The sequence below is a fragment of the Mesorhizobium oxytropidicola genome (assembly GCF_056174625.1).
Map to the genome: position 1 here is coordinate 346,029 of NZ_JBWBWK010000003.1, position 54,410 is coordinate 400,438.

Sequence of the window (54,410 nt, forward strand, 5' to 3'; positions counted from 1 at the left end):
GCAGATATGCCTTCGTGGCGATCAGGTAGTCGAACGTATTCTCCGAACCGGCAAATCGAAGATGCAGCAGCTTGCCCGTCGCGTCGTCGATGTAGACGAGCAGGGCGCATTTGGCACCGCGGTTCTCGAACCACCAGTGGTGCGAGCCATCGATTTGCACCAACTCGCCGAGGCAGTCGCGCCGGCCCCGTGGCTGGTGAAGCTGCTTCTTGCGCTCCCGGCGCGATGTCCAGATGCCGGCCTCCGTCATCCATTTGCGTAGCGTCTCGGTGCTGACGGCGATCTGGTGCCATTCAAGCAGCTTCTCGCGGGCAAGCGTCGGGCCGAAGTCCCGGTAGCGATCGCGCACTAGATCCAATGCGCCGTTGCGGAAGTCCTCATCATGGCGTCGATTGCTCGGCCGGCCGCGCTTCTTCGACGCCAGCCCGCCGGTGCCGTCCTGGTCATAGGCCTGCAACAGCCGGTGAACCTGACTGCGGCTGAGATGAAGGAGTTCCGCCGCCTGGACGACGCTCAGTCGTCGGTCTCGGATCTTCTGGACGACTTCGAGACGATGCAGCTCTTTTTGCGACAAGGTGACCAAAGGCATGACGGCTCCGCAATAGGCCCGGTCTCACGCCAGGCTCTGTGAAGTCGCCAGCCTTCCTTTCCAGCTTCATGTTGACCAGCCTCGGAAGCGGGAAGTGTCGCATCTCTAACTGGGGCAACTGTCGCATTACTAAATGGCTGCTACACACGTGCTGTTGCATAAGTATAATTATGGAACTTAGACTAACCAATTGATTTTATTCGCATAATCTATCTTGGACTAACCCGCTCCGCGATCGCGGAGCGGCAAGGAAGGTGTGGGCCGCCGGCGTGGTGTTGATCGCGTCGTCTGTCGAGCTGGTCATGAGTCCACAAGAAGCTCTCGCTTTGTCAGCATGGAGTGGCTGCTTGCAGCCCATTCCATCAGACAAAGGAGGAGTTTGTCATGACCCAACTTCGCCAGCGCATGAGCGAGGACATGCAGGTGCGCAACTTCGCGCTCAACACCCAGCTGTCGTATCTGCAACAGGTGTCGCTGTTCGCTCGCCACTTCGGTAAGTCGCCGGACTTGCTCGGGCGCGAGGACATTCGGACCTATCAGGTCTATCTGGTCAACGAGAAGAACCTGGCGCCCGGCTCGATCCACACCGCCATTGCGGCGCTGCGCTTTCTCTACACTGTGACGCTCGATCGGGACTGGGCGCCTGAAGAGGTCCTGCCGCTACCCAAGAAGCCGCAGAAGCTGCCGATCGTCCTCAGTCCAGAGGAAGTTCAGCGGTTCCTCGGTTGCGTCCTCAGTGTAAAACACCACGCCATCCTGACCACTTGCTACGCGGCCGGCTTGCGTATTTCGGAAGCGGTGCAGCTGAAGCCCACGAACATCGACAGCCAGAGAATGGTCATCCGCATCGAGCAGGGCAAAGGTCAGAAGGACCGCTATGTGATGCTGTCGCCCAAGCTGCTGGAGATTCTGCGCGATTACTGGAAGATGCGGCGACCGAAGGAATGGCTCTTCCCCGGCGATCGTGCCGACCAGCCGATCACCAGGAGTGCGGTGGGACAAGCCTGCGCGAAAGCGCAGGACCTCTCCGGATTGTCCAAACCGGTCACGCCACACAGTTTGAGACACGCCTTCGCCGTCCATCTGCTGGAGGCCGGTGCCGACGTGCGCACCATTCAACTGCTGCTCGGTCACAGGAGCCTTGCGACCACCGCCCATTACCTGCGGATCGCCACCAACAAAGTCTGCGCCACATCGAGTCCCTTCGAGCTCTTGCCGCGTCCGGCGCCCACCGTGCCGCCGCCCGCCACGCCGCAATATTTCTGAGCGGCGGCAATGGCCCGCTCGGGGCCGGAAGTGGCAGATATCTTCCGCTGCTACGGCGAAGCCTATCGCGCACAGCATGATGCGTCGCTGTCGACGGCCCAGCGCCGCGTCATGACGGCGATCGAATTGTGCCGGACCGCCGCACTCGGTGGGCACGTCGAAGCATGCGATCAATGCGGCCACCGGCGCATCGCGTTCAACAGCTGCCGCGACAGGCATTGCCCTCGCTGCCAATCGCTGGCCCGCGCACAATGGCTGGAGGATCGTCGCGCCGAGCTTCTCGACACCCAGTACTTTCACGTCGTCTTCACGCTGCCGGAGCCCATTGCCGCCATTGCCTATCAGAACAAGGCACTCGTCTACGGCCTGCTCTTCCGCGCCACCGCCGAGACCCTGCGCATCATCGCCGCCGATCCCAAGCACCTGGGCGCCGAGATCGGCTTCTTCGCCGTGTTGCACACCTGGGGCCAAAACCTGCTCCATCATCCGCATCTGCATTGCGTCGTCCCAGGCGGCGGCCTTTCTGCCGACGGCGATCGATGGGTCGCATGCAAGCCCAGCTTTTTCCTGCCGGTCCGCGTGCTCTCAGTAAGCGGTGCGCCAAGGCACCTTTCTCGAAATAGTGCGTCTATGCTGGGTCAGCCGTTGGTCCGCGCGACGCCGACGATCACTCCGGATCGTCATAACGGGTGACGTAGTGGAGTTCGCGCAGGGCGGGGATGACGAGGGCGATGTCTTTGTAGGCCTCATGCTCGATGAAATGCGCGGTCTCGGGCCCCGGCCTGGGCTTGCCGAGGACGGGCCTCCCCTTTTGTCGACGCAGTAGATCAGGATCGGCAGCAGCAGGCCGTGGTTGGGGTTGTCGAGGTCGAGTAGCCGTCTCCAGCTTTTGATGTTGAGATTCATGGCCGCGTAGAACCCCTGGCACCACGGCCGGGGGTCGATGCCGCCGCTGGGCTTGGTTGCGAATCGGGGCGCATAATCCTGCGGTCTGTCGAAGAGCGTCTCGTTGATCCCGTTGTGGATCCTGGCAACGCTGGCAAACACGGCGTGATCGGTTGCAGACCCTTTGGCCAAGACGTCGCGCGGCAACCCCATGAGCGGGCACATCCAGTATTGCGGGTCCGGGAACCGCGGCCGGTGACCGCCGCCGTTACGAAGCCATCCAGCGCCGACATGGTCCGCACCAGCGGGCGGCGGTTGGTCTTGGCAGCCATCCAGGCCTCCAGCGCCTCGTCCGACAGCGCCATGTCATCGATCGCGCTCATGCTGCCAACGGGAGCGGCATCTCTTGGCGGCGCCCCCAGTGCCACGGCATTAGCTCGTCCCAGCGCGAGGCTGGCCAGTCGTTCTGGATGCGCTCGGTGACGTCGGCCATGTAGGCTTCGGCATCGACGCCGCAAAGCTTGCAGGTCTCGATGATGCTGAGCACGACCGCTGACCGCTCTGCCGCGGCGAAGTTGCCCGAGAAAAGCCAATTGCGCCTTCCGACCGTAAATCCACGAATGGCCCGCTCCGCGATCAGGTTGTCGGGCTCGAGCTGGCCATCGTAGAGGAAGCGATTGAACGCGCGCCATCGGTTGGTGCCGTAGGCGAAGGCCTTCGCGATATCGGCATGGCGCGACAAACCCTTGCCCTGGCGCATGAGCTGTCGTCGCAGCGCGCGGACCAGTGGTCGGGTCCGCGTTCGTCGTGCGGCCAATCGCTCGGCGGGCGGGAGCCCCCGTATCTCTTCCTCGATCCGGTAGATCGCCTGGATACCGGCCATCGCCGTCGTGCTGAGCGCGGTCGGCTGGCTGTCGTGAACGTCGAATATCTTGCGACGCAGATGGGCCAGGCAGGCAGCTTCTCGAATGGCACCGCCCTTGTAGATCTGGTTGTAGCCGCTGAAACCGTCGGCCTGGAGCGTGCCGGAAAATCCGGCGAGCTCGGTCATTACGCTCTCGCCGGCGCGGCCCATGGTGGCGCGATACCAGGCGATCGGCGGCTCCTGCGAACCCGAGTTGCGGTCGTCGGCGACGTAAACCCAGAGCGCGCCCTTGTGTGTCTTGCCGTTGCCGGGCGCCAGGATCGGAAGCCGCGTGTCGTCGGTGTGGATCTTGGTGCGGGTACGGCCGATCTCACGGATGCGGTTGTAGATCGGATCGAGCAAGGCGGCGGCGTAGCCGGCGCTGCGCGCAAGGGTGGATCGCTCGATATCGACGCCCTTGGCGGCCATCATCTGTGCCTGACGGTAGAAGGGCAGATGATAACCCCACTTGGCCATCATGATATGGGCGAGCGCGGCATAGCTGAGCTTGCCGCGTGCAATGGCCTTAGCTGGTACGGGCGCCTGGATGATTTTATCGCAGGTCCGGCAGCTGTACTTGGGTCGAACGGTCTCGATCACCTGCCACGCCTGGGCGACCAGATCGAGCATCTCGTCGCTATCTTCGCCCATGGCGCGCAGGTCGCCGCCGCAGCCCGGGCAACATGCGCAAGACGGCTCGCGAACGGCCCGCTTGCGCGGCAGGTTGGGATTGAGCTTACGCACCGGCAACACCCGGACCTTGTCGGTGTCAGCAACGATGGGCAGCTCGAGATCGGGCACGCTGGCGGCGAAATCGGTCTCGAGATCTTCGAGTTCGAGCCGCATCTGGCCCAGCTTCTCGGAGGAGCGGCCGAAGGCCTTGCGGTTGAAGCGATCGATCCGCAGCTGCAGGCGCTGGATGCGAAGTGCGGCCTCGGCGCGCTCTCTTCGCAGTTGCTCATCGCGTTCGGCGATGGTGGTGTCACGGGCAGAAACGGCCGCCTCCAGAAGGGCGATCCGAGCGAAGAAATCAGCGGTTGAGGGAGCTTGTTCCGACACCCAAAACCTATACCCGAAAGACCCTCGTCACGGAAGAAGAATCAACACAAAATCAATAAGAAACATCAAAATCAGCCAGCCAAACGCGGTCGATAAATCTTGCTCGGCCGGCGCCAATCGATCCCGTCCAAAAGCAGCGAAAGCTGCGCCTTGGTGAGCGACACGGCGACCTGATCCTTGGTGGTTGGCCAGGCAAAACAACCATCGGTCAGCCGCTTGGTGAACAGACAGAACCCCTGGTCGTCATGCGCCAGAATCTTGATGATATCACCCTTGCGTCCACGGAAGCAGAAGATCGCGCCGGTGTGCGGGTTGAGCGCGAGCACCTGCTGCACCATCCGCGCCAGGCTATTGATCCCGCGACGCATGTCGGTCGCGCCGCAGCACAGGTAAATCCGGTCGGTCGGCACAATCGTGATCACCTGGTCAACTCCGCCAGAACGATGCTCAGTGCTGTCGGATCGACGGTCCCGTCAATCCGCAATCGCGTGCCGCTCGGAAAGGCCACGACGATCCTGCCGACCGGCTCCGGACAATCGGAGACGGGGCGTTCGACCTCGGGCAGATCGCTCACGTCGATCCGTGCGAAGGTCGCCATCGCCTGATCGGCATCGAGCTCACCGCCGGCTATCTGCTTGCGCCAGGCATAGAGCTGTGACGGAGCTACGCCAAACGCTTGCGCGACCTCGGTCACCGACGACCCCGCCGCGCTCGCTAGGTCGACCAACGCGCGCTTCTCGGTGCAACTCCACAGCCTTCGTTGCCGCACGCGCCCGGGCACCGTTGTAAGATCTTCGGCCGCCGCGGCGCCGCTTAACTCGGCGACCATATCGCCCCTTGCATGTTCCAATGTCATGGCCCGAAACCTCCATGTTCATCGGCCTCTTGCAAGGTGCCTTGGCGCACCGCTTACTGCTCTCACGCCTGTTTCGACGATTGTTTCTGGAGCACCTGGAGAAAGCCTTCGACGCCGGCCTGTTGAAGTTCTTCTCTGACTTGCAGGCGTTGAGCGAGCGCGATGCCTTCCGGGGCTATCTGGCGCCGCTACGAAAGGCCGAGTGGGTCATCTATGCCAAGCCGCCATTCGCCGGATCCGAACAGGTCCTCGACTACGTCGGCCGCTATACCCACCGCGTCGCCATTTCCAACAATCGCCTCATCGCCATCGAGGACGGCAAAGTCGCCTTCCGCTGGAAGGACTATCGGCACGGCAGTCGGCAGAAGGTCATGACCGTCGCGTCTGACGAGTTCATTCGCCGCTTCCTGCTACACGTCCTGCCCGAGGGCTTTCATCGCATCCGCTACTACGGCTTCCTCGGCAATCGCTATCGCGCGCAAAAGCTCGCCCGCTGTCGTGACCTGCTCGGCATGCCGGTTCCCGAGCCGTCGGACAGCCGATCCGCAAAGGACTATCGCGACCGATACGAGGCCCTCACCGGGCATTCCCTCAGGCAATGCCCGGCGTGCCATCGCGGGCAGATGATCATCATCGAAACATTCGACGGCGTCACCGGACGCCCGCCATACCAGGACACATCATGAAGCAGGGGCGTCGCCTTCCTTGTCATCAGCATAGCGCCGGCCCGCTCGGAAGCCAAACTGAGCCGGTCCCGCAAAAGTGTGCGCCGTCATCACCGGCAACCTCTCCCAGGCAGGGCGCGGCGCCGATCTCACATGCCGGAACCGATATCCGTGCCGCTTTCGGCGCATCCGACACCTGCAATCGCCCGCCCGCGTGGCACACACGGTCTCCTTTCATCGGGGCGCTTCATTGAACGCCCATAGCGGACCACCGGTGCCGGCGGCTTAGTCCAACACGTTTTTAGCTAACCGTCGCGATCCACCGCAGTGCGCTCCTGCCACCCGCCTTTCAGTCGCGACGCCAAGCTAAAAACGCTCTGCATTATGTTAAATCGAATATGTGCAAGCCCGCTACAGCCCCTCCTCGAAGAGCTTTGCCTCCAGATTGCGGCGCGTAACAAGACCCGACGCGTCGGGATCGTTTTCCCAAAGGCGGACCATATTGCGAATTTCGTCCGGGATCTTATTGAACTCTTTGCTCTTCATGTGGGCATAGATGTTGCGCATCTCGGTGTAGCGATCGATTTTCCCGTCTTTAGGGGGCTTCGCCTTGAAGCTGGAGCCGCGATTGTAGTCCAAGGACGCCGGCCGAAGTCGCGACGCCGGCGTGCAACGCGTCCTTGGCCTCCAAACTGCCTCCAGCAAAAAAAGCCTATACGAAGAAATACAAGGGGTTGATTTGGCCCGGTGGCAGGTCCGGTGTGACCTGTGGAATCGGTTACGATGTCGGATATGTGACTGAGGAACGGCTGCAGGCGGATTGGGCGGGGTCGCGGAAGCAGCCTTTTGGCCGCCTTGGCCTTGATGCCGCAGGCCTTTGCGATATTCTTTATGTCCTGGTCGGAAATGTAACACCAGAGCACCTAAGGACTTAGGGCTCAGCAGCTTCGTGTTGAACAGGACGTTCTCTACCTCACCGGTGTAGCGCGGTGCGTCCTTCTCAATGAATTGACGATAGGCGGTGTCGAACACGATACTTTCGTGAGCCATTTGGCGCCAGGAGAATTCCGGGCGCTTGTGGCTGAGCGTCTTCAGGAACGAACTGGTCGCTATATTGCACCCCAACACCTCGCTGTCGTCTCCGCCCCACGCAGCGGCTTCGCGGAAGGGCTGAGCGACATGCACCAGCGCTACATCGTGAGAATTTGAAGAGGGTTCGGCATCATAAAGTTTATTGACGATGGCCTTATCGCCATATCGGACCTTGTCGACATCTACGAGTGCTGAATTCATGGCGTTGATCTGAAGCGCCTGATCGTTCGTCGGGTTCCCGGAAGTGGTGTAGCTTTCGATCACCCGGCCCGGGACTTTGGGCGTCGAGGGATGCACGGGGACAATCGTTCTTTGTTGGTCTGAACAGAGGCTGCAAGCCTGGAGATACTTTTGCGGAGAAGCGGCCCAGAGCGGTCCAGGGCGTCATTTCCTTCAACATCGAAGGCGTGGAGAAGTCCATGGCGGCGACCTGCATGGCAGCGAGCAAAATGGCAAGCCAGAGCGTCACGCTCACGGAAATCCACGACTGGATCTGCCGAACATCGAACAACGAGATTAACGGATGCGGCTCACAACCAACAGCGGGGAAAAGCAAATGAATAGGCGTGAAGTGCTCGTCGGTGGTGCGGTATCTGCTGCGTGGACAGTCATGGGTCTGCCCGCAATGGCGCTCGCCGACAATCTCAACTTCGATCAGACGCTGGCGGCTCTCCGGGACAGCGGCCTTGCTGGGAGACGCTCTGTGCATTCACACCTGGTTGAAGGTGAGCAAGTGTGTCGGGAGGAAGCTTGATCGGAGCGTCTTTGGGAAGAGGATCGAGAGGGAAGATGATGCACGTTGGGCAATGATCTGGAGTGTCGAAACCCAGGTGGAATTTCGTGACTTTGGGTTTAAGGTCAAACGTGTCGAAGCCGAAACTGAGCCCCTCACCCGGTTGGTTATGAACAGCATCTGACCATGAAGGATTAGACCATGTCGCAATTGAAGTGTGGGGCGACATTGAGTTTTGTAAGTGCACCACCGTCGAAGGCGCCTTTGAGGCCTGCCCCAAATTCTATCTGGCGGTCAATTCCGACGTCTCCGGCAAAGCTTGGTCCGGCCACGACGAAAAACACCAAAGCCGCCAATAGTTGCTTCATTGGAAGCCATCCCAACAACCCCAATCATGAGATCGCATTTCAAAGACGACGACAAGTATGGATGGATAAAATATTTTAATTGACCGGGGCCCGGTCTCTTCGTCTCGACGACGCCTGCCCCGACCGTCTGCATCGGTGAAAAAGAAAAGCGCACCGTCCTGGACGGTGCGCTGTGGCACAATGGCAGAGCAGCCGGCTCCTAGGGCGATGCCTAGCAACCCAGATCTGCGCCATCGGCTACACATTGATGCGGCCGAGCCTACGGGCGTCGTCGGCCCTAAGCGGATAGCTTCTTGGTAGCCGTCCAGTGGATGTAGCGCTCGATGCCAAGCCCGAAAGGGCCGCCCACCGACTCCGGCTCTTGTTAAATTGCAGCGCAAAGCTTGGCATGGCCGGGAAATTGCCCCAGAGCCATCCGTTGATAGCATTGCCTCAAACTGGTCTCCTCGACCACCTTTTATGATCGAGGAGATGAGGCCGTTGGAGGGGCAATTTCCGCCCAGGCATCGACGAGGCCGACGCCTACTTCTGTGATGGAGGCGGGGGTGGCGCAACGGTGGACGGGACGCCGGGGTAGCCGCCCGGCACCGGGTTCGGCCCCGGCTTACCGCCAAGCGAGCCAACATTCATCGTGTTGCAGCTATTGCCATCCTGGCAGGGCGAAATGTACTGCCCATGAGCCGGGGGATTGTCGGTGTGGTTCTGAGCCTCGGCCGAGATAACGGGGAGCCCAACGATGAAGCCGACGGTGAGAATGAAATCGCGCATTGTGTTCTCCTAATAGTTTCGAGGGAAAGGACAGTCTTCGCCCGGATCGCGATGTGCGCGAGCCAGGCGCCATGGCTGGTCAGAGGATGCGCCCGCGCATCATCCAGAATTTCGTTCCGTTGGCGAAAACGGTCTCCGTCCAGCCCGTCGGAGCAATGGTGAGCTTGTTATCAGGCAGGACGGGACCAGAGATCGTGCGCTCTTCGCATTGCCGTAGATTGGTAACCGTTACGGTGCCGTTCTGCTGATACTGCGCGGGCCGGAAGGGGTAGAACCAGGCAATTGCGCCGCCCTGCCCGTCGGGCTGCACGCAGATCGAGGTCGCGCTGTCCGAGTCCGCAACGGGCGAGGTCTTAGCGTCTCCAGGCATGTTCTCGTTGCGGCACTTCTGCGGCGAGCCCCAGCAGACGGGAAGGATCTCCCCCGGGTTCTTCACAATGGAGTTGAACGTTTTGTTGATCCCCCTGCCGACGGGAGCGACATTCCTGCTCCACCAGTCCGCCGTGTGCGCAGCGGGCAGAAAGCTGGTCATGCTCAGCACGAACATCCCAGCGGCGGTGTACTTCTTAAGATGATGATTCATTTCGATTCTCCTCTCTCTGCTGCGTTGGCGTCATTGCCCATGAGCGAAGGAAGCCAAAGCCGTCTGATAAGCGGTAAGCATGATGGAAAGGGTACGCTTCGAAGCTCCTCCAGGATTGCCCCGGTCCCGTTCGGAACCTCGCCTAAGCAATCCATGCTTCTTTTCTAGGCGCGGCATTGCGCCGACGCAGGGCGTTTCAAGAAGTCTTGAACTTTTCTCCTAAAGACGATGCCAGACCCCTGCCCGGCATCGCGATGTCATCTGGACAACCACAGAAAGCCCGGAGTGTTGCGCTCCGGGCTTTTCGGCGTCAGCTAGGCGATCCGACCAGGGGATTTCTGTAGCAACAGCGACGGCTTTATTAGCATTTTGCGTTCTACACTCCATGATATCCTGCTTCGCATAATCTCGAGCCGAACTTTGACACCCCCTAGACCATCTTCAATTGAGGACAATTCAACATCCTTTGGCCCAGCACCAATCGGGAGGCTGGTTTGGCGTGGATACGCTTTGTCACCAAACGAAAGTTCGTTGTAACCCTGCGTCATACAGAAATGCCAAATATCCGGCTTGATCGGGGAAAGTGCGAGTGGCATAGGTTGGTGGCATATCGTCTCTTTGACGGATATGAGGATGTGATGATTGAAGGAGCACGTCGATGCCCGGGGAACCAAGCAATAATATGATTGAACTTACTGCAGATATCGTTTCCGCCTATGTCCAGAAAAACGCGGTGCCAGTCTCTGGATTGCCCGATTTGATTGCGAGCGTGAATTCGGCACTGTCTAATATTGGTGCGTCAGCTCCCATCGCAGAATCCGCCCGACGCCGGCAGTCAACCCCAAAAAGTCAGTGTTTCCGGATTATATCATCAGCCTTGAGGACGGTAGGAAATACAAGTCGCTTAAGCGCCATCTTGCGACCAGTCATGGGCTGACGCCTGATGAATACCGGGCGAGATGGGGTTTGCCGAAAGACTATCCCATGGTTGCGCCAAGTTATTCGGCGACCCGATCGGCTTTGGCAAAGTCTCTGGGCTTGGGAAGGAAGGAAACTCCAGTCAAGAAACCTGCGGCGAAACGCAAGGCGAAGGCCTGAGCTGTGCACGTCTAGGCCAAAGGGAGCTTGTGGCATCGCAGCGATTTTACGCTTTTTGGATTTGGATGGCTCAGCCGGAAAAGGCGGTCAAGGCCGCACTCGACCTGTATGGGCCGAATGCGGCCACTGCTGCAGCTCACTGCGCCTTGACGGCACACTTCGACCATCGCGAGCACGACCTCTGCTTTTGGTTTGCGGTCTTCTGGAAGCGGAATGACGATAAATATCCAGGCACTCAGCTCGCAAGTTCGTTAGCGGTATCAAGAAGCCACGGAACAGCTACCGCCCTCGACACTCAACGCCATCCCGAAGGATGGCGTTGAGCACCGTGACGGAGGTCACGCCCGGAGGCGGCCGAGGCGGCGAGCCTCGCTGGCATTAGGTCGACAGCGGCTTACAACATCGATCCTGATGGATCGAGCCTCGGACACGAAAGTCAACAATCTTCAGACGGGATTATTCAACATTTCCCGAGAGCTACCGGGTGTCTTGTTGAAGCCGACACTCGGAAGATCTGCGGTCAACAACGATCATGGTGATCGCCCGGATCTTTCGTGTTCACAAGGTCACCGTCGGCCGCATTGGCCAGAACAAGAGTTCGCTGATTGTTCTGTCAGTTGGCCGTTTTGGCGGCGACGTAAGCACCGGAGCCATGACGTGAGCCTGAGGCTTCCAAGCGCCGATTTAGCCGGTTAGGTTTGCAGGGGCGCGAACAACCGGATGAACGAACGGGATGATGCTGGAAAAACTGCGGGCCTGTTGGGGTTTTAGCTCGAACGTCGATAGGAACGTCGCCTTGGTCGAAGGCTTTCTGAAGGGTAAGCGCTTCGCCGACCTGGCGCAGGAACATGACTTGTCGACACCGAGGGTGCGCCAAATCGTCGAGAGGGCCGATCGCTCGTGGGCGGCGGCATCCTGACCGAGGCTCAACCGTGCAAGGTCTCGCCTCGAACCGATTTCATGGTCGACTATCCGTATGTGTGGAACCTGGCCCAGATGCACGGGCTCAGTAGCGCCACGCCGCGTCATTTCTTTAGGGAGTTGGAACGCGAGGGATCGCTGGAGCGGCTAGTTGAGAAGATGAAGCGGTTGCCGAGCCGCGCACGAACAACACGTGAGCTGGTGCGCCTCGTTTGGCAAAAGGAGAGGGGCGAGAGCCCATGGCCTGCAACGAAGCGATCAAGCATTGCGATCGCGCACCCAAGCTGGGTAGACCATCCGGTCCGCGCCCTTCAGTGCCAACTCGCCTTGGAACCGGCCCTCGATCAATTGGTTCAGCGCGCTGCGGAATCCGGCTGGACCGAGGACGAGATAGCCTGCGCGCTCTTTGAGCTCGCCGGCACGCGCGTCAAGGAGAGACTCCCGAGCGGGGCGTGATTTGATCGGGATGGTCCTTCCTAGAACAGGTAAATCAGCCATACTGAAAGAAACTGTTTCACCTATTTTTTGGGTAAAGATGGAGACCCAGGATCACCAGCTTTACGCGTCGCCGGGCCGCTCAGCCTAACTACCTTCAAATTGCGCGTGGCAACCCGACCGAGACATTTAGCCAATAGGCGTCGATTGTGACATCTGTTCCCGCCGCTGCTGCCCCATTGAATTCGTCCACCCACGGTGATCCAGGCCGGCGTATAGAGCTTCGCCCTTCGCCTCGGTCTCCGGGATCTCGACGCAACGACGGTCAGGTCGCGGAGCCTTGCTGGTGATGGGAAAAAGCAGAGGCCGTGTGCGACCACCTTGCCTGCGACGATTACCATCACACAAGTCGGCTGAGCCTTTCGGCCAAGGTGACGCCTTCCGAAACATTCGGCATCACTGCCCGCCACTGGTGCAAGCGGCCGGTCCGCCTAGGGTTCATTGTGGCCACGGTTCTTGCCTCAACGTGCCTGCGCCATTCCGCCGGTTGTCGGCGACCCGCAAGCCGGGGTATATGCCAGGCAGGGATGTACTTATGTTTGAACGGATACTGCCTTTTTTCCTGGGGCTGGCTTTGCTGTTGGGCAGCGGCTGCGCACGCAGCGATGATGGTACGGTGATTATTCCAAGACCGCTGGATGCTAGGCGATTCTTTGACAAAGAGCCGCCTCGCCTGCAACAGCCACAGATCCAAGCCAGCGTGTTTCCGGTAGCGCCACTGGAGCCGGAAAGGTTCGAACCGCGCCGTACGGCAACTCACAAGACATCAAGGAGACGCATGTCGCGGGTCGCTAGTCCTCCGCTCTCCTCTTCCGGGCCGCACAAGCCGCTTGTCTGCAAGAACGTCAGCGCGTCCGGCAAGCGGTACCGTATGGTTTGCGAATAGCCCACTTGGTTGACCACCGTTCTACCCTCGGAGCGTCGCGTCGCCTTTCGGAGGCTATTGCCGGCGAGCCCTTCTCGCGAAACGCTTGGCTACCGATCAGAGCAGTTTTTGGAAGAAGAGTCCGCGCTCTGTCGCGATCGCAACTGCATGCGTCAAGCTTTTGGCGCCCAGCTTGGCCCGTGCCAGATCAAGATGAAATCGAACTGTGCGAGGGGACAGAGACAATATCTCCGCAGTCCTCTTGACCTTCTCTCCCCTCGCGTACCACTTCAGACATTCGATCTCTCTATCAGAACAGGCCGTCTGATTGAGGGGCCTTCCTTGGATTCGACTGATAGCATTGTGAAATTCGCCTGCGAGATGCTGGAAGTCACGAACCTCGGATTTGAGAAACGCCTGCCACACCGCTGCGCTATCGTTGCTCGTCACGCTCAGAATGCCGCGGTCGCCGTCGACACCCCTAACCGGGATCGTGACGCCATGCTTCCCGACCCCATGTTCCCTCGCTTCACCGAAGAACGTGCGCACGGCCTTGGCCGATAGGTCGATCTCCTTCCAATCAACCAACGTCACAGCACGCAGTCCATGGGGAAGCACGGGATCAATGTCGAAAAACCTCTTGTCGATATAGCGTTTCACCCAGTCAGGCGAATATGTGGTCACACAGAATGGCTGACTCGGTTCCTCGTAAACCGGCCTGACGGCAAGGAAGGCGGCCGTCTCTAGGCCGTAGGCTTTGACAATGGTCTTCAAAAGCTCCGTTGCGTCCGCAGGAGAGGCAACTGCCCTAATTCGCTCAGTTATGCCATGAAAATCAGTCACAGATTGCGCCATCTCCAGCCATACCTCCTTGTCATCGACGTGCAGCTATCCAAGCCATTCCGGCGGTCATCCAATTAAGGTTGCTCCACGCGAAATTCCGGCGCCTCACGACGTGTCAAAAGTGACAGGCGAAACCGCCAGTATACATAGACTGCAACCCGCATTATTCCAGATTGACCACAACCCGGCGTGGAGGAAACGCGTTGGATACGATTGTACTTTCGTCTAACGATGTGGCTCGGCAGACTAACTCCACACGTGCCAACCGCCGTGCATCAAATCAGCGTTCCGCGACGGATGACCACGAGATTTGCCGCCTGTGCTCGGAGCTGGAACAATTAGACGCGGATCGGGAAGCTCTTTTGCTTTCTTTCCTCCGCCTGCGCCGGGCAACCCTGCGCAGAGCAGGCAGTTTTTCACAAAGCTGAACTCGATTACGGCTCGCTATTTCGCGCTCGAACAGCAGATTCAGAAGGCTCGCAGCGACATCAGGCAAGGCCGCCCACGAAGCCGCTGAATTCGTCCAGTCGGATGCCGCTGCAACAGCTGCGGCATAGCGCGAATTCAGAGTATCGATTGCCTGACAGGCATTTCCCAGTGCCGGCGATCACGGATCGCGACAGGACCGTTCAAGCTTTGCGCCTGCGCCGTAGTGTCGGATCGTGCCAACCAGGCGCTCGTCGTTCATTTCCGCGTGTGGGTTGCGCCATAAAAATTCAGCTCCGCAGCGTCGAAGTGTTCGACAATCCGTCAACCTTGGCGGTAGGTCGATCGTGGTCGAGTTACCCGGCGATCGTCTGCGCGTATGTGAAAACCGAATGCGCCGCCCTCACCAACACACCCATTTGCAGCTCTTTCGCTCAGGTCCTCCTGGACCGCTGAAGCCAGACGGCGAACGGGACCGACCTAGTGGCCGGAGGCGACAAGCCGTGTGAGGCGACAAGGGTTCGAACGTTTTCGGCAATCGAAAGTGGCGTTCGCAATCCTGATGCTGCGCAAATACGGCACGCCCTGCCGCGCGTGGCAGTTCCAGCCGTGCTTGAGCTCCGCGATTGCCCATTCACCTATGAAAACGCTCGTCGCCTTTTCCAGCGTACCGGCCGCAACATTGCCAGCTATATCAATCCGCTTGTCGCCCAACTGACGACGGGGCTGCGCCCTGCCGAGCAGGGCAGCGCAGCATGCGGTCGTGGCCTCAGCCCTGGCCGAAATCACAAAAATCAGACCGCCCGCGCCCAGCTCGACACCGTGGATCCGACCCCGGCGCATCCGGCGCCGGACCGGGGCACGAGCGCCTCCCCCACCGTCCGGATTTTGAGCCCGAGACACTTGCACAGCGATTTGTGAGATAGTTTACTGATCCAATGAATCTTGAGAGAAGTTAGTCATGGGAACCAGCGGCCAACTTTTGCTTCCTGGAAATGTCGGTCGGGAACCGCGCCAGGTCGGCAAGACAGTCAAGCTCAGTGTCGCCACCCACCGGTCATGGCTCGACGACGAGGGCCAAAGAAAATCAGTCAGCGATTGGATGACGGTCACCTTCTTCGAGGGAAAGATGGCGGATTTCGTGCCGCGCCAGATTCACAAAGGCGACAAGGTGCTCGTCCAGGCGCGCGTGTCGGAAAGCATGCATCAGAAGGGCGGCGTCATCCACTCCACCACGGAGGTGATCGCCGAAGGCATCGATCTGTGCGCTCACGCCAGCCCGAGACCCGATCAGTGAAGCCGGCGCGTAAAACCATTGGCGCTGCTCTTGCGATCGCGGCGACATCTTGCGGCCTCGCCCTGACAATGCCGCCAGTCGCCCCAGCGCAGGTCCCCACGTTGGACACCGCCACGGCGCCCGGCGTCTATACCCCGGGCGACCACGCAGCGAGCAATCCGATGCGCGTCGTGGTCCTCTCGCCCACGACGTTCCAGGATGTCGAAACCAAACAAAAATACCGGCTCTACGGCGTTGACGCCTGCGACCTGGGCCAGACCGCGAGGCTCGGAAAGCAGACATGGCCATGTGGCGTTGTCGCCATGGCATGGCTCGTGAACGCCACCTTGGATAAATGGGTTGTCTGCTCGCCGATCCGGAAAGACGAGGCTGTCATCGTCGCGCGTTGCGCAACCGGCGAAATGGCCGACGTCGCAGGCGAAATGCTGAAAGCCGGTATAGCCATCACCCTCCCCGACGATCCCGATCGTCGCATCCCCATCTACGCCCAACTCGAGCGTGAGGCTCGCAAATCCTATTGCGGTATTTGGGCCAGCGCCTTCCAGATGCCTTGGCTGTACCGGAAATCCTCGCCAAATCCATGACCCCGGAGCACGACATGCGTCCCTTTCGCCATATCCTTCCCGTCGTCGCATCCGCGGCGTTGCTCGCCGGCTGCGCCGGGCGTTCGCTGGATGCTTCACATTCTGCCTTGGCCAGCCCCGTTGCGGTCACAGACCCCTATTGGAAGCCGGGTTGGGTCAGCCGCAGCCGGCAGGAATATGCCCCCGACTGGGGCCGCTTCCCGCCGATCGTGACCCGGCTCACCGGCTACCCAACAGAAGCCCAGGCGAACAACGCTTTGCGCCGCTCGCGTTGGAGCACCGTGCCTGTGCGCTCGCTCACGAAGGAAGGCATAAAGACGATCTCCGTCCCTGCAGAAGCCCCGGACATGATTGCTGCAGGCGTCCGCGTCTTTGCCTGCCGGCCAGGAGCGCTCAACGGCTATTCCGGCCGCGTGCAATATTACAACGGCCCCGTCGTCGCCTGCGCTTGCGACCTCCTGTCGGACGATGGCCGCGTGCTGGCCCGAGTACCCCTCAATTTCTACTCCTGGCGGAAGGCTTGGCACGTCCAAGACCCAAGACCGTCCTACAAGTCCGTGCCGTGGACTTATCAGGAACCTTCGCCCCCTAAGAGCAAGGGTTTGTTCGGCGACCGCTATTAAGCGGCGCCGTCACACTCCAATGGTCGAGACGAACATACGGCGGAACGATCCCTGTCGCAAAACCAAAGCTTTCGCGACTGGCGTCTGCGACGCTACGGATGTGTCGTCACGCAGCTTGCCGATTTACTACCACGTCTCCCTCGCTGTCGACCGATGACCGCTCGGCAATGCTCTCGCCGAGCCTATTTTTTCCCAGGCGGTCGCGGACAAATTCAAGCAGCTACACGCAATTCACAATTTCCGGTCCTGCTCTTCTGGCTGGTGCTCGCTTCGGACGAACACATCCAGCACTTGCGCTATATCGACCCCTGACGAGGATGCATCGCGTACCATCCCCCTCGATATCGCCGGGCGCATGGCTCCAATGACGCAGCATGCCCCGACGAGCGCTGCCACGGCATCGCCGTCGTTCTCCGTCAATAGTTGCTCCGCCAGCGCTCTCACCCCTCGCGGAATCTGATCCACATCTACACCACCAAGCGACCATTGACGATTTTCTTCCGTCACGGCGACACCTCCCGTACTGTTCGATTTGACCATCGGCGACCGAGCTGGTGGAGCGGAGCTCCCATGACCGCCGTTAGCACATGAGACATCCCGATCGCCGTCGCGATCGAGAGCGTTGCGGTCGCCGGGGTACCCAGGAAATGGCCAAGCGACCAGTTGCACAGCGCCAGCACCGGCAGGTGGATCAGGTAGAGGGCATAGGAGATGCCTCCTAGTCGGCGCAGCATCCGCCCAGGCCAAGTCACGGAACCGCCCCGCAGGGTCGCCCTTGCCACGATCCATCCGCACATCAACGCCAGCAAGGCAGTCGCCACGCCATGCGTCGCCGGCGGCAAGATCGCCAACATGAAGGCCGCGACCGACATCCAGAACGCCGCTTCCATGTTGCCGATCACCCGCAGGTGTTTCGCCAGACGCGGCCATGCACTTGTCCCCATGATTGCTCCGATCGCCAGCCCGACCGCGACTGCATCGATACGAAACGTCCAAAGCGTCCCGCCCCATGGCCGCAGCGTGAACACCCCGACCACGAGGACGAGCCCGGCCAGCGCGACAAGCGCACGCCGGGGTGGCAGGAACACCAGGAGCGGAGCCAGCAGATAGAATTGCACCTCGGCGGCGACCGACCAGAATGGCGCGAACGCAAAGGCGTTCCCGCATCCTGCGGCGCCCCCGAAACAGGGCGCCCAATGCGCATTCGAGATGAAGGCGAATGCCGCCTTCGCGTCTGCAGGCTCAACGCCGCTTCCCGGGATGATCAACCCGATCGAGAGGATGGCGCCGACGCACCAGGCCAGCGGCACGATCCGCATGGCACGCCTGACATAGAAGGCGGAGGCCGCCTCGAGCGCACCGCGCTCGAGGCGCAGGCTTCGCAATGAGCGTTCCACCACCAGGCCGGAAATCACAAAGAACAGGTCAACCCCGACGCTCCACGCCGGCGCAAACAGCAGAGCGGCGGCCGTCCCGCCTTCTCCGAAGACCGGCCCGACATGCGACAGCACCACCAGCCCGATCGCCAGGCCTCGCAATTCATCCAGCCCCGATAAGCGAGCTTCTTGTTCCATTCAAATATCACGCTCGACAATCACTAAGACATTGATTTAATCATAGGGCATAACAGCGAGGCAAGGAATGCACGAACGCCTGACATTTGTCGCAGTCGCGGCTGCCCTTACATTGTCGCCTCACGCTTCGGCTCAGTCGCTCACGCATGATCCGAACGCCTGGCGGGCCGTCGCCTATGCCGATCTCGAGCTCCCGAACTCGGAAGCTGTGCCCTACGCCTCCCTATGGGCCGACCGACTGAAGAAGAACAACGACGCCTACGTGGCCAAGGGCGATACGCGCTTTGCGGTCGCCAACGCGCCGGCTTCCGAGAGTCACATCGTCGTTCGCAGCCCGACCAAAACCGTCGTCCTCTCGGTCCTGCACACGCTCACCGGCTGCTCGCCGATCCGCACCGATCCTGTCGGCAATGCCACACTGAAACGATGCCCCATGCGCATGGCGATCTATCAGAATGGCCGATCCACGGTCGCTGACGCCGGCTCCGGCTGTTTCATCGAATATGGCGCGCAACCGAACAACGTTCGCCCCGACCTCGCTCGGAATGGTGCGATGGGTGCATATGATGTTCAGGCCAAAACCATTCGCTCCGGCATCGTATTCCAAGGTGAAATCGCCCAGGAATGCCAATTCCGGGTCCCTGTCCCGCAACCCTAGAGGAAGCAGCCCATGCCGTTGTGTTTTCGGCAACCAACCTCGATATCCCGAAGGAGCGCAACCATGATCGACATGGAAAACCTGACCTTGTTCAGGACACCAGCCTGCCACCGGCCATCGCCAGCGGATCAATGCTTCCCTGACGGCGCGCGATGCGTGGTCTTGACCGCGGCTCCTGGCGGCGGCCACGGCGGTGTGAAGCTCAGGAGGTTTACCATGTCCACGCTTGCCGCCCTCGCGATTATCCCCATGTCTGCCATCTCCGCACACGCATGGGAGCCTCTTGGCTACCAGTCGCTTAGGACCGCAGACGCGCAGCCGGCCATGCAGACCGCTTGGTCCGATATCATCGCCTCGAATACCGCCTATTGGCGTGACGAGTTGCACAGAACCATTCCGGCCGGGCAGATACCGCCACTCGATATCCTGTCGAAGCCCATCAAAGTCGGATCGCATACCTTCATCGTCTCAATCGCCTCGACCCGCAAATGCGAGACCGGCGCAAACAACGTCGGCTCTTCCATCGAGCCTGACCTATGCGAGGCGCGCATCATCGATCCAGACAGCGGCAAAGTCGTTGCACGCGCGGAAGCCTGCTACGTCGACCTGTCCGATGACGATCGACCCCAGGCCAATCGTGACGATCGAACCGAAATCGACGTCAAAGCAAACGCCAAAGAGATCCGTTTTCGTTCCTTCGTCGGCGGCACGAATTGGTCTCGATGCACAACCAGCGTCAAGCTTCCGTGAGGCACGATCCTATGCATCGTCTCTATTCCAAACTCAGCCGCGTCCTTGCCGCCGGCCTTCTAGTCTGCAATTCGGTGGCGGCAGCATATGCAGCCGGCGCACAATATTGCGAGCGCACCGACTACTCCGCACAGGACATCACCGATGCCGTGAAGAATCGTCCCTGCACGACGAGCTGAAAACCACATCGTGCAGCCTTGGCGGCCTCGGTCGCTTCGAATCCGGCGGCAACAAAGGCGTCTACAATGGCTCTTGCTGCACCGGCATTTTCCAGCTGAACAACACCAACATCAAAAACTACGCAGGCATGTCGCGTTCCGAGTTTGGCTGCCAATCCCTCCAGTTTCAGGTCGACACCTGGGCCAAGCTTACAAACGACGGCTATAACTCCGCGCCCGTCAAGCAGCTCATCCAGATGGGGACCTTCGACGGTCAGAAGGTCGATGCCTCATTTATTGCGGCCTGTATTCAATTGGGGACTGGCAATTGCCAGCAGATGGTTCGCTCAGGCCGCTGTAGCGGATTCTCCGATATCAACGGGACAACGATCTGCGATATGGCGAAGAACGCACGCTCTATGGCCGACGCCAGCTGCCAAGAAGGTGACACCGCCGCGTGCCTGGGGCCGGGGGATTTCAATACAGCAGGTGACACAAAACTCGCTTCATCCGCTCCCGGTCCCGCCGGCAGCGACATCAACGTTGCCCCTGGTCAGGTGTGACGCCGTCTCCCCATTGAGGGCCGTGCCGTCGGCCCGCCGCCTTCAATGGGAGAGATTGCGCGACGAGAGCTTTACAAATCCCCGTTTCAGATGGCTTGCCAGCTCCTGGCGCACATCATCAGGCCATTGCTCCATCACAACGCAGTTCACTTCGGCCGCAACCAGCGACCAGTACAGCAGATCCGCGTATCGTCCTTCGAACAAAGCCGCCACGATGAACTGTCCGATCACCAACGTGATCGCCTCGGGCTTGCCTTTCTTCCGCAGAAATTCCGAAACCTCTTCCACCCATGGTTTCGGCTGGCAATCGACAAACGCCGCCGTTTCCTTATAGAGCGCATTGTCTCCTGCGACTTGCCAGATATTCGCTTGCATGGTGAACCCTCCAGCAAAATGATGCCTTTGCATCGACGCTGGCGGATTTTCTGACGCGAGTCAAAGAAATATAAAATATATTTTCTGCCTATCGTAGCAAATGAATCTACGCTGGTCGTTTAGCAGTTTCTACTTTTCTTGTATGCTACTGGCTTGTCCTGCGTCCCTTTTTGGCCGGAGGCAGCCGCTTCTTCTCGGAGGTTGCCCCAGCGGGGCTGGCTGCCTCTTTCAAAGAAGGTACACCACTGAACTCCGTCATCGAGCGCTTCACAGCACGCGTGGCCTCAATATGCCGCGCAATCTCGTTGAAGTTGAAGCCGAACGTCTCGATGTCCCGCTTCACGCCGTCGTCGTCACCAGTCCGACCAATGAGCGTCCACACCGGAACCTTCAGGTGCCGTGCCAGCCGCTCCAGGGTGACGAATGTCGGGTTCCCCTTCCCCGTCCGCAACTGGTAGAGCGTGCCGCGCGATAGCCCCGTAGCGTCGGCAAAACTCGCATAGTCCGGGTACTCGTTCTCGATTTGGCGAAGTCGCAGCGCGAGCAGGATCGAAAGCCAACCATCGCTGTCTTCTGTCTTGTTTTTAAATATCGGCACGGTTGCACTCCTGCTTATCGGTCGGAACATGACGGCCATTTTTTGTAAAATGTCTAGTGCTCAGGCTGTTAGCCGAAACGATGACACATTGCCCCATTTAAGTGTCGCGGCATCCTCCCCATACCTCCCTCAAAGTGAGGCGTATAGCCTTTTTGGCCGCCGCAAATCATTCCAGAGCACGATAGCATTTCGATCTGCATGCCCTGTTGAAAATGAATAATTAAATGATCCAGTTTGGATGGCCTAGTCATCCGACTTATGAATTTGTCGTGCAACACCTCATCCGGAGGGACAACCCTGATCTCTGCCCCTGCGGCGGGCAGGCCCTGCAATCGTTGCCCCATACCATCTCAAATGACCTGGTTCAGATTGACCAGAAGCGAAACCTCGACGCCGGTGTTCAAGAGCGTGGATGACTTCCCGGCTACGCAACGATGTTAGGCGGCTGCGCAGCTCACGATTCTTACTGCCGATTACGCTCAAGACGGGCTCCAAGGCTTGGCCCCGCGGAGTCGGCGAGGATCCAATCTCTATCCCTGTTCGAGATGGAAACGACGCCGGGTAATACGCCGCAGTCTAAAGCCGGTACCGCCAAAAACGGCACATGCACCCAGCCGTCGAAAAACGCTTGATCCATGAGGGCCATCCATTGATCATTATAATGACGATCAATTTGTGATATTATAATGATCGACATCGAAATAGGAGGCTCTCTGTCCATGTTCATGAGGTTCGCGTTCGCAATTTTCGCCGGCGGCGTGCTCGCTTTCTTCGCCCTGCCCGATCAGGAGGCCGGCCTTCGCATGCTCAGCTTTTCCACTGCTTTCTTGATCCTGTCCCTCGCCGCCGTCTGTGTCATCGCGTTTCTGACGCGCAAACTCGGACGTTATCGTCTTCGCCCGTCGTTACAGCCGTCGCGCTGTGATGACGATCCTCCTTTGCATGACGCTGGAAAGTTAGAGCGGTCCGCATGGTCGACATCCGGCGTCAACCCCAAGGATCCGAACCTCATCTGGCAGTACCGCCTCAACGATCGGCGCCTTGGCCGCTTCAAACTCTAACAGTCCCAACACGCCAGCAACCGCTCAATCACGCACACAGACCGTCCGCCTGTTTCATCAGGTCTGCGATCTGCCTGATACGGTAACGCAAATGATTAGACGCCTTTGCGCAAGGCGACGTCCCGAGTTCCAAAAGGCTTCGTGCGCCGAGTACCACTGCCAGCTCATCGTCAACGACCACTGGCGCCTGGCAATCGAGGAAGGCCGCTACTTCGTGCATCTTGGCCAAGAGGATTTGCAGACCGTCAACCTGTTGGCGATACGGGCCGACGGGTTGAGGGAGACCGGTAATTTCTCTGGGGTCGAATACAGGTTGTTAGGCCCGCGTAGTCCATGAGCGTCGCTTTGTTCGAAGGGAAAGCGATGGCGGTGGAATGGACGGCCCCTCTGACGCGGCGACGACCCAGGCTTAACCACGTCAATCCATGGGAAGCATCGTTGATGCCCAATGGGTTGAATGAGATATCGGTTCAATGATTTAATCATAAGGTACACGATCTAAAGTCGGATGGCATCCTTATGAGTGACTTTGCTATTCTGGGTCGCACGGTTGGCCCACAGCATCCGGAAATTCAGACGCTCTTGCGTCAGGCGCGGGACAAGCAGGCCCGTGTCTTGTGTTTGTGTCGCCATCCCGGAGTGCCGATGTACATTGCCGCTGTCGGCGAGGAATTGATCGTCAAGCGCATGCCGAACACCGGCAAGGACCATGCGGTAGACTGTGATCGCTATGAACTGCCCCTTGCCCTGTCGGGAAAGGCGGAGGTCCTGGGTCAAGCGATCATTGAGGATCCTGCATCGGAGGCCGCGCGGCTGAAGCTGGCCTTTGCACTGACACAAGGCAAGGCGCGGCAGGGGTCATCCGGCGAGGGGACTTCGCACCACACCGTGAAAGCCGATCCGAAGAAGCTCACGCTGCGAGGCTTGCTTGACTATCTCTGGGAAGAGGCGGAACTGACATTAATGGCGCCCGGCTTTGCGGGAAAAAGAAATTGGGGGTTGATCCGGAAATTTCTTTGGGGCGCGGCCGATGCAAAGTCGAGCCAGAAGTTCCAGTTGCGCGAGCTGCTGTTTATGCCGGCAATGTACTCGCCTGAACACAAGGATCGCCTGGCAGCGGATCGGGAGCGGGCTTTCGCGGCGGCAGCTAAGGCGAAGCACAAGAAGATCGTGATCGGAATTGTGAAATCGCTGGATCCCGCCCGGTTTGGTGGCAAGCTGTCGATCAAGCATATGCCCGACGCGCCGCTCTTCCTGGATGAGAAAATGTTCAATGCAGTGCCGAAGCGCTTTGCAGCTGAATTAGACCTGTGGCGACTGCACGAAAATTCGCACCTGATCACCATCGCAACGGTCATGCAGATGCCGTCCGGCATTCTGTCGATCGACGAAATCGGCTTTATGAACGTGACGGAAAATTGGATTCCGTTTCAGCACAACGACGAAAAGGAATTGATCGAGGTCCTGACCGGGGAGCATCGGCGGTTTGTGAAAACGTTGCGCTACAACGTGCTGCCGGCGGTGCCGATGGCGTTCGGTCTTCTGACCGACGTTGACCAACAGGGAACCGCGCTTTTTGTCGTACCGCACGATGCCAAGGAGGCGGTACGGGCGGAATTCGACCATCTGATTTCAAGCTGCGAGCTCGAGACCTGGCGCTGGGACGCAAGCGGCCCCCGGCCGGCGCTACCGGGCAAACAGCAGCGGCTTTCGGCTCCGCCTGGCAGGCAGGCTTTGGAATATCGACCGAACACGTGAAAAGCGGAAGTGATGCGAGGCGGCGCAGTAATTGGACCCAGCAAAGAAATAGATAGGGCAGGCTGAGCCTAGGGGCTTGCGCCTGGCGCCGGCGTTTGCGCTGGAAGCGATCGTTGATCGGGGCCGTGACCAGGGAGTGCGAAAAGGAGAAAGCGATGCTGAAGAAATTCGACATGGATCCGGGAACGGGCATTGTCATCGCAACAGTCCTCATTTTGGTGCTGTCCGGCGCCCGGCTTTTGAACCAGTGGGACAGTCTATCGTTTTGGCGAGAGCCGGGGCTGATCGCGGCTATTGTTCTCGGATTGATTTCGGCGATTGCGCTTGCCGTCGCGTTCGTGGTCCGGCGATGGCCTCAGCAGAATGTACAGTATGATCCAACGCGCCGGGGACCGGTTATCGATTTGCAGGCGGATTCGAAGACTGACCAGCCTGGTTAGATGCGTTTCGGATATCGCGGAGGATGATGGCATTCGGATCGGGCACGTCAGCAAACTGCCACAGGCCAAGGTGCTGCTTTTTAGCGACCTCCTGCGCGACGATATAGGGAGCATGGACCGGAGCGCCGTTCGGAGTGACGGCCGCGAACGCCCAGCCGGTCGAGATCAGCGCCGTGCCGAGATCGATGCGAGAACCGGCCGCGGAACCTGAAGTAGGCTGCGCGACGCAAACGACGAAGCGCGTTTTGGTCGCGGCCTGCCAAGCGGCCGTGTAGCATTGAGGTTTGAGATCCCGGATGAGAGAGACGAGCATTGCAAGGCTTGCCTCCCCGCAATCGACATGCCCCCCTGCGCTATTTGTGAAATATGTGCGTCGCAGGCAGGCTTGAACGCCGTAGAGACGGTGGGTCTCACCAGCATAGGTCCAGGTGTCGCCGGTGCTGAACGATGCCGTGGCGGGGATCGGAAACCAGGGATCGGATTTGTCCTCGGCCAGTGCCGGAACACTGGCGAGGACGGCCGCGAGAATTCCGGCGGCGGCGAAGCCAGGTTTCATTATTGATACCTGCTCAGATTGAACCAGAACCGTTGTTTGCCGTCGGTCGTTGTGAGATCGAGATAGTTTGGCTCCGTCCTCTGCTCGCGCCGCGTCACGGCCGATGTTGGACGCGCACCGTAACCCGAACCTCTCGGTTTCGTGTCCCAAGAGGCATTCGTTGCATTCCGCGCAGCACAGAAAGCGCCGTTATTGTCGGGCTTGTAGACAGTTTGTGAGCGAGAGCTGTTGTCGCTCCCGCTCGATTCCGTCTCGGGCGAGACGGCGATCGTGCCGTCTGGGCAGGGTTTGAATTTCTCATATCCGATACGACCGGAACTGCCGGCCTCGGGGCACTGGGGCCAGGGCTCCCCATGCGCAACCATACGGAAAGCGCGCTCGACCGGAGGCACACATTCCCCGACGCTCGCCCAACCCTGCGGGTTGAGGATGCACAGCAAGACCTTGCAGCCAAAATCATCAGCATGGGCCGGCGCCGGGGACAGAGCCGCCAAGGTCGGCAAAAACGCCACAAAGGGAAGAACCTTGCTCATTTTCATTGTGTCTGCCTCAATTTCGCGATTGCAGTTCATCGATTCATTGTATTAATTCAGCATTCCCGAATCGGCAACGGCGCAGGATTATTTTAATGATTCGATCCCGCAAAACGGTACTTGCAGCGGGTGCGATCCTGGTGACGTGCCAAGCGGCGTCTGCACAGGAAGCTTCGCAGAAATTCCAGGACCGAGTTACGGCACCTGCCACGCGCAGCGTTAATGCTGCCGTCGACGTGAATGGCCGGGTGATGCCGGCCTACCAGGTTGAAAGCCAGGACGTGCAGCGGATCGGTGCGGCGGGAGGTGCTGACCGCGCGGCCGCTACGGTGACATCGACCTTGGCTGACAACCCATGCCCCGGCGTCGCTGCCCTGTCGAAGGACGAAGGACAGCGGATCGTCGAAGCGGTCGCGCGCCAGCAAGGCTTTGCCCCGCCCCTCGTCCTCGCGGTTGCCCGGGCCGAAAGCCGCTTCAATTCCGGCGCGGTATCGCCCAAAGGGGCCTATGGCCTGATGCAGCTTCTGCCGTCCACGGCGGTAAGCTACGGTGTCAATATCTGCGATCCCGCGGATAATGTGAAAGGCGGGATCGGCTTTCTGCGAGATCTGCATCGCAAATTTCCGAACCCGATATACATGCTCGCCGCCTACAATGCCGGCGAGGTCGCGGTTCTAAAATATAAGGGCGTGCCGCCCTACCCCGAGACGGTTGGCTACGTCGCCAACGTCATCAACGATTTCTACCAATGGCCATCGGTCGGGTCTGAGGCAGTGATGCCCGCCGGGGCGGTGAGCCTTGACCTGGCCGGCGTTCAACCGGCTGCGGCCGGCGCAGCGGATCAACGAAATGATCCGACATCCCGCACCAACTCCCGCAATGGCAGCACCACGACGTCTCGCGAAGCGACGGCGCCGGTCTGGCAAGGCGGGATGGTGCAAAACTTTGACTGAGGAGAAGCTTTGATGACCTTGTGGAAGATGTTTGCTGCACGCAGCACTGGTGTGGCGATGCCGCTCATGCTCTTGGCAACGCAGGCGATGGCTGGGGGCGGAAATCTCCAGCCGGTGCAAAGCACGCTGCAGACGTTGGTGCAGACCCTGACCGGGCCGATCGCGACGGCTTTGGCGGTTCTGTTCTGCATTTTCATGGGCTTCATGGCCTGGGCGGCACGCCTGTCATGGTCTGTGGCCGGCAGCTGGGTCCTGGGTATCGTGCTGGTCTTCGGCTCGGCCCAGATCGTCGAATTCTTTCAATCCGCGGTCGGCAGGTGATCGGCATGGCAGACGGCCGGATCGATCCTGGCGAGCCCAGATTGTTGATCACTCCTCTCGTCAAGGGCTTGACCCGAGCGCCGACGGTGCTCGGCATCCCCTACGAGCTAGCGGGGTTCATTGGCGTGTTGACCGCTGTCGTGTTCCTCGCAACCCATAATCTAATCATGCTCTGTATCTGCGTGCCGCTCTATGCGGTTGCCAGGATCGCGATCATGCGCGATCCCATGTTCATCGAGATCATGTTCATCCGTTCACGAAAGATGCCGCCCCGGAGCGCCAGCTTCTGGGGCGCGCGCAGTTACCGGGTGTGACGTGGCGATCGCACGGGCTCTTCGCGATGAACTGAGTTTCGGGGCCGTATCTCGTCGGGAGAACCCGGTTCGGCCCATATACCCTACTCGCGGCATGTGTCCGACGAGGTGATCAAGACGCAGGACGGCATGTTGATGTCCTTCGTTCACATGAGCGGGCTATGCTTCGAGACGATCGATATCGCCGAGATCAATTCGCGCCTGCTCGGTCGCAACGATCTCATTCGGGGGTTGGCGAATTCCCGCTATGCGATCTACTCGCATATCCTGCGCCGCGAGGTGAAGCCGGCGATCGAGTCAAGCTTCGAGAATAAGTTCTGCCAAGAGCTGGATCAGCGCTATACGGCGACCCTGCGCACCCAGCGCATGTTTGTGAACGACATCTACCTGACGATCGTGCGGCGCGAACTGCAGGGAACCGTCGGGACAGCGGATCTTGTGATCCGCAAGCTTTTGGGACGCAGGGCGGCGGACGGTCGCTCTTCGAGCGAGGAGCGGTCGCTGATCGAACTCACGGATGTGTTGAAAGCCGTCCGAGAGAGCCTGCAGGCGTATGGCGCGCGGGTTCTGAGCGTCGTCAAGCGCAATGACGTTTGGCATTCCGAGCCGCTGGAATTCCTGGTGCAGCTTGTCAATGGCGGGTTTCCGCGGCCGATGGCACTGCCGCGCATGAAGCTTGCGGAGGCGCTGGCGACCAAGCGGCTATTCTTCGGCCCGAATGCGCTGGAAATTCGCGGGGCGTTTCCTGGCGAAACGCGATACGGCGCCATCATTTCGGTAGGCGAGTACCCTTCCATTACGGGACCGGGGATGCTCAACCCAATGCTGAGGGTGCCGCACGAATTCATCGTGACGCAATCCTTCGCCATCATCGATAAGCCCCAGGCGCTGACCCAGATGGAGCGGGTCGGGCGCAAGATCGACATGTCGGATGAGGCCGGCTCGATCGTCGCCGATCAACTCGGCGAAGCGCGCGATGAGCTTTTATCTTCGGAAGCGCTCTATGGTTTGCATCATCTCACGGTGCTGTGCCTTGGGAAAACCATGGACGACGTGGCGCGCTGCGTGACCGACGTCGGCACCGCGCTGACGGAGGTGTCCGCCCTGTGGGTTCGCGAGGACCTCAATTGTGAACCAGCGTTCTGGGCCACCCTGCCCGGCAATTTCGCCTATGTGGCGCGCAAGTCGATGATCTCATCGAAGAACATGGCGGGCTTCTCGGCCTTCCATAACTATCCGAGCGGCCGGGCTGGTGGGGTGCATTGGGGAACGCCGATAAGCGTGCTCGAGACGACGTCGCAAACGGCCTACTTCTTCAACTTCCATGTTCGAGATCTCGGCAACTTCACTCTGAACGGTCCCTCGGGCTCCGGCAAGACGGTGCTGCTCGGCTTTCTCGCGGCACAGGCGCAGCGCATCACGCCGCGCCCCAAGTTGGTCATGATCGACAAGGACCGCGGCCTGGATATCTTCGTGCGGTCGCTTGGCGGCCGCTATGAGGTTCTGAAGGCCGGGGAGCCTTCCGGCTTCAATCCGTTGCGCCTGCCCGATACGCCGCGCAACCGGGATTTTCTCTTCCAGCTTTTCAGCTTCATGCTGCGTCGATCCGACGGACACGCCCACTCGACGCGCGAGGAGCAAGTCATTCGCAACGCGATCGCCCAGGTGGCGAGCGCGTCGCCGGAAGGCCGAACCATGGAGGAGTTCGCGGAGCTGTTGCGTGGTGCGATGCGCGCCGGCGATGACGATCTCTATTCGCGCCTTCAGCCATGGATGAGGCCCGATCAGCGCGGTTGGTTGTTCAACAACGCCGAAGATTCGTTTTCGATGTCGTCCATTTTTGGCTTCGACATGACGAGCGTGTTGAGCGACGCAACGACCAGCACGGCGGCCTTGCTCTATATCTTCCATCGCATCGAGGAGCTGCTTGACGGGCAACCGGTCATGATCTTCCTCGATGAAGGCTGGAAGCTCCTGGACAATGATATTTTCAGCTACTTCATCAAGGACAAGCTGAAAACCATTCGAAAATTGAATGGCATCATTGGCTTCGGCACACAGTCTGCGGCCGATATAGTGAAATCGTCGATCGCCAACACGCTGATCGAACAGACGCCGACCAATATCTTTTCCCCAACCCGAAGGCGGATGAGGAGTCGCACAGGGCGTTCGGGCTGTCCGAGCGCGAGATCAAATGGATCCGCGAAACCCCGCCGGAAGCCCGCAAATTCCTGATCAAGCATGACCAGGACAGCGTCATTGCGCGCCTCAATCTGGGCGCGATGCCTGACGCGATCAAGATCCTCTCCGGTCGAATTGAGACGGTCCAGGAGCTCGACGCGCTGCGCGCGCGGGTCGGCGACGATCCGCAGGTTTGGTTGCCAATCTTTCTTGGGAGGGACCCGGAATGAATGCCATCGTTGGCGCGACGGCCGCCGTTGTGATGATTTTCGCCGGATCGATGGCGATGGCGGCCGTGCCGGTTTCTGACAGCTCTATTCTGTCGCAGCGAAGCGAGGACAAGGCCGACAAGGTTCAGATCAAGCTGATCCAGGAGGACACGAAGTCCGCGACGCAGGGCGTCAAATGCTCGGTGACGACCCCCAAAAAGGCGCAGAACGTGACGAGCCCCAAGGCTTCGCTTGATCCCGCGAGTGGCCGGGCCTCCCTGGAACAGGCCAATCCCGACATCAATGGCTCAACGGCGTTCGCTTCGACAGGAACGGGATCAAGCGCTGTCGGCGGCAACGCCAGCGAACGAAGTCTTCTGGACAGCACCGGCCAGGTAGTCGGCGGCATGAATGACAGCATGTCGACCGTGGGTCCCAACAAGCAGGTCTTCGAGACCATGGGCCAGGATATCGGGACCGACAAAACGGCCATGGAAGCCTTCGACCGCAACAGCGCAATCCGAGCCCAAGGCGGACTGACCTTCAACGAGGTGATCCAGGCAACTGGGTTCTTCGCCCAAGCTTTCAACGTGCGAAACATCGGCACGGCCACACTGACAAGCCGGGGATCCTCCGGCCTGGTGGTGCCCGATCCCCCGCCCGCGCCGCCTGGCCCGGGCGGCTCGACGAGCTGTCCCGGAGGGACGAGCGGCGGCACGGCCGCCAACACGTGCTGCCCCTCGACGGACAGCGCATGCCCGGTGCCGCGCACGACCGACACGGTTGAAAACGTGTCGCCCATGCTTTCGCAAATCCAACGGGACGCGAACAGCGCTCCCGTGACCATGACGACCGACGAACTGATGTCGGCCGTCAAGCAATATCAGGCTCAATAGGAGAAAACGCTATGCGTGGAATTCCGTTAACAGCGGTACTCTTGCTTGGCTTTGGCGGCATCGCCATTGCCCAGGTGCCTACGATCGACGAGGCCAATCTGGAACAGGCTCGGCAGATTGCATCGGCAACGAGCGAGATCCTCAGCACCGACCGCAACATCATGAACTATACGCAAGCGACGCTGCAGGCCGTCACGGGCGACCGGTCGGGCGAGGCTGGTCAGCTCGCGCAGATCGCCTTGGGCAATGGCGGCTTCTCCATGGGAAGCGCACCTTCGCTTGGTAGCGTGATCTCGGGCGGCTCATTGTCGTTTGCCGGCCTCGGCAACGGATCGCAGGGAATGGTTTCAAACCTGATCAACGGCCTGCAGCTGGTGAAAACCATTTCGGGTCTGATCAATGGTCAGACGACGCAGATGGATAAGAACTACAGCGCCCTGGTGAACGTCGCGGCCACGGTCACCGGGCTGGTGGACTCCTCGCAAAATGGGGTGAAGACCCGTTCCAGCGCTTTTCAGTCGGGCGCTCAGAGGATCGGCACGGCGCAGGACATAAAGGGCTCGATCGATCAGAACAGCCAGATAATGGTGCAAACCGGTCTGACCGTGAACGAACTGATCGGCGCGGTGAACACCGCCACGGCGGCCGCCAACCAGGAAAACATCGATCGTATGAACCTGATCACCCAGGCCACGCGGGGGCTCGAATACAAGTCCGGCCAATGACGGTGCGCTTGCTTCTATCAGTGGCCGCCCTCATTGGCGCTCTCGTGACCTCGGGGTGCGGCCACAAGCCACTCAAGGCTCCATGCTCGCGCGACGAGGGACCGATGCAGCCGATGGCGTTTGCGGCGCCCGAACCAAGAACAGAAGCGAAGAAGTCATTCGAGTGCGGTCCGATGAAGGCACTCAATAGCGATCCATCGCTGTTTACAGGCGGGACGGCGAACAAATGAATTTCAATATCACGACGCTTCTGCAACAGGTCGACAAGTTCGGCAATAACTACGTATCGCAAGCCTACCAGAACCTCGCGTCGGCCCTGACCGGCGGGGGACAGGTGGGTGTCGCCGGCCTGATGCTGACGCTGTACGTGATATTCTGGGCCATCAGCATCTGGCAGGGAACCTCGACGGGATCGGGAAAAGAGATGGTCTGGCGCCTGTTTCGCGCCTTCGTCATCTACGCTCTGGCGACCAGCTGGGGGGACTTTCAAACATATGCGTATTCGTTCGCCAATGACACACCTTCCGCGATCGGGAACAGCCTTCTCACGAGTGTTTCGGCCAATGTGACCGGGACATCAGCCGGGCTGAACTCCGTCAACTCCGTGCAGACGGCCCTGCAGAATATCTGGGATTCGCTCGCCAACTCCACGTCCGCCTTTATCAAGAGCCTTGGGGTGTTGAACTTCGGCGGCTACGTGCTGGCGGCGATCATCCTTGTCGTTGGCGCGCTGCTCATCGGTTATGCGATCTTCCTCATCATCCTGTCGAAGATCTTTCTTTGGCTTTTGCTGGCGCTCGCCCCAGTGTTCATCATTCTCATGCTGTTCGGCTACACAACCCGGTTCTTCGCCGGCTGGATAACCGCGATCGTGCAGTACATGTGTGTGCAGATTCTGGTCTACGCTTTCTGCGCCTTCTTCATCTCGATCACCCAGACCTATTTCGACGCGGTCAACCGGTCGAACGGTGCTGCGACGACGACCTTGACCGAAGCCGCGCCGCTGATCCTGATCTGCCTCGTCGGCGTGCTGCTGCTGTCGCAAATCACCAACGTTGCCGCCTCGCTAGCGGGCGGAATTGGTATTGGAACGCCTTCGTTTGGGCGCTTCTACGGCGGCGCCTTCGCGGCGATGGGCCAAGCCGGTCAGCGCAGGCTGATGGGACGCTTGGGCTGGAGCACGCGGCCGGAACGCCTGGCGGGTCGCGAGCGGGCGCGCGTCAGCCTCGCACAAAGAAGGTACGAGGATTCAGCGGAATATGCGCGGCTTTCCCGAAAGCTGACGGATCCCGCATAGTCTTGGGGCACCAATGAGCGATGTGAAGGAAAACGCTGGGGCACCGGCGAAGGAAACCCAGTCTCCCTTGCCGTACTATGTGGATGCCGCAATCTGGGAAAAAGATATCGCGCGGCGCAATCGTTGGTCGCGATCTCTGGCGTGGTGTGTGGCGAGCGTCGCCTCGGTCATTGCCGTAGCAGCGGTGGGCGCTCTGATCCTTGCGCTGCCGCTCAAGACTTATGAGCCCTACATGGTGGTGGTCGACAAATCCACCGGGTTTGTCGAGGTCAAACGGCCGCTGGCCGACGGGCCTTTGCAGCAGGACGAGTCGATGGGGATGTTCGATATCGTCCGTTATGTGAAGGCTCGCGAGACTTACGATCCGAAGGCGCTGAAGGACAACTTCGATCTGGCGCAATTGCTGAGCGCCGGCGATGCCTCGAGGGAGCTCGTCGAGCTTTTCAGCCCGGCGAACAAGGTGACGAATCCCGTGGTGCTGTACGGGCGAAACACCGTTGTGGCTGTGACTGTGAAGTCGGTGACGTTTCCTAACCAAAGGACCGCCCTGGTCCGTTTCATGACGGAGGAAAAGAGCCAGGCGAACACGGTGCAGCGGCATTGGGTGTCGTTGATCCGGTTCCGCTACACCGGCGTGCCGGCCAAAAACGAGATCCGCTTTCAAAATCCGCTTGGCTTCCAGGTGCTCGAATATAGGCGCGATCAGGAGACGGCGCCGGCACCCACGCGGAGACACCGCAATGAAGATCGCCGGCATCCTGATGGCAATCGGGCTCGGCGTTTGCGCGGTTCACCCGGCCCTTGCCGAACAGACCCCTCGGGCGGGATCTCGTGACAGTCGTATTCGCTTCGTCTGGTATCAGAAGGACGATGTGGTGTCGGTGCCCGCCAGCTATGGCGCCTCGACCATGATCGAATTCGGCGATGACGAGAAAATCGAAACCCTGGGCGCTGGCGACGTCCCGGCCTGGAGCATCGAGCCCAACAAGAAGGGCAATGTGCTGTTTGTGAAGCCGATCGAGAAGAACGCGGGCGGGAATCTCAATGTCCTGACCAACAAGCGCAGCTATGTGTTCTTCCTCAACGGCGAATTTCGGCCGGTTGCACAACAAGTCTACGCAATCAAGTTCCGCTATCCCGAAGAGGCGTCGGACGCGGCGCTGATGGACGAAGCCCAGGCCCGGGCGGCTCAGCCGAACCGGCAGGGATTCAAGGCCGAAAACGCCAACTCGTCCTATGCCTATAAGGGGTCGTCGGCCAATAAGCCGCTCGTGATTTACGACGATGGCGTGAAGACCTGGTTCCGCTTCGATCCGGCAAGGGAAGTGCCGGCGATTTATGTCGTCGACAGCGAGCGCAATGAGACCCTTGTGAACTATCGCCGCGAGGGCGCGTACATCGTCGTCGACAAGGTCAACTACCAATGGACCCTGCGCAACGGCAACGACGCGACCTGCGTCTTCAATCTGAGGCTGAACAATGTGAACGAACCGACCGGGCTTGAACCTTACGAGCCGCAGCGTGTCGGCGGTGGGACTGTTCGGAAAGTCAGGGACCCGATGCCATCTCCCAATGAGTACAGAATGCTGGCTGAGGAAGGCACGGCGGTCGCCGCGCCAAAATTCGGAGCGACGACATTCTTCAGGATCGCGGTGCCGCTGGGTGCGGTGCTGTTCGCCGGCTGGATGATCTATGCGGCGACGCGTGCGCCAGACAGGCCGCTGTTGACGGCGTCGGATGGCGAGGAGTTTCACACCACACAGTTTCCCGCACCAGGGCTCGATACGCCGCGCCCCCAGCTTGATAACGGCACCCTGAAAATCCCGACGGCTCCCGAGGAGCCGCCGGCAGCGCCGGCACAGCCGCCGTCGGCGGTCGAGGCGCCGCCTCCCCCTCCACCGGCCCTGCAACCGCCCGAAGCTCCACCACAGGTGCAGGATGATTCCGAAGCCCGTCGTCTGGCTGAGGAAGAACGGCGCAGGCAGGAAGAAGAGGAGCGGCGCAAATGGGAGCGCTTGCGCGCCAAGCAGCTCGTCGTCGATAGCGGCGACGCGCCTGGCAGTGCATCAGCACTGGCCGCCAATGGAGCGGATGCCGCGGCGCCTGGAAACGCCGGCGAGGGCGAGGAGGACCCCAACCGGCGTTTTTTGGCAAGGGCGAGCCAGAGCGGAGCGGATACATCGAAGGCCACGATGAACCCGCGCACGGACGCTCTGGTCGCCCAAGGGACGATGATCAAGGGCGTGCTCGAGACCGCCATCCAGAGCGATCTTGCAGGCATGGTTCGGGCCGTGGTCTCGGAGGATGTGTGGTCGTTCGACGGCCGCAGGGTTTTGATCCCCGCTGGCTCCCGCCTTATCGGTGAATATCGCAGTGGCCTCGCAACCGGCCAAACGCGGGTGTTCATTGTGTGGACACGCCTGCTTCGATCGGACGGCATGTCGGTGCAGCTCGGCTCGACCGGCACCGACGAGCTCGGTCGGAGCGGTATGCCGGGCGAGGTCGACAACCATTATTTCGAGCGCTTCGGCTCGGCGATCCTTCTGAGTGTCGTGGGCGGCGCGACGCAGTTCATTGCCAACCTTGGCAATGACCAGAACGGGTCGAACACCAATCAGACCTATACGGATCCGCAGACCGGACAGACGGTAACAATCCAGACGCAGCCCAACCAGTACATGCAGAGCGCGCGCCAGATCGGCGCGCAACAGGTCTCGCAAAGCCTCAACCGCATTGCCGAAGAGGCGCTTCGCAATTCGATCAATATCGCGCCCACGATCCATGTCGACCAGGGGTCGCGCATCATGGTGTTCGTCCGCCGGGACCTCGATTTTTCCGAATTCTATCCGGACCCGGTGCGCGAGGCGTTGAGGGAGATCCGACGTGAGCGGGCAGCAAAGAACCGTCTTTCTAAATAAGGCGCTGGAGCCCGTGCGGCGCTGGCTCGACGACGATCGCGTGGTGGAAATCTGTGCAAACGGGCCTGGACGGGTGTGGGTCGAAATCGTCGGCTCGACACATATGGAGCCCTTCGACGTGCCCGGGCTCGACCGCGCCGCGATCACCTACCTCATGGAACGTATAGCCGCATCATCCTCGCAGTCCGTCAGCGAGGAAAATCCCTTGCTTTCGGCCGCCCTGCCCGGCGGCGAACGCTTTCAGGGCGTGCTTGCGCCGGCGACACCGGCAGGAGGCGCCTTCGCAATCCGCAAGCAGGTCATGAAGGAAATGCGCCTTGAGGATTATCGGAAACGTGGGTCGTTCGATACGATCTCCGTCCAGGATCCCGGCGAACTGAGCGAGACCGACAGCGCCCTTTGCGAATATCTCGACGCCGGCAAGATTGAGGATTTCCTCCGCCTGGCCGTGCGGGAACGGTATTCGATCTTGCTTTCAGGAGGCACGTCGTCGGGCAAAACGACCTTTCTGAACGCGATTTTGCACGAGGTACCTTCGGATGAAAGGATCCTCACCATTGAGGACACGCGAGAGGTCAAACCACACCAGCCCAACTATCTGCCGCTGGTCGCGTCAGAGGGCGACCAGGGCCTGGCGCGCGTGACCGTTGAAACGCTGCTGCAGGCGGCGATGCGCCTGCGGCCGGATCGAATCTTCCTGGGCGAGATCCGGGGAGCCGAAGCCTATTCGTTCTTGCGCGCCGTCAACACGGGTCATCCCGGATCGATCACGACGATCCATGCGGACAGCCCGGCCGGTGCGTTTGAGCAGTTGGCATTGATGGTCATGCAGGCTGGGCTCGGTCTGAGCAAGGCGGAGATCATCGATTACGTGCGGTCGGTTTTGCCGATTGTGATCCAACAGACGCGCCGGGGCGGCTGGCGCGGTACTTCGGCGATCTGGTTCAACCGCATGACTGAATGGAGAGCCGCCAGAAAGGTTCCCCAGGATGTCTCGCGTATTGGCCTATAGACTTTTCCTCGGCCTAATCGGTCTCGCTGCTTTCTTTGCCCTTTGGAGCCTGGCTTACGAGCTGGTGGCGACATGGCGGTGGAATCCCGCCCTGCCTTCTGAAGGAGTCTCGCGCTGGGGGCTTTTGCGGTACCAGAACGCGCAACGCAGCCTGAGCGGCCTGTTCGTTGCCTGGCAGCACTTCAGTCAGCGCTTGGCCTATCATCCCACGCAAAACGAGACGATCATCCGCGGCGCGGTCGCGGTCGCAATTGTCGTGGCGATCGCCGTCGGCCTTATCTTTGCAAGCCTGATCAACCGCAAGCCAAAGCACTACGGCGATGCGCGGTTCGGCACAATCATGGACGCCGAAAGGAAAAACCTGCTGGCAAAGCAGGGATTGGTCCTCGGCAAGATGGGCGGGGCGACGATCCGCTCGGACGATCCCGCGCACGTCCTGGTGGTCGGGCCGACCCGATCCGGCAAGGGCGTCAGCTTTGTCATACCGAACGGGTATATGTGGCGAGGATCCTCGGTGTGGTTCGATCCGAAGCGCGAGAACTTCGAGGCGTTCGGTGCACGCCGGCAGGCTCTCGGTGACAAGGTCTTTTTCTTTTCGCCCGGCGAGCAGGATTCGCATCGCTATAATCCGCTGGATTTCATCCGGCGCGATGCGCGCATGCCGACGGACTGCGCGGTGGTCTCCTCCTTCATCATCCCGGAGGCGACAGGGAGTTCCGAGATCTGGGCGCGCGCCGGACGGCAGCTGCTTTCGGCCATGATAGGTTATGTGCTGACGTCACCACGCTATGAGGGGCAGCGTCATTTGCGCGCGGTCGCGATGCTCCTTTCGACCGGTGTGGATTTTCTCAGGGTGCTGACGAATATCCGCAATGACGAGGAAAAATATCTGCCTTCGTGGGTCGTGCACGGGCTCAACCAGTTCATCGCGCTGGAAAAGGAAACGCGAAACTCGGCCTTCTTCAACCTGACGGCGGCTCTCAACCCCTGGACCAATGATCTCGTTGCAGCCGCTACGGCGTCGACCGATTTCGATATCTCGAAGTTTCGCAAGGACCCGACGGCTCTCTTCATCGGCTGCTCGGTGGCGCAGCTCGACGTGTTCCGGCCCATCATCAAACTCCTGGTTCAGCAAATACATGATGTGCTGATGGCTTCCTCGCCAGGTCCTGACGAGCCATATCAGGTCCTGGTGATGATCGACGAGTTTCGCCAGCTCGGCAAAATGGAGTCTATCGTTTCCAAGCTGGCGATCAACGCGGGCTATGGCTTTCGCATGGTCCTGATCCTGCAGGATCTTGCCCAGCTTGACGAAGTCTATGGAAAAGCGACGCGGCAGACCACGGTGACCGCGTGTCAGGTGAAGCTTTTCATCCGCATGAACGACGTTGAGACCTCCGAACATGTCTCTGAAATGCTGGGACCGACCACGATCGAGGTCCCCACACCGATCATCAGGGCCGGGCAAGGTATATTTGGGGGCCGAGACAAGAGTTTAAGTTATCAGGAAAGACCGTTCCGGACGGCGGCGGAGCTTCGGCAGATGCCGGCGAAGCAGGCCGTGGTTTTGGGCTCGAGCCCCCCTGGTTTCATGGTGCGCAAGGTCACCTATTATAAGGACGCTCCCTATAAGGCGACCTACCAGGAATTTCGGCACCGGCGCTTGAAGGTTCCGCCTCTCTCACGATGGCAGGATCTTCCGCTGCGCTCCATGGCGGAGGTCGAATCGGCGGCTACCAACGCGCCGGCGGCACCTTTCGAGTTGGGGGAACCCGATACCGTCGAAGCGCCGGTTTCGGGCGATACAGCCTATGCCGAGGCGGTGCCGCCTGCGACTGGTGCGGCGGCTGAAAGGGCTGGTCCCGTCGGGTTAAAGCCGAAAGTAAAGAGCGACAGCGCGGACGCACCACAGGCGCTGCCAAGCTCAGGCCTTCCAACGGGCGGTGAAGCTGAAGCAAAGAGCGAGGTCGCCGCTGAAGTTCCGGAGTTGAAGCCGAAGCGGACCGATCAGACAGCCGATAATGCGCCGCGGCCGCTTCCCACCCTTGGCCGGCGCTCGGCGCCGGCAGCATCAAAGGCGTCCGACCCGAGTGCGTCTGAAGGCAAGGCGAGTATCTTGCAATTCCAAGTCCGGCCGGGAAACAAGTCCACGTCGATGGCCGCGCTGCTCGCATCGCTCGATCAGGAAGTGGAGGCCGGCGCTCGTTCCCTGTCACCGTCAGTGGATAGCGGCGATGTCGACGGGGTACCGTCAGCCGCACTTGAGGCGCTGCAGGATCAAATTAGACGTCACGGCGATCGCTAGGACGTGAAATTCAGTTGAATACAAATGAGCGATTTGTGCCTTCGGTGCCTACGAGTGTGAGAACCAGACGAAACGTCCCTAATCCGATGGCGGGCGCATCGAACCGGTTCGCGCGCCTCCCGGTTCTTGGTGGGAACGTGAGCTGATTGCTCATCCGTAAAATGCGATTGATTTTCACTCTAGCCAACCTGTATCAAAACCGATACAGTGCACCCCGATGAAGGTGATTGAGTGGCTTGGAAGCAGTAGGGCGGATGTTCGAGCTTTTCCTGACGATGCGCGGATAGAGGCCGGCTGGCAGCTCGAACTTGTCCAGCGCGGCGACGATCCCGACGACTGGAAGCCTATGCAGATCGTGGGGGCCGGCGTCAGGGAAATCAGAGTCCGGGAGGCATCCGGAGCGTTCCGCGTCATCTATCTGGCAACCCTGGAGGACCGCGTTTTGGTGCTTCATGCGTTCCAGAAGAAGACACAGGCCACATCCAAGAAGGACCTCGATCTGGCGGCTCAACGGCTAAAACGATGGAAGGCAGAACGATGAACGTAGAAATCTATGAGAACGTCTGGGACGCCCTGGCGGACACCGAACAGGAGGCAGCAAACCTTAAAGCGCGTTCGGCGCTGCTCTACGAAATCCGGAAGGCAGTCCAGCGTTGGGACATTCCCCAGGAGGAAGCTGCCAAGCGGCTCGGCCTGACGCGCCCTCGCACCAATGATCTGCTGCGCGGTAAGCTCGCCAAGTTCTCGCTTGACGCGCTCGTCAACATCGCCGCCTCCGCTCACCTGGATATAGAAATCCGGGTGAAGGAGGTTGCATAATCACGAGGTGTCTAATCCTCGTCTTTCCTCGGAGTACATCCGCGTTTGGACGCGAGCGTGTGCCGAACGGAGCCGCTGCCAGAGCCCGGCTTAGGGAACAACGAGCCCACACAGTGGTGCATGGCGAGGCAACTACTGCTTTTGCGGCTTTTGTGAATCCGGCTCTTCGCCTTCGACTGGAGCGGTGTTGATGCTTCTCGACTGCAGGCGCTGCAGTTCTTCGAGCCGTTCGCCTTTGACGATCTCGGGATCAAGCGGCTCGTGAGGATTGTGCGCCAATGAACGCGCGGCTTCGCTTGCGGCTTGTGCCTCGCGGGCTTCCTTCGCAGCGATGCTTTCGGCGTTGCGCACCATTTCGCGGTCTTGTGCAACCTGCTCAAGCGATGTCGGATCGATTGAGCCCGCATGTTCATCACGAAGTTGTTGCTCGATGGCACGATTGCGGATTTCGTTCGCGCGCTGTGCCTCTAGGTGCTCCGTAGCCTCGATCTCAAGTGCACGATTTGTGAGCTGCACGACCGCTGGTTCATGTTGAGCAGGGCCATATTCTTGTCGCGCCTTTTCCCAAGCATAATCATTAACATGTTCAGCAAAGGGCTCATCTTGTTCCGCGTTTCTTTTCGAATAAAATTCATCATCTGAGCGTTGCACGGATCTTGCGAACGCCGCTAAATCAACATCCGTCCATTCCGACGGATCTTTGGCCCTATACTGTTGATCTTCAATGTCCCATGCTCTTGCGATAAGCGCTTCACTTCGCGATCCGGCGATCTTATGCGCTTCTTCATGCGAAATGTGCGTCACACCGCGTTCCTGCATAGATTTGAGATCTGTTCGGATCGCCAGTAGTTCCATTGTCGGCGCTGCCCGCCGCAAGAACTCCGCTTTGTTCTGGCCGTTCATCATGGCCGCTGTCTTGTTAACAGTCTCGTTGATCTGTTTCAGGTTTTCGCGCATCTGGTCCGCGCTGGCATCTGAACTCATTCGAACACCCTTTCCATCTCGAATAGCGACCACAACAATACCGGATCGGACAGCTTGCGTCATCCGATCAATGAATTGACTCGCCATCGCGTTATCCGGCTGAGAAGCAGCGACCGAGCGCCAGTCCCGAAGGCTTGCCTGGGTGGCCCGCAGTTGGCGCGCCGAAATCGGAATCTTTATCGGGTTGGCCCTCGCGTAGTCGATCCGCTGGCGGGCTTTCTCGATGATGTGCGGGTTTGCACGGGCGTAGGCGCGGTCACGCGCCTCCCTGCCCGGTCGCGGCTTTTCGGCCGTGGCCACAATCGCCTTGTCGCGCGGACCATAGCTTTGTGATGACGCTCGATAGGCCGCGGAAGTCGCGACGATTTTCATGCCCTGCGCTTGTGCGTGCTGGGCATAGAGCGCGCGCCATTCGCGAAGCTGAGCCGGACCTGGTCGCAATCGCTGACCATCCTCACCCTTCACCGCGACGATGGCATGGACATGAATATGGCCGCCCTCCTCGGCCATGTCGGCATGCATCCCAAAGGCGAATTTTTGATTGGGGAACTGTTCATGCAGGAACCCACGTGCGGCCCTCACCAGGGCTTGTCCGTCCTCACCTGCCTTGGCCGACAGGATCATATGCATGGTGTCGCGAGGCTTGTAGGAATTCAGCGTCTTGTCCCAGGACTGCGCGGTCTGCCGGACCGCCTCCTCAGACGCGATCGTGACGCCGTCGGCGCCGATCGCCGCTCCGTCATGGGTAAGGCGCGATAGCTGGAACACGACACCAGCTTTGCCGTGGCTGGGTTCCCCAATTGGCTTGACCGAAACAGTATCCTCCTTGACCCCAAGCGTCTCGGCGATCCGCGAGGCGATCATCGCCCGGGTCGGTGCCGAGAACTGGCGATCCTCCTGGCGCCGATCGGAAAGGTGAAACCGGTGGTTCACCTTCTCGTTCCCGTCTTCGCCGCGCACAACGCTATGGCCTGCCATCGTTGCGACGACACGCGCGACGCTCGATCCGTCCTGCAGCGTGTCGATACGATAGGCGAAACCGTGGCCGGCAAAACCAGCCTGAACCGCCAATGAAAGGCGCTCGGCATTCTCCTCTCCTGCCACCGAAAGCCGGAACGTCGCGACATCGTCGCTTTCCCGCCGCTTGTCGAAGGCCTTGCCCCACTGTTTCATTTCCTCGGCAACGGCGGCCTGGGTCGCGAGGATGCGGGCGTCATGAGTTTCGAGCGCGACGCCCTCCTTCTGGATATATTGACCGATGGCGGCTGCTCTTGTGACGCCATGCCCATAGGAAATCACCTTCAGAACCGCCGGCTGATACCCGGCCGCCAGCCGGTCGGCAGCCGCCCTCGGCGCAGGTCCGCCGGCGAGCTTCCGCCGCTTCGTTGGCAGGGCGAAGTTTAGTCGCCCGGCTTTACCGCGTGGCGGCTCCAACTCCCGGGCAGACGAGCGCGGCACGGCCGGTTCCGGGGGCTGGCTTCCGCCGAAACCGCCCTCCCCCGGCCGGCCGCGAACCGTCTTGAACAACCAATCATCGTCATTTCCAGCAAAGGACAACAGGGCCCGATGGCGGCGCTTGCGGTTCTCTTCTTCAAAAGCTGCGCTCGCTCGAATCCGATCGGCTATGGCCTGTATGGACGACGGGTCGAGGTTCACGCGTCCTCACCATCCAGCAGATGCGCCGCCTTCCGAAGTTTCAGGCCATGGGCAATCGTCATTGCCGTCAATTCGGCGTCGACAGCTTTCACCCTGACATCCAGTGCGTCCCATATCGGCAACGTCGCCTCCATGGGGACGGCGTGGCCGGAATGAATGGCATGCAGAAGCTGGCTGAGGTTTCGGCCGACCATCCGGACTTGCGAGGCCAAGGCCGCGACAGTGCGTGAATTCTCTGCCGACAGAGCGGGGCCGACATCCAGGCTGGCCCGGATGATGCGTCGCAACGTCTCCGCCCGGTCAAGCTGGAACACCTTGCAGGCCTCGTCCAGGAGTGCGCCCGCCTCCGGCCCGATATCGATCCTGGAGCGCTTTCGAGTGTCCTTTTGGGCGGGGCTGGTGCCGAAAATTCTCGCCATGGCGGATGGGGCCTCACGTCGAAGACGGTCCAGGTCGAAGCGAAGCGACGACCTGCCCAGCCAATTTGGACCCAAAATGCGTATCTTGTCAATTCAATATGCAACATTATACTAACTTACTGATGCACTAATCCTTAGTCGCTGCTGCGCCTTGGAACATTGCACTAAATGCGCAAATTCATATTATCACACAGTCGCTTATGTGCCTTCGCACTTTGTCGTATCGGCGCATTAGCATAATGCAAGAAAGTCACTTTGGCGCCAGATGCCTCTGCGCTTTGGCGCCAAAGTGACACGCGAATATTGGGAGAAAAATGCCGGAACAACGCGCGGTGCAAATCACAGTGGCCTCGCCCAAAGGCGGGGTCGGCAAGACCATGACCACCATCCTGCTCGCTGGCGAATTCGCCGCTGCCGGTCACCGGGTGACGGTGCTCGACACCGATCCGCAATTGTCCGCGGTGGAGTGGAGCAAAAACAGTCACCGCGCCGGGTACGCTCTTTCGAACATCGACGTCATCCCTATCAGCTCGACCGACGAACTGATCGACCGCCTGGCGCAATCCGACGCCGAGGACCTTCTGCTGGTCGATGTCCAGGGCACGGCCGTGGCCGCCCTCGGCCCGGCCGTCGCCAACGCCGACTTCGTGCTGATCCCGACGAAAGCGCACGTCTTCGATGTCAAGCAATGCCTCGGGCTGATCCGGCACATCCGCTCGCTTGGCGGACGCCACCGCGAAATTCCCTACGCGGTGATGCTCAACATGGTTTCGGGGATCGAGCACAACACCATGGCTTTTCGCACGGCGATCCAGCTGCTGCGGCAGGCCGACGCCAGCGTGCTTGAGACCTTTTTGTCGCAACGGCCGACCTTCGCCTCAATCGCAACCGCCGGGACGCTCTACGAAGTCCAGCCCGTGAACAAGGCGGTGCAGGACGCTCGCGACCAGACGAATGCCCTGACCGCCGAGATCATCCGCATACTGAACGGAGCCACCTCGCAATGAACGAGAAAAACGATCGGACCGCAAACCAGCTGCCGCTGCCTGCCTTGAAACCGCGTGCCCGTTCGGATGATCCGTTCTCGCGCAACATGGCTGCCATAGTGGAATCCAGCATCAGCGAAACGGACAACCTGGAGCAGCAGACGAGAACCCAGTCTGCCAGAACGGCGAATTCGAGGCTCGAAAAGCCAAAGGCAGCCGGCGAGACAGCCCGGCTGCACACGCGCATTCCGGTTTCGCAGATGATCGAGCTGCAGGTCCATTGCGCGCGCAATAGGACAACCATGCAGGAGGTGGTTCAGGGTCTGATAACGGAATTCCTTGCCCGGCAGCCGAAGTAGCCAGACGCGGTAATCAGCGTCGATCGTCACGACCGACCGCGCACGATACGGGCCAACGAGGATTTGCTGCATCTCTCCAGGAAGGGCCATCAAAGAGGCTGCTGAACGACTGACGTTCGGTTCCATCCATCATCAGCGTGAATCAATCCGCGTCTGCTGATTCAAACCATTCATTGGACGCGCGCGTCCGGCTGCGCGATTCTGTCCGCAATGATCGCGCAGCTCTATCGCCTCTGTATCGAACGCCGCGACGCGGATCGGAACATGGCGCGCTTCTATGCACTGTCGATTGAGGAGACACTGTTCGGCCAGACCTGCCTGGTCCGGCGTTGGGGCCGGATTGGAACCACCGGCCGCACGGTACAGCACTCCTTTGATACCGAGGGTGAAGCCGTAGCCCTTTTCCTCGAGCTGCTGCGCGCCAAGCGGATGCGTGGCTATCAGCCGCGATCCCCCCGACGCGCAGAAGCGATCCCGTCTGGTTGACAGGCAACCGTTACGGCGACGGGAGCCAGGCTTTGAACAAAGTCGCTTCGTGTACCGGGCGCAGGCGCGATGTCGCCCGTCGGAAGTCAGTGATCCTGACACTGCCGCATGCTCGCACTTTCTGGGCCGTTGAAGCACTCAGCGGTCCCGCGGTACGCGCCAGCGCAGGCGAAAAGCAGGGCAATAACTGGCCCTGTGGCTTAACGCTTTGCTTTGCGCCAACCGGCCGCCACCGCCTCTTCCTCGCTGCAGAACCAGCGCTCACCCTTGCTGGTCGTGATGACCGTGCGATCGTAATATTCCTGGCCAGGCATGTGATAGATGTGCTCCCCGCGGGCATTGATGTTCGTTGTCAGCGCGATGCTTGGCACGCCAATCCCAAGGCGCTTGAAACGTTCCTGCCCAGATGCCAACCTTTGCCGCCTTGGCCTTCTCCTGCAGCATGGCGTAGGCACCTTGGCTGTATTTCGGCCAATCAAGAGCTTGACCGTTCTCGACCATCCAGGCGGCGACGCTGACACCATCGGCCCGCCGGCAATTGCCGACATAGCGGCCATACCGATCCCATGACACAAACGTGCATCGGGTCGGTCGCGAGGCGGCGAGAAAGGCATCGAGAGCGGCGGCGGACTTGGCGCCGCATTGATAGTGGAAGCCATTGGCGTCGTCGCACTGCTGTGCTGACTCCGGTGCATCGATACCATTGAAGCGAATGCGCTGGCCATGGATCTCGATCGTGTCGCCGTCGATGACAGATGCGACCCCAGCAATTGCTACCGGTCGCGGCGTGATCAGGTTCTGCAGATTGATTTCCGGGAGGGACCCGCTGTCGTGCATGACAAACTGCGTTACCAGAGCGGAGGTCGCAGCCACCGTCACGAAGACTAGCCGCATCGGCACGCTGGCCCAGCCTCGTGCGAGCGGGCGTCCTGCGCCGGTACGATTGCGCCACGGCCCCGACCGATCATCGTAGCGGGATTTAGCCAAGCCCCTTCTCCCCGGCGCAAGAATGCGCCCAAAACACGCGGAAAGTCCAGAATCCTGTCGCGACCGCCTCAACGGCTCGCCTGTTCTGAATCGTCCCCGGCAGTTGGGCCCGATTTCCTTAATCGGCTGCGGCAGGGTCGGAAAAGTAATCCGCGGTTTGGAGTCGCTACCTCGGACCGGTGATGTTCGTGGCTCTTTTCCGACGCGCAAAAAAGGGCCCGCAACGGAACACTCCGTCGCGGGCCCTGAGACGTCTTGCCTACTTGGGTTGGTTGAGGTGTTTCAGCACCTGGCCGAAGATTGTGTCTCGCACCGGACGCCCGCTGGCTGCCGCTTTGTCGTCGGCCAGCTTTGCGGCCAGTTTGGGCGACAGCGGCTTGAAGTCGTAGCCGTGTGAGATGGCTGCGCGGTGAAGATCCTCAAGCGTTTCGAACGCGCGATCGTGGGTGCCGAGCCAGAGCGCGGGCTCGTCGGTCTCTTGGTGCGGGAACGCTTGCAGGAAGTAAGTCCGAAGCGGTGGGTCGTAGCCGATGACAGCGTCTGGATCCGAGCGGACCTGTCCGGTGACGGTGCCAGTGACAGTGATGGTGTAGCGGCTCATTGCAACCTCCTTTTGCCGGGTGGGGAAGCCGGCCCCTTGAGGGGCCGGCCACCGATGCCTCACTGGGGGTTGTTCCACAGGATGACCTTCTTGTTTTCCTCGCCACCCGGGGCGGGAGCGAGATTGCCGAAGATCACGCCGATCTCGGGGGCTTCCAGCTTGACCGAGAGGTATTCCTCTCCCGAACGCTGGGAGACGCGGTGCCAGCCGGCTCCGATCTCGAAGCCCGTGCGCTTGTTGACGATCCGGTAGTCGGGCGCGTCCTCGCGCGACTTGTTGGTGTTTGGGATGAGGGTGATCGGGGCGTTGACCCGGAGCGTGGCAAAGACGCCTTCCATCGAGCCGTCGGCCTTGGTGGTGAGGTTTGCGATCGTGGTGGCCATGGTAGTTCTCCTTCGGTTGCATCGGGACCATTCCCGATGGCGCCAAAGGAGAGGGCCGTCCTGCTGCGGTCATCTCGGCGAAAATTCTGGAAAATTCTATTTGCCGAAAAATAGCGGGCAGGCCCTTCGCCTGCCCGCAGACAAAAACAGAAATCGAATTTTCCTGAATATTCGCCGAGTGTACCCCCAACGGGGGTTGACCGCACAAAGCAGGCGGTCGTCTACAAAGGCGACATGAACGGGAATGGCCCCGGATGCGACCGAAGGAAAAGAACTCAGGCCGCCATCGCCAGACCGCCGACGCAACGCTGCCGGATCGCAGGAACATGCTGCAGCCTCTCGGGTCAAATCGTCGGCATTGCCAACACATCGAACAGCAGCCCGGCGCGTGACCGCCTCGCGTGTTCGGTATGGCGGCATACCGGTTTCGAGATCGGGGCCGGCTGGCAGCGGCCTACACGCCCCTCGGGGGATGATACCGCCCAGTCAGGTTGGATGACCCGGCAAGCCAGGATGTTGTTCGGCACGCTTGCACCCGCTTCAGAGGCGAGAAAAGATGATCATCCGCACAAAGCCCTGCGGCTCTGCGCGTGGACCGGTTTCGAAAGGGGCCGGCTCCGTCCGCACATACAAGTGGATTAGGCGGCGAGGAGCCGGATCAACATATCTTATTGAACCCGCCGGGCTGTCGGCGGGACCGCATCCATCATCCTGGCAACGCCAGACGCTCGTCCGGCGTCATGCGGGCTTCGGCTTGGCGTCGAATGTCCGGACCGGCATGGCGGAGCATGGCGCACCAGTCCTCCACATTGTACGTCGTCGCCATCCGGCCCCTGGCCAGATCGTAAATAACGCACGGCTTGTTCGCGATTGCGAGCCGAAGCATATTGACGGCCGTACCGGGTGATGCGCCGTCCCAGACCATCATGCCAAAGTCGGCGCGCTGCGCCATCTCCCTTCAGGAGACGGAACATGGTAGGCGGCCCAGTCGCCCAGATTGTTGCGGGGTTCCTTGCCGGCATGGAAGACCCCGACATGCTCGTACTTGTAGCCGGCGAGCAGGCCCTGCGCCTCGGCATCGGCTCCAGGCGCGTCGCCAACCACCACGCCGTGCTCGGCAGCAACGATTGCGCCGATGCGAGCGATGGCAGGCTCCGGCAGCTCGAATATCTCGCGTGATCCGCCTATGAATATCATCGACATGGTGACTTTCCCTTCTCGCTCGCGTCCCCCGCCCCGCGCCGGCCGCCCTCTCCCTCTGGCCCTGCGCGAGGGATCGTCACCCGAAGGCCGAGACGGCCAAGCTGGCTCGGGGAGCGGCGGGACGCCGCGACGAGCGCCCGGCCGGCCGCAGGCCGGCGCGCCCGGATCCTGAGCAGCCGGAGGCGCTACGCGCGTGCAGTTAGCGGCCTTTGTCGGCCAGCCAGAGGCTCACGTCCTGGATCGAGCGCATGAGCACCGACGGATTGTCCCGCGCGGGAATGAAGCCCCAGCTCTGCCAGTAGCGCTCGGCCTCGGCGTCGATCGCCCGCACCACCACCGCGCGGCCGCCGACGAAGGCGGCGCCGGCGACGCAGCGCGGCCTGGACCAGGCCGCTGCCGACGCCTTACCCAGCATGGCGGTGTTCGACGGCGAGCTGTCCGATCAACAGGGTCGGATCGCACCGCCTCGACAAACTTCTCTTGCGGCAAGGGCCGCGCTCGACGCCTGGCTGGCCGGCTTCGCGCGAACGACCAGGCCCGCGGGTTTGCCCGCGTCCTGATCGTTCCGTCAAGGTGATCGATGCCTGAAAGCGCCACCTAGCGGTCCCAGGGCGGGGACCGACTCAGCCGCTCGGCCGCCTTCGGCGGGGGCGCAGCGGCCGGCGCCGAGATCGCCGGCATGAAGGCGTCATAGGCTTGCGGGGACACGCAGATGACGGATTCGTTGAGGATGGCCGCCTGGGCCTCGTGGAGTGGTGCGCGCCGGATGAACTCCGTGCGCGACAGGCCGAGCAGCTGCGCGCCGCGGTCGATGATGGTGAGATCATCCTCGCGAAACCGCATCGAGACGGATATCTTCCTTTTTGCGGCGGCGGCCATGGTGCGTTCCTGTGCTGGAATGGACATACGTCGATGCGATGCAGCATGACACTGGATTTGTGTGACGCCATTCCTGTTCCTGGGACCGGAGTAGGCATGCGGAAACCGCGGACTGATCAGATCCGAGGTATGCTCCCTGCCGCGAAAAGAGAACGTCAATCCAGACGGCTGACGCGGCGGCCCTCGCTGCGCGCTTCGATAAAGGCGCCTGCGATCTTCATCATGAATGCCTTGCTGAAACGACCGAGGGGCTTACCGTCGGATTCGATGTACCAGGAGCGTTCGGCAATATCGTAGTTGTATTCGTCAACCACGATCCAGCAGCGTTTGAGATCGGCCAGACCGGCGCGGCGGCACTCGATAGCGGAGACTTCCAAACCGACCCGATCGCTGGTCGGTGGCTGGGTGGTTATCGCCAGGAGCGCGAGATGGGTCAGGCCATCTCTTGCGCCGCGGACAGCGATGACCACGCAGGTCGGTCGGCTCTTGCGGCCTTCAGTTTCCCCGCGCTCATGTTGCCATGCCCAAAGATAAGGATAGGAGATCACCTGACCGGGCAGAAATCTACCGCTCATCATCGTATCCTTCCCCGCGCGCCAATCGGTCGATCTCGGCGGCGAAGAGTTCCGTGTGTTCCTCCGGCATCTCGGAGACATGGTGTGCGCGGCGGGGGTCGCCGCCGATGCGCATCCGCTCGTAGTGCTCGTAACTCATCAGCACGAACCGGGGTTTCCGGTGCTTGGTGAGAATAACGGGTTCGCGGCTGGCGACGTCGGTGACGTCGCCAACCTGCTTGTTGAGATCCCCCGTCGTGAACTGGCGCATGGCTGGACTCCTTGATCATTCTCCATATTATCTGGATTTTCTGGATTTGCAAGAAAACGGCGCTCACGCGCCGTCCTCCGCGAACCGCCAGACGGGGATGCCTAGCCGACGCGCCTTGTCGGCAAGGTTGTCGGTAATGCCGGAGCCGGGAAAGACGATCAGGCCGTAAGGCACCACGGAGAGAAGCTGGTCGTTGCGGCGGAACGGAGCCGCCTTGGCGTGCCGGTTCCAATCCGGCTTGAAGGCGATCTGGGTGACCTTGCGGTTCTCGGCCCAGCAGGCGGCGATACGCTCAGCGCCGCGCGGGCTGCCGCCGTGGAGCAGAACCATGTCGGGATGCTTCTCGCGAGCCTTGTCGAGCGCGTCCCAGATCCGGTCGTGATCGTTGCAGTCGAGGCCGCCGGCGAAGGCGATCTTGGTGCCGGCCGGGACGAGCACCTCGGTTTCGGCGTGGCGACGGGCGGCGAGGAAGTCTCTGGAGTCGATTACCGCCGCAGTCATCGCCTGGTGGCTGACCTTGGAGCCGGTGCGCGGTCGCCATGCCGATCCAGTCTGCGCCTCGTAGAGGTCGGCCGCCTCATCGCGCATGATTTCGAGCACGTTGCGGCGCTCGATATAGGTGATGCCCTCGGCCGTGAGCCGTTCGAGCTCGACCGACTTCACCTCGGAGCCGTCCTGCTCCTGCTGGCTCGAACGCTGCGCGTCCTCGTTGCGATCGAGGGATCGGGCGACTCGCTCGGCGGCACGGTGGAAGACGTTTGCGAAGGACCAGAGCAGGTCGTCGAGATCGGGTTCGAGCCTCGTGTCACCAAGCATGCCGGCGAAGGTTTCCACGATCCCGGCGAGGCCGGCCCGGATCGCTTCGTCGTCGGGAAGTGGCCGAGGATCAGGTTCGTCCTGATGCGCGCGATGGCCGTACATCTGCAGTTCGAGGATGACGCGGTCGGTCGGCGAGGAGGCGTGGTGGGGCTCGTAGGCGTCGTCGAGGGGAAGCTCGTAGGTCATGGCGTGTCTCCGTCGGTTATGGCCGCGCCCTTCGCGGCCTGACAGCGCATCCCGGCCGCGCCCCGGGCGCGGCCGCACCGAAGGCCGGAGCGCGAGCGAAGGACGGCGCAGCCGTTGCGGCCGTGACCGGGGGGTGGCAGGGGTCGCCTCTCAGGCAGGCCGCGGGCGCGGCTTCTCTTGTGGAGCGCCGCCATGTCTGCAGGCTGTCCGGCGACGCCGCGCCGGCCCGCGTGCCGGCCCGACGCGTTCATCCGAGCGGCAGGAAGAGTCGGGCATCCTCCGGGACGAGCTGGTCGCTGAGCCATGCCGCGAGACGGGCGGGCCCGAGATGACGCAGGTCGTCGTTGAAATCGCCGAGCTGCGGCCGCAACACCAGGGCGAGGATTCCGGCTTCGCCGGCTCGCTGGCTGAGACGCTCGATTCCGTGCCGGCCGGCGGCATCGGCATCGGCTGCGATGTAGAGGCGACGGCAGCCAGGCGGGAAGGTAAGGCCGGCGAGGTGATTGGCCGAAGTGGCGGCGGCAACCGGCAGCGCCGGCATCACCACCTTAAGCGACGCCATCGTCTCGAACCCCTCGCCGGCGGCCATGACCGGGGCGAGCTCACCGGGCTTAAGGCCAAGCCAGATGGCGTTGCCCAGGAGATGACCCAGTGAGCGGCGTGGATCCGCGAGTTGCGCCTTGCCCTGACCCGAGGGATCAAGCCAGGTGCGTTGCAGGCCGGTGATCTTCCCGTCGAAGCTGGTGACAGCGGCAATGAGGGCAGGGAGCGTCTGCGTCTCGCCGGTCACGAAATCCCGGTAGTAGCAGCCGGGATGGAAGCGCAGCGCACGCTCATGCACGGAGAGCAGAATGCCGCGGCCGGCGAGGTATCGTTCGGCCAGCGTGCCGGCGATCGGCTGCGACATGGCGAACAGGCGACGCGCAGCGTCGGGGGAGCCGCGTGCCGCGGCAGGCTGGCGATGCGCGCCAAGGGACTGGGGCGCAGGCTGGGGCGATGGCAGCGGCATGGAGAGGAAGCGACGTGCTTCGTCCGCGATCTCGCGGAAGTCGACCAGACCACAGCTCAGCTCGATGACGTCAAGCAGGTCGCCATGTTCCCCCGACGACTCGTCGACCCACTTTCCGGCTGCCTTGCCGCCCACCGCTTTGAGCCGCACATGCATGGAGCGGCCGCGCGTGTTGCGGACATCGCCGACCATCCAGTAGTTGCCGGAGCGATGGCCGTTGGAGAGATATTCGCGGCACACCGCCTCGGCATGTTCGCCAAGGCGGCGTGCCAGCTCGGAGGCCGAGACGGTCATGATCGTCTCCCCCTCACGCCGCTACCGCGCGGTCGGTGACGCCGACCAGTGTGTGGCGGTCGAGCAGCGCGGCGAGGATGGACGGCCCTTTCTCGCTCGTCGGGATGAACAGTCGGAGCTTCCATGAGATGATTTCGGAGATCAGCCCCAGCGCCTTCAGCCGGGGAACAAAAGCGTCGGTAAAGCCGATCAGCTCGATACGGTGGTCGTTCATGACCCGACTGCGGCGCAGGATCAGGCCATCGGCGAGTTGCAGTCCGATCCTGCCTTCCACGAGCCCGGTCCAGGCATCTTGCGGGGCGAGCGCCGGTACATGATCGATACCCAGATTGCGCAACATGGTCGCCACAAGGGTCGGCGCGATGTGACGCCCGATGATGCGCTCGCCGGCATCGGTCTGGATCCGATAGACCTGACAATCATGATCCGGCAGCCGACGCCAGATCGGCAACAGCAGGCCCGTCACGATGTGAAAGGTGCTGGTGGTGAACTCCGGGACGGCAGTGACCTCTGCCTGCCACAGGTCGCAGAACAGATTCCGGTCGGCGGGCTGCCAGTGGGTCTCGGCAAGGGCGTCGAGCCCGAAGCGCTGTTCGTCCGTCGGCCGCAGCAGGCGCACTCGGTGTTCGATGGTTCCGTCGTCGAGCATCAGGCTCGCAGTGGGCAGCCGGATCGCCGCACGGTTGGAACGGGCGTTCACCAGCAGAACCGCTTGCGGCTCGGCCCAGACGATGGCCAGCGCGTCGACGAGGCTGAGCGGCCGAATTCGGTCCTTGCGCGCGACGGTCAGCACATGCGACTGCGCGCCCGAGACTGGGTGCGCGTAGACGGTGCGGCGATCGGTGACGACGATACTCTCCGCCGTGATCGTCTCCAGGCCTTTGTCATAGGAGCCGGCAGCGATCGCGCCCTCGACCTTCGCCGTCATCAGTTGCTCGAACACCTCGAACAGCAGGTTTTGGGTTTCGATCCGCAACGCCAGCAGGCGATTGAGCCAGGTCGTGATCGGCGGCAGTTCGTCGCGCAGCCCGCCCTCGTCGGTCGTCAGCGACAGCCCGGTCACCGTCTCGAAGGTGGTGAGCGAACAACCTTGGATCCTGCCCTGATGCAGCAGCATGTAAAATTGGCGAAGTGCGGCCCGCGCGTAGAGGCTTTCGAGATTGTCCTCGGCGCGGAACAACCCTGCCCCGCCGGTCTGGCGCTGGCCGCGCGTGATCGCACCTAGCGTGTCGAGCCGTCGTGCGATCGTCGACAGGAAGCGCTTGCCGGCTTTCACGTTCGCGGCCATGGGCCGGAACAGCGGCGGTTGCTTCTGATTTGTGCGGTGGGTCCGCCCGAGACCCTGGATGGCGTTGTCGGCGCGCCAGCCGGCCTCAAGCAGATAGTGCTTGCGCAGCCTCTGGTTCCTGACCCCGAGATCGGCGTGGTACGAGCGGCCCGTGCCGCCGGCGTCGGAAAAAATCAGAACGCTCTTGTCGTCATCCATAAAACTCTGGGTCTCGGCGAGATTGGCCGAGCCAGGGCGGTTTTCCACGGCCAGCCGGTCGATGCCGTCTCGGCCGGTCTTCTTCACGATGCGGCGCGACCGGCCGGTCACCTCGGCGACGGTGTCGGTGCCAAAGTGGTGGATGATCTGGTCGAGCGCGCTGCCGACCGGCGGCAGCGATGCGAGTTTTTCGACCATCTCGTCGCGCCGGCGAACGGCCTCGCGGCATTGAACCGGATTGCCATCTTCGTCGTGGACAGGCCGCGAATAGACGTTCCCCTCCGCGTCCGAATATTCCTCGAACAATTGGGTTGGGAAGGAGTGCATCAAGTACCCGCCGACGTAATATGCCGCGTCCACGTTATGCAGAGCACGGCGGGTCAACTCTTTGATCTGCTTTTTCATTTCCTGATCTCCACTTGGCATAATCATGATGCCTCTGCTCTCAACGGCAGAAGGACACCCTCATGGCTTTCCCCACCAACTCTCGCTCCCGCGGCTGCCCACGCGCCGCCGTTCTCGATGATCGTGCGCTCGTCCAGGGCTATCTAGCGCAGCACCCCAAGCTCGCGGCTGGTGCCCTCAGTGCGGCGCGACATTTCCTGAAGTGGGCAGACGCCCGCGGTATCGCATACAAGGATCTCGATGCGGCCGCGGTTGATCGTTTCGCGCGGCATCGCTGTCGATGCGGGCTCTATAAACCCCGACAGCTTCGGGACCCGGTCTACATGACCGATGTCCGCCGGTTCCTCCGTTATCTGGAGAATGCCGGGATCGTGACCGTTCCGACCGGTGTCGAACGGCTGGACAAATACCTGCCAGAGTTCGCCGTTGGGCTTAGAGCCGTCGGCTACAGCAAGCCGGCCTATGCTGGGCGATTAAGTCAGGCACGGCATTTCGCCGAATGGATCTTGCAGGCGCGTATTCCTGCAAAGGAGATCACTGACGTCACCA

General features: G+C 60.8%; 62 protein-coding genes and 5 pseudogenes (2 of these 67 cut by a window edge). 36 read left to right on the top strand and 31 right to left on the bottom strand.

The window, feature by feature from the left end; genetic code table 11:
- Window positions 1-589: the start of an ISNCY family transposase gene (locus AC0V8S_RS41090; RefSeq protein ID WP_475439286.1), read on the bottom strand. Its footprint begins 854 nt before the window's first position; 589 of the gene's 1,443 nt are visible here — the first part of the coding sequence; it begins with the start codon at window positions 587-589; its stop codon lies beyond the left edge, outside the window.
- A gap of 384 nt (window positions 590-973) precedes the next feature.
- Between AC0V8S_RS41090 and AC0V8S_RS41095 the strand changes: the two genes are divergently transcribed.
- The gene (locus AC0V8S_RS41095; RefSeq protein WP_475439287.1) at window positions 974-1,855 is read left to right on the top strand and encodes a tyrosine-type recombinase/integrase; all 882 of its coding nucleotides are present in this window, start codon (window positions 974-976) and stop codon (window positions 1,853-1,855) included.
- A gap of 9 nt (window positions 1,856-1,864) precedes the next feature.
- Window positions 1,865-2,443 (top strand): annotated as a pseudogene (locus AC0V8S_RS41100) (IS91 family transposase); the annotation flags it as partial.
- Here the strand turns inward: AC0V8S_RS41100 and AC0V8S_RS41105 are convergent.
- The 4 genes from AC0V8S_RS41105 to tnpA form a co-directional block, all read right to left on the bottom strand.
- Window positions 2,441-2,965, bottom strand: a complete 525-nt coding sequence (locus AC0V8S_RS41105) for a YecA/YgfB family protein (protein ID WP_475439288.1) — start codon at window positions 2,963-2,965, stop codon at window positions 2,441-2,443. The pseudogene AC0V8S_RS41100 and the gene AC0V8S_RS41105 sit on opposite strands and share 3 nt — an antisense overlap.
- A 154-nt stretch (window positions 2,966-3,119) precedes the next feature.
- A complete protein-coding gene (tnpC, locus tag AC0V8S_RS41110) occupies window positions 3,120-4,703 on the bottom strand; it encodes an IS66 family transposase (protein WP_475439289.1) in 1,584 nt (527 codons plus the stop codon).
- Window positions 4,704-4,774: 71 nt separating this feature from the next.
- Window positions 4,775-5,125, bottom strand: a complete 351-nt coding sequence (tnpB, locus tag AC0V8S_RS41115) for an IS66 family insertion sequence element accessory protein TnpB (RefSeq protein ID WP_475439290.1) — start codon at window positions 5,123-5,125, stop codon at window positions 4,775-4,777.
- Window positions 5,122-5,559 (bottom strand): IS66-like element accessory protein TnpA, encoded by a 438-nt coding sequence (tnpA, locus tag AC0V8S_RS41120; RefSeq protein WP_475439291.1) that lies wholly within the window; start codon window positions 5,557-5,559, stop codon window positions 5,122-5,124. Before tnpA ends, tnpB begins: the two co-directional genes overlap by 4 nt.
- A 56-nt stretch (window positions 5,560-5,615) precedes the next feature.
- Here tnpA and AC0V8S_RS41125 point away from each other — a divergent pair.
- Window positions 5,616-6,245 (top strand): annotated as a pseudogene (locus AC0V8S_RS41125) (IS91 family transposase); the annotation flags it as partial.
- 390 nt (window positions 6,246-6,635) lie between these two features.
- On the opposite strand, the gene AC0V8S_RS41130 reads toward AC0V8S_RS41125, so the two are convergent.
- Complete coding sequence (locus AC0V8S_RS41130; protein WP_475439292.1) at window positions 6,636-7,613, bottom strand: hypothetical protein; 978 nt, start codon at window positions 7,611-7,613, stop codon at window positions 6,636-6,638.
- Between the two features lie 122 nt (window positions 7,614-7,735).
- Here AC0V8S_RS41130 and AC0V8S_RS41135 point away from each other — a divergent pair, with 122 nt between their 5' ends.
- The gene (locus AC0V8S_RS41135) at window positions 7,736-7,876 is read left to right on the top strand and encodes a hypothetical protein (protein ID WP_475439293.1); all 141 of its coding nucleotides are present in this window, start codon (window positions 7,736-7,738) and stop codon (window positions 7,874-7,876) included.
- 367 nt (window positions 7,877-8,243) lie between these two features.
- Here the strand turns inward: AC0V8S_RS41135 and AC0V8S_RS41140 are convergent, their stop codons facing one another.
- From AC0V8S_RS41140 to AC0V8S_RS41150, 3 genes are all read right to left on the bottom strand, one after another.
- A complete protein-coding gene (locus tag AC0V8S_RS41140; RefSeq protein WP_475439294.1) occupies window positions 8,244-8,417 on the bottom strand; it encodes a hypothetical protein in 174 nt (57 codons plus the stop codon).
- 522 nt (window positions 8,418-8,939) lie between these two features.
- The gene (locus AC0V8S_RS41145; protein ID WP_475439295.1) at window positions 8,940-9,185 is read right to left on the bottom strand and encodes a hypothetical protein; all 246 of its coding nucleotides are present in this window, start codon (window positions 9,183-9,185) and stop codon (window positions 8,940-8,942) included.
- A 79-nt stretch (window positions 9,186-9,264) separates the two neighbouring features.
- Complete coding sequence (locus tag AC0V8S_RS41150) at window positions 9,265-9,768, bottom strand: hypothetical protein (RefSeq protein WP_475439296.1); 504 nt, start codon at window positions 9,766-9,768, stop codon at window positions 9,265-9,267.
- Between the two features lie 658 nt (window positions 9,769-10,426).
- Between AC0V8S_RS41150 and AC0V8S_RS41155 the strand changes: the two are divergent.
- The 3 genes and pseudogenes from AC0V8S_RS41155 (at window position 10,427) to AC0V8S_RS41165 (ending at window position 12,243) form a co-directional block, all read left to right on the top strand.
- Window positions 10,427-10,866: pseudogene (locus AC0V8S_RS41155) on the top strand (Ros/MucR family transcriptional regulator).
- Between the two features lie 736 nt (window positions 10,867-11,602).
- Complete coding sequence (locus tag AC0V8S_RS41160) at window positions 11,603-11,785, top strand: hypothetical protein (protein WP_475439297.1); 183 nt, start codon at window positions 11,603-11,605, stop codon at window positions 11,783-11,785.
- Complete coding sequence (locus AC0V8S_RS41165) at window positions 11,767-12,243, top strand: hypothetical protein (RefSeq protein WP_475439298.1); 477 nt, start codon at window positions 11,767-11,769, stop codon at window positions 12,241-12,243. The genes AC0V8S_RS41160 and AC0V8S_RS41165 overlap by 19 nt, the downstream gene beginning before the upstream one ends.
- 1,021 nt (window positions 12,244-13,264) lie before the next feature.
- Here the strand turns inward: AC0V8S_RS41165 and AC0V8S_RS41170 are convergent.
- Window positions 13,265-14,002, bottom strand: a complete 738-nt coding sequence (locus AC0V8S_RS41170) for a helix-turn-helix transcriptional regulator (RefSeq protein ID WP_475439299.1) — start codon at window positions 14,000-14,002, stop codon at window positions 13,265-13,267.
- A 1,023-nt stretch (window positions 14,003-15,025) separates the two neighbouring features.
- Here AC0V8S_RS41170 and AC0V8S_RS41175 point away from each other — a divergent pair.
- From AC0V8S_RS41175 to AC0V8S_RS41190, 4 genes are all read left to right on the top strand, one after another.
- Window positions 15,026-15,337: a hypothetical protein gene (locus AC0V8S_RS41175; RefSeq protein ID WP_475439300.1), complete on the top strand. Its 312-nt coding sequence runs from the start codon at window positions 15,026-15,028 to the stop codon at window positions 15,335-15,337.
- A 40-nt stretch (window positions 15,338-15,377) separates the two neighbouring features.
- Complete coding sequence (locus AC0V8S_RS41180; RefSeq protein WP_475439301.1) at window positions 15,378-15,713, top strand: single-stranded DNA-binding protein; 336 nt, start codon at window positions 15,378-15,380, stop codon at window positions 15,711-15,713.
- 101 nt (window positions 15,714-15,814) lie between these two features.
- On the top strand, window positions 15,815-16,297 hold the full coding sequence (locus AC0V8S_RS41185; protein WP_475439302.1) for a thermonuclease family protein: 483 nt from the start codon (window positions 15,815-15,817) through the stop codon (window positions 16,295-16,297).
- Window positions 16,264-16,920 carry a hypothetical protein gene (locus AC0V8S_RS41190; RefSeq protein WP_475439303.1) on the top strand — a complete coding sequence of 219 codons (657 nt, stop codon included), beginning with the start codon at window positions 16,264-16,266 and terminating at the stop codon, window positions 16,918-16,920. Before AC0V8S_RS41185 ends, AC0V8S_RS41190 begins: the two co-directional genes overlap by 34 nt.
- A 231-nt stretch (window positions 16,921-17,151) precedes the next feature.
- Here the strand turns inward: AC0V8S_RS41190 and AC0V8S_RS41195 are convergent, their stop codons facing one another.
- Window positions 17,152-17,427, bottom strand: coding sequence for a hypothetical protein (locus AC0V8S_RS41195; RefSeq protein WP_258598058.1), 276 nt, complete (start codon window positions 17,425-17,427; stop codon window positions 17,152-17,154).
- Window positions 17,424-18,434, bottom strand: a complete 1,011-nt coding sequence (locus tag AC0V8S_RS41200) for an acyltransferase family protein (protein WP_475439304.1) — start codon at window positions 18,432-18,434, stop codon at window positions 17,424-17,426. The genes AC0V8S_RS41195 and AC0V8S_RS41200 overlap by 4 nt, the downstream gene beginning before the upstream one ends.
- A 127-nt stretch (window positions 18,435-18,561) precedes the next feature.
- Between AC0V8S_RS41200 and AC0V8S_RS41205 the strand changes: the two genes are divergently transcribed.
- The 3 genes from AC0V8S_RS41205 (at window position 18,562) to AC0V8S_RS41215 (ending at window position 20,623) form a co-directional block, all read left to right on the top strand.
- Window positions 18,562-19,152 carry a hypothetical protein gene (locus tag AC0V8S_RS41205; RefSeq protein ID WP_475439305.1) on the top strand — a complete coding sequence of 197 codons (591 nt, stop codon included), beginning with the start codon at window positions 18,562-18,564 and terminating at the stop codon, window positions 19,150-19,152.
- 63 nt (window positions 19,153-19,215) lie between these two features.
- Window positions 19,216-19,902 (top strand): hypothetical protein, encoded by a 687-nt coding sequence (locus tag AC0V8S_RS41210; RefSeq protein WP_475439306.1) that lies wholly within the window; start codon window positions 19,216-19,218, stop codon window positions 19,900-19,902.
- Between the two features lie 106 nt (window positions 19,903-20,008).
- The gene (locus AC0V8S_RS41215) at window positions 20,009-20,623 is read left to right on the top strand and encodes a hypothetical protein (RefSeq protein WP_475439307.1); all 615 of its coding nucleotides are present in this window, start codon (window positions 20,009-20,011) and stop codon (window positions 20,621-20,623) included.
- 42 nt (window positions 20,624-20,665) lie between these two features.
- Here AC0V8S_RS41215 and AC0V8S_RS41220 read toward each other — a convergent pair whose 3' ends face one another.
- Window positions 20,666-20,998: a hypothetical protein gene (locus AC0V8S_RS41220; protein WP_475439308.1), complete on the bottom strand. Its 333-nt coding sequence runs from the start codon at window positions 20,996-20,998 to the stop codon at window positions 20,666-20,668.
- Window positions 20,999-21,143: 145 nt separating this feature from the next.
- Complete coding sequence (locus AC0V8S_RS41225; protein WP_475439309.1) at window positions 21,144-21,596, bottom strand: helix-turn-helix domain-containing protein; 453 nt, start codon at window positions 21,594-21,596, stop codon at window positions 21,144-21,146.
- A gap of 686 nt (window positions 21,597-22,282) precedes the next feature.
- Here AC0V8S_RS41225 and AC0V8S_RS41230 point away from each other — a divergent pair.
- The 4 genes and pseudogenes from AC0V8S_RS41230 (at window position 22,283) to AC0V8S_RS41245 (ending at window position 24,855) form a co-directional block, all read left to right on the top strand.
- Window positions 22,283-22,657: a hypothetical protein gene (locus AC0V8S_RS41230; protein WP_475439310.1), complete on the top strand. Its 375-nt coding sequence runs from the start codon at window positions 22,283-22,285 to the stop codon at window positions 22,655-22,657.
- Window positions 22,658-22,775: 118 nt separating this feature from the next.
- Window positions 22,776-22,937 (top strand): annotated as a pseudogene (locus AC0V8S_RS41235) (thiamine phosphate synthase); the annotation flags it as partial.
- A 239-nt stretch (window positions 22,938-23,176) separates the two neighbouring features.
- Entirely contained in the window at window positions 23,177-24,415 is a 1,239-nt protein-coding gene (locus AC0V8S_RS41240; RefSeq protein WP_475439311.1) for a DUF1173 family protein, read from the top strand.
- Between the two features lie 155 nt (window positions 24,416-24,570).
- Window positions 24,571-24,855 carry a hypothetical protein gene (locus AC0V8S_RS41245; protein WP_156394383.1) on the top strand — a complete coding sequence of 95 codons (285 nt, stop codon included), beginning with the start codon at window positions 24,571-24,573 and terminating at the stop codon, window positions 24,853-24,855.
- Here the strand turns inward: AC0V8S_RS41245 and AC0V8S_RS41250 are convergent.
- Both AC0V8S_RS41250 and AC0V8S_RS41255 read right to left on the bottom strand, forming a co-directional pair.
- Window positions 24,812-25,411 carry a thermonuclease family protein gene (locus AC0V8S_RS41250; protein WP_475439312.1) on the bottom strand — a complete coding sequence of 200 codons (600 nt, stop codon included), beginning with the start codon at window positions 25,409-25,411 and terminating at the stop codon, window positions 24,812-24,814. The two genes, AC0V8S_RS41245 and AC0V8S_RS41250, sit on opposite strands and share 44 nt — an antisense overlap.
- A complete protein-coding gene (locus AC0V8S_RS41255; protein ID WP_475439313.1) occupies window positions 25,411-25,950 on the bottom strand; it encodes a hypothetical protein in 540 nt (179 codons plus the stop codon). The genes AC0V8S_RS41250 and AC0V8S_RS41255 overlap by 1 nt, the downstream gene beginning before the upstream one ends.
- An 89-nt stretch (window positions 25,951-26,039) precedes the next feature.
- On the opposite strand from AC0V8S_RS41255, the gene AC0V8S_RS41260 reads away from it, so the two are divergent.
- From AC0V8S_RS41260 to AC0V8S_RS41325, 14 genes are all read left to right on the top strand, one after another.
- Window positions 26,040-26,897 (top strand): lytic transglycosylase domain-containing protein, encoded by an 858-nt coding sequence (locus tag AC0V8S_RS41260; RefSeq protein WP_475439314.1) that lies wholly within the window; start codon window positions 26,040-26,042, stop codon window positions 26,895-26,897.
- 12 nt (window positions 26,898-26,909) lie between these two features.
- Window positions 26,910-27,218: a TrbC/VirB2 family type IV secretion system protein gene (locus AC0V8S_RS41265; protein WP_475439315.1), complete on the top strand. Its 309-nt coding sequence runs from the start codon at window positions 26,910-26,912 to the stop codon at window positions 27,216-27,218.
- 5 nt (window positions 27,219-27,223) lie between these two features.
- Window positions 27,224-27,532 carry a VirB3 family type IV secretion system protein gene (locus AC0V8S_RS41270; RefSeq protein WP_040583984.1) on the top strand — a complete coding sequence of 103 codons (309 nt, stop codon included), beginning with the start codon at window positions 27,224-27,226 and terminating at the stop codon, window positions 27,530-27,532.
- Window positions 27,533-27,640: 108 nt separating this feature from the next.
- Window positions 27,641-29,767 (top strand): VirB4 family type IV secretion/conjugal transfer ATPase, encoded by a 2,127-nt coding sequence (locus tag AC0V8S_RS41275; protein ID WP_475439316.1) that lies wholly within the window; start codon window positions 27,641-27,643, stop codon window positions 29,765-29,767.
- Between the two features lie 47 nt (window positions 29,768-29,814).
- Entirely contained in the window at window positions 29,815-29,943 is a 129-nt protein-coding gene (locus AC0V8S_RS41280) for a hypothetical protein (RefSeq protein WP_475439317.1), read from the top strand.
- Complete coding sequence (locus AC0V8S_RS41285; protein WP_475439318.1) at window positions 29,940-30,818, top strand: hypothetical protein; 879 nt, start codon at window positions 29,940-29,942, stop codon at window positions 30,816-30,818. The genes AC0V8S_RS41280 and AC0V8S_RS41285 overlap by 4 nt, the downstream gene beginning before the upstream one ends.
- 11 nt (window positions 30,819-30,829) lie before the next feature.
- Window positions 30,830-31,543, top strand: a complete 714-nt coding sequence (locus AC0V8S_RS41290; protein WP_263804979.1) for a type IV secretion system protein — start codon at window positions 30,830-30,832, stop codon at window positions 31,541-31,543.
- Between the two features lie 226 nt (window positions 31,544-31,769).
- Entirely contained in the window at window positions 31,770-32,840 is a 1,071-nt protein-coding gene (locus tag AC0V8S_RS41295) for a TrbL/VirB6 family protein (RefSeq protein WP_475439319.1), read from the top strand.
- Window positions 32,841-32,853: 13 nt separating this feature from the next.
- A complete protein-coding gene (locus AC0V8S_RS41300) occupies window positions 32,854-33,675 on the top strand; it encodes a VirB8 family type IV secretion system protein (protein ID WP_475439320.1) in 822 nt (273 codons plus the stop codon).
- On the top strand, window positions 33,581-35,758 hold the full coding sequence (gene virB10, locus AC0V8S_RS41305) for a type IV secretion system protein VirB10 (RefSeq protein ID WP_475439321.1): 2,178 nt from the start codon (window positions 33,581-33,583) through the stop codon (window positions 35,756-35,758). The genes AC0V8S_RS41300 and virB10 overlap by 95 nt, the downstream gene beginning before the upstream one ends.
- Window positions 35,724-36,770: a P-type DNA transfer ATPase VirB11 gene (gene virB11 / locus AC0V8S_RS41310; protein WP_475439322.1), complete on the top strand. Its 1,047-nt coding sequence runs from the start codon at window positions 35,724-35,726 to the stop codon at window positions 36,768-36,770. The genes virB10 and virB11 overlap by 35 nt, the downstream gene beginning before the upstream one ends.
- On the top strand, window positions 36,760-39,075 hold the full coding sequence (locus tag AC0V8S_RS41315; protein WP_475439323.1) for a type IV secretory system conjugative DNA transfer family protein: 2,316 nt from the start codon (window positions 36,760-36,762) through the stop codon (window positions 39,073-39,075). Before virB11 ends, AC0V8S_RS41315 begins: the two co-directional genes overlap by 11 nt.
- Before the next feature lie 217 nt (window positions 39,076-39,292).
- Window positions 39,293-39,616, top strand: coding sequence for a type II toxin-antitoxin system RelE/ParE family toxin (locus tag AC0V8S_RS41320; RefSeq protein WP_027054595.1), 324 nt, complete (start codon window positions 39,293-39,295; stop codon window positions 39,614-39,616).
- Window positions 39,613-39,894 carry a helix-turn-helix domain-containing protein gene (locus tag AC0V8S_RS41325; RefSeq protein WP_475439324.1) on the top strand — a complete coding sequence of 94 codons (282 nt, stop codon included), beginning with the start codon at window positions 39,613-39,615 and terminating at the stop codon, window positions 39,892-39,894. Before AC0V8S_RS41320 ends, AC0V8S_RS41325 begins: the two co-directional genes overlap by 4 nt.
- 132 nt (window positions 39,895-40,026) lie before the next feature.
- Here the strand turns inward: AC0V8S_RS41325 and AC0V8S_RS41330 are convergent, their stop codons facing one another.
- Both AC0V8S_RS41330 and AC0V8S_RS41335 read right to left on the bottom strand, forming a co-directional pair.
- Window positions 40,027-42,534 carry a relaxase/mobilization nuclease domain-containing protein gene (locus AC0V8S_RS41330; protein WP_475439325.1) on the bottom strand — a complete coding sequence of 836 codons (2,508 nt, stop codon included), beginning with the start codon at window positions 42,532-42,534 and terminating at the stop codon, window positions 40,027-40,029.
- Complete coding sequence (locus tag AC0V8S_RS41335; RefSeq protein WP_006205591.1) at window positions 42,531-42,953, bottom strand: hypothetical protein; 423 nt, start codon at window positions 42,951-42,953, stop codon at window positions 42,531-42,533. The genes AC0V8S_RS41330 and AC0V8S_RS41335 overlap by 4 nt, the downstream gene beginning before the upstream one ends.
- Window positions 42,954-43,267: 314 nt before the next feature.
- On the opposite strand from AC0V8S_RS41335, the gene AC0V8S_RS41340 reads away from it, so the two are divergent.
- The 3 genes from AC0V8S_RS41340 (at window position 43,268) to AC0V8S_RS41350 (ending at window position 44,784) form a co-directional block, all read left to right on the top strand.
- Window positions 43,268-43,960, top strand: a complete 693-nt coding sequence (locus tag AC0V8S_RS41340; RefSeq protein WP_475439326.1) for a ParA family protein — start codon at window positions 43,268-43,270, stop codon at window positions 43,958-43,960.
- Entirely contained in the window at window positions 43,957-44,298 is a 342-nt protein-coding gene (locus AC0V8S_RS41345) for a hypothetical protein (protein WP_006205589.1), read from the top strand. Before AC0V8S_RS41340 ends, AC0V8S_RS41345 begins: the two co-directional genes overlap by 4 nt.
- A gap of 210 nt (window positions 44,299-44,508) precedes the next feature.
- The gene (locus tag AC0V8S_RS41350; RefSeq protein ID WP_006205588.1) at window positions 44,509-44,784 is read left to right on the top strand and encodes a WGR domain-containing protein; all 276 of its coding nucleotides are present in this window, start codon (window positions 44,509-44,511) and stop codon (window positions 44,782-44,784) included.
- A gap of 200 nt (window positions 44,785-44,984) precedes the next feature.
- Here the strand turns inward: AC0V8S_RS41350 and AC0V8S_RS41355 are convergent, their stop codons facing one another.
- The 13 genes and pseudogenes from AC0V8S_RS41355 to AC0V8S_RS41415 form a co-directional block, all read right to left on the bottom strand.
- On the bottom strand, window positions 44,985-45,098 hold the full coding sequence (locus tag AC0V8S_RS41355; RefSeq protein ID WP_475439327.1) for a sunset domain-containing protein: 114 nt from the start codon (window positions 45,096-45,098) through the stop codon (window positions 44,985-44,987).
- Window positions 45,046-45,771: a thermonuclease family protein gene (locus AC0V8S_RS41360; protein WP_475439328.1), complete on the bottom strand. Its 726-nt coding sequence runs from the start codon at window positions 45,769-45,771 to the stop codon at window positions 45,046-45,048. Before AC0V8S_RS41360 ends, AC0V8S_RS41355 begins: the two co-directional genes overlap by 53 nt.
- A 259-nt stretch (window positions 45,772-46,030) precedes the next feature.
- On the bottom strand, window positions 46,031-46,372 hold the full coding sequence (locus AC0V8S_RS41365) for a hypothetical protein (RefSeq protein ID WP_475439329.1): 342 nt from the start codon (window positions 46,370-46,372) through the stop codon (window positions 46,031-46,033).
- 59 nt (window positions 46,373-46,431) lie between these two features.
- Window positions 46,432-46,755 carry a DUF736 domain-containing protein gene (locus tag AC0V8S_RS41370; protein WP_475439330.1) on the bottom strand — a complete coding sequence of 108 codons (324 nt, stop codon included), beginning with the start codon at window positions 46,753-46,755 and terminating at the stop codon, window positions 46,432-46,434.
- A 706-nt stretch (window positions 46,756-47,461) separates the two neighbouring features.
- Window positions 47,462-47,707, bottom strand: a complete 246-nt coding sequence (locus AC0V8S_RS41375) for a hypothetical protein (RefSeq protein WP_475439331.1) — start codon at window positions 47,705-47,707, stop codon at window positions 47,462-47,464.
- Window positions 47,680-47,958, bottom strand: coding sequence for a hypothetical protein (locus AC0V8S_RS41380; RefSeq protein WP_475439332.1), 279 nt, complete (start codon window positions 47,956-47,958; stop codon window positions 47,680-47,682). Before AC0V8S_RS41380 ends, AC0V8S_RS41375 begins: the two co-directional genes overlap by 28 nt.
- Before the next feature lie 199 nt (window positions 47,959-48,157).
- Window positions 48,158-48,373: a hypothetical protein gene (locus tag AC0V8S_RS41385; protein ID WP_475439333.1), complete on the bottom strand. Its 216-nt coding sequence runs from the start codon at window positions 48,371-48,373 to the stop codon at window positions 48,158-48,160.
- A gap of 182 nt (window positions 48,374-48,555) precedes the next feature.
- Window positions 48,556-48,837, bottom strand: coding sequence for a type II toxin-antitoxin system TacA family antitoxin (locus AC0V8S_RS41390; RefSeq protein ID WP_475439334.1), 282 nt, complete (start codon window positions 48,835-48,837; stop codon window positions 48,556-48,558).
- A gap of 155 nt (window positions 48,838-48,992) precedes the next feature.
- Complete coding sequence (locus AC0V8S_RS41395; RefSeq protein WP_263791391.1) at window positions 48,993-49,412, bottom strand: hypothetical protein; 420 nt, start codon at window positions 49,410-49,412, stop codon at window positions 48,993-48,995.
- Complete coding sequence (locus tag AC0V8S_RS41400) at window positions 49,402-49,662, bottom strand: type II toxin-antitoxin system prevent-host-death family antitoxin (RefSeq protein ID WP_475439335.1); 261 nt, start codon at window positions 49,660-49,662, stop codon at window positions 49,402-49,404. The genes AC0V8S_RS41395 and AC0V8S_RS41400 overlap by 11 nt, the downstream gene beginning before the upstream one ends.
- A gap of 63 nt (window positions 49,663-49,725) precedes the next feature.
- Window positions 49,726-50,667 carry a DUF2493 domain-containing protein gene (locus tag AC0V8S_RS41405; RefSeq protein ID WP_475439336.1) on the bottom strand — a complete coding sequence of 314 codons (942 nt, stop codon included), beginning with the start codon at window positions 50,665-50,667 and terminating at the stop codon, window positions 49,726-49,728.
- Between the two features lie 247 nt (window positions 50,668-50,914).
- Window positions 50,915-51,970: a DUF7146 domain-containing protein gene (locus AC0V8S_RS41410; protein ID WP_475439337.1), complete on the bottom strand. Its 1,056-nt coding sequence runs from the start codon at window positions 51,968-51,970 to the stop codon at window positions 50,915-50,917.
- Between the two features lie 13 nt (window positions 51,971-51,983).
- A pseudogene (locus tag AC0V8S_RS41415) lies at window positions 51,984-53,807 on the bottom strand (strawberry notch C-terminal domain-containing protein); the annotation flags it as partial.
- Between the two features lie 116 nt (window positions 53,808-53,923).
- Between AC0V8S_RS41415 and AC0V8S_RS41420 the strand changes: the two are divergent.
- Window positions 53,924-54,410: the beginning of a tyrosine-type recombinase/integrase gene (locus tag AC0V8S_RS41420; RefSeq protein ID WP_475439338.1), read on the top strand. The gene runs 638 nt beyond the window's last position; only the first 487 of its 1,125 coding nucleotides appear in the window; the start codon lies at window positions 53,924-53,926; its stop codon lies off the right edge, out of view.

Excerpts from the sequence above, each read along its gene's own strand:
- AC0V8S_RS41095 (WP_475439287.1), top strand. The coding sequence starts at position 974 with ATGACCCAACTTCGCCAGCGCATGAGCGAGGACATGCAGGTGCGCAAC.
- AC0V8S_RS41105 (WP_475439288.1), bottom strand. The coding sequence starts at position 2,965 with ATGTGCCCGCTCATGGGGTTGCCGCGCGACGTCTTGGCCAAAGGGTCT.
- tnpA (WP_475439291.1), bottom strand. The coding sequence starts at position 5,559 with ATGACATTGGAACATGCAAGGGGCGATATGGTCGCCGAGTTAAGCGGC.
- AC0V8S_RS41135 (WP_475439293.1), top strand. The coding sequence starts at position 7,736 with ATGGCGGCGACCTGCATGGCAGCGAGCAAAATGGCAAGCCAGAGCGTC.
- AC0V8S_RS41140 (WP_475439294.1), bottom strand. The coding sequence starts at position 8,417 with ATGAAGCAACTATTGGCGGCTTTGGTGTTTTTCGTCGTGGCCGGACCA.
- AC0V8S_RS41145 (WP_475439295.1), bottom strand. The coding sequence starts at position 9,185 with ATGCGCGATTTCATTCTCACCGTCGGCTTCATCGTTGGGCTCCCCGTT.
- AC0V8S_RS41150 (WP_475439296.1), bottom strand. The coding sequence starts at position 9,768 with ATGAATCATCATCTTAAGAAGTACACCGCCGCTGGGATGTTCGTGCTG.
- AC0V8S_RS41160 (WP_475439297.1), top strand. The coding sequence starts at position 11,603 with ATGCTGGAAAAACTGCGGGCCTGTTGGGGTTTTAGCTCGAACGTCGAT.
- AC0V8S_RS41170 (WP_475439299.1), bottom strand. The coding sequence starts at position 14,002 with ATGGCGCAATCTGTGACTGATTTTCATGGCATAACTGAGCGAATTAGG.
- AC0V8S_RS41180 (WP_475439301.1), top strand. The coding sequence starts at position 15,378 with ATGGGAACCAGCGGCCAACTTTTGCTTCCTGGAAATGTCGGTCGGGAA.
- AC0V8S_RS41205 (WP_475439305.1), top strand. The coding sequence starts at position 18,562 with ATGCACGAACGCCTGACATTTGTCGCAGTCGCGGCTGCCCTTACATTG.
- AC0V8S_RS41210 (WP_475439306.1), top strand. The coding sequence starts at position 19,216 with ATGATCGACATGGAAAACCTGACCTTGTTCAGGACACCAGCCTGCCAC.
- AC0V8S_RS41220 (WP_475439308.1), bottom strand. The coding sequence starts at position 20,998 with ATGCAAGCGAATATCTGGCAAGTCGCAGGAGACAATGCGCTCTATAAG.
- AC0V8S_RS41230 (WP_475439310.1), top strand. The coding sequence starts at position 22,283 with ATGATCGACATCGAAATAGGAGGCTCTCTGTCCATGTTCATGAGGTTC.
- AC0V8S_RS41240 (WP_475439311.1), top strand. The coding sequence starts at position 23,177 with ATGAGTGACTTTGCTATTCTGGGTCGCACGGTTGGCCCACAGCATCCG.
- AC0V8S_RS41245 (WP_156394383.1), top strand. The coding sequence starts at position 24,571 with ATGCTGAAGAAATTCGACATGGATCCGGGAACGGGCATTGTCATCGCA.
- AC0V8S_RS41250 (WP_475439312.1), bottom strand. The coding sequence starts at position 25,411 with ATGAAACCTGGCTTCGCCGCCGCCGGAATTCTCGCGGCCGTCCTCGCC.
- AC0V8S_RS41255 (WP_475439313.1), bottom strand. The coding sequence starts at position 25,950 with ATGAAAATGAGCAAGGTTCTTCCCTTTGTGGCGTTTTTGCCGACCTTG.
- AC0V8S_RS41260 (WP_475439314.1), top strand. The coding sequence starts at position 26,040 with ATGATTCGATCCCGCAAAACGGTACTTGCAGCGGGTGCGATCCTGGTG.
- AC0V8S_RS41265 (WP_475439315.1), top strand. The coding sequence starts at position 26,910 with ATGACCTTGTGGAAGATGTTTGCTGCACGCAGCACTGGTGTGGCGATG.
- AC0V8S_RS41270 (WP_040583984.1), top strand. The coding sequence starts at position 27,224 with ATGGCAGACGGCCGGATCGATCCTGGCGAGCCCAGATTGTTGATCACT.
- AC0V8S_RS41280 (WP_475439317.1), top strand. The coding sequence starts at position 29,815 with ATGCCTGACGCGATCAAGATCCTCTCCGGTCGAATTGAGACGGTCCAG.
- AC0V8S_RS41285 (WP_475439318.1), top strand. The coding sequence starts at position 29,940 with ATGAATGCCATCGTTGGCGCGACGGCCGCCGTTGTGATGATTTTCGCC.
- AC0V8S_RS41290 (WP_263804979.1), top strand. The coding sequence starts at position 30,830 with ATGCGTGGAATTCCGTTAACAGCGGTACTCTTGCTTGGCTTTGGCGGC.
- AC0V8S_RS41295 (WP_475439319.1), top strand. The coding sequence starts at position 31,770 with ATGAATTTCAATATCACGACGCTTCTGCAACAGGTCGACAAGTTCGGC.
- AC0V8S_RS41300 (WP_475439320.1), top strand. The coding sequence starts at position 32,854 with ATGAGCGATGTGAAGGAAAACGCTGGGGCACCGGCGAAGGAAACCCAG.
- virB10 (WP_475439321.1), top strand. The coding sequence starts at position 33,581 with ATGAAGATCGCCGGCATCCTGATGGCAATCGGGCTCGGCGTTTGCGCG.
- AC0V8S_RS41320 (WP_027054595.1), top strand. The coding sequence starts at position 39,293 with ATGAAGGTGATTGAGTGGCTTGGAAGCAGTAGGGCGGATGTTCGAGCT.
- AC0V8S_RS41325 (WP_475439324.1), top strand. The coding sequence starts at position 39,613 with ATGAACGTAGAAATCTATGAGAACGTCTGGGACGCCCTGGCGGACACC.
- AC0V8S_RS41335 (WP_006205591.1), bottom strand. The coding sequence starts at position 42,953 with ATGGCGAGAATTTTCGGCACCAGCCCCGCCCAAAAGGACACTCGAAAG.
- AC0V8S_RS41340 (WP_475439326.1), top strand. The coding sequence starts at position 43,268 with ATGCCGGAACAACGCGCGGTGCAAATCACAGTGGCCTCGCCCAAAGGC.
- AC0V8S_RS41345 (WP_006205589.1), top strand. The coding sequence starts at position 43,957 with ATGAACGAGAAAAACGATCGGACCGCAAACCAGCTGCCGCTGCCTGCC.
- AC0V8S_RS41350 (WP_006205588.1), top strand. The coding sequence starts at position 44,509 with ATGATCGCGCAGCTCTATCGCCTCTGTATCGAACGCCGCGACGCGGAT.
- AC0V8S_RS41355 (WP_475439327.1), bottom strand. The coding sequence starts at position 45,098 with ATGCCTGGCCAGGAATATTACGATCGCACGGTCATCACGACCAGCAAG.
- AC0V8S_RS41365 (WP_475439329.1), bottom strand. The coding sequence starts at position 46,372 with ATGAGCCGCTACACCATCACTGTCACTGGCACCGTCACCGGACAGGTC.
- AC0V8S_RS41370 (WP_475439330.1), bottom strand. The coding sequence starts at position 46,755 with ATGGCCACCACGATCGCAAACCTCACCACCAAGGCCGACGGCTCGATG.
- AC0V8S_RS41375 (WP_475439331.1), bottom strand. The coding sequence starts at position 47,707 with ATGGCGCAGCGCGCCGACTTTGGCATGATGGTCTGGGACGGCGCATCA.
- AC0V8S_RS41380 (WP_475439332.1), bottom strand. The coding sequence starts at position 47,958 with ATGTCGATGATATTCATAGGCGGATCACGCGAGATATTCGAGCTGCCG.
- AC0V8S_RS41385 (WP_475439333.1), bottom strand. The coding sequence starts at position 48,373 with ATGCTGGGTAAGGCGTCGGCAGCGGCCTGGTCCAGGCCGCGCTGCGTC.
- AC0V8S_RS41390 (WP_475439334.1), bottom strand. The coding sequence starts at position 48,837 with ATGGCCGCCGCCGCAAAAAGGAAGATATCCGTCTCGATGCGGTTTCGC.
- AC0V8S_RS41395 (WP_263791391.1), bottom strand. The coding sequence starts at position 49,412 with ATGAGCGGTAGATTTCTGCCCGGTCAGGTGATCTCCTATCCTTATCTT.
- AC0V8S_RS41400 (WP_475439335.1), bottom strand. The coding sequence starts at position 49,662 with ATGCGCCAGTTCACGACGGGGGATCTCAACAAGCAGGTTGGCGACGTC.
- AC0V8S_RS41405 (WP_475439336.1), bottom strand. The coding sequence starts at position 50,667 with ATGACCTACGAGCTTCCCCTCGACGACGCCTACGAGCCCCACCACGCC.
- AC0V8S_RS41410 (WP_475439337.1), bottom strand. The coding sequence starts at position 51,970 with ATGACCGTCTCGGCCTCCGAGCTGGCACGCCGCCTTGGCGAACATGCC.